General features: G+C 43.8%; 31 protein-coding genes and 1 tRNA gene (2 of these 32 running past the window's edge). 21 read left to right on the forward strand and 11 right to left on the reverse strand.

The window, feature by feature from the left end; all coding sequences use genetic code 11:
• On the forward strand, nt 1-230 hold the 3' end of the coding sequence (locus L1D15_RS02310) for an ABC transporter ATP-binding protein (RefSeq protein ID WP_239874544.1). It extends 1363 nt beyond the left edge of the window; 230 of the gene's 1593 nt are visible here — the last part of the coding sequence; the start codon falls outside the window, past its left edge; it ends in the stop codon at nt 228-230.
• 95 nt (nt 231-325) lie between these two features.
• On the opposite strand, the gene L1D15_RS02315 is transcribed toward L1D15_RS02310, so the two are convergent.
• Together L1D15_RS02315 and L1D15_RS02320 are read right to left on the reverse strand one after the other, a co-directional pair.
• Complete coding sequence (locus L1D15_RS02315; RefSeq protein WP_239874545.1) at nt 326-1645, reverse strand: diguanylate cyclase; 1320 nt, start codon at nt 1643-1645, stop codon at nt 326-328.
• 118 nt (nt 1646-1763) lie between these two features.
• On the reverse strand, nt 1764-3539 hold the full coding sequence (locus L1D15_RS02320) for an EAL domain-containing protein (RefSeq protein ID WP_239874546.1): 1776 nt from the start codon (nt 3537-3539) through the stop codon (nt 1764-1766).
• Between the two features lie 478 nt (nt 3540-4017).
• Between L1D15_RS02320 and L1D15_RS02325 the strand changes: the two genes are divergently transcribed.
• Nucleotides 4018-5667: a response regulator gene (locus L1D15_RS02325; protein WP_239874547.1), complete on the forward strand. Its 1650-nt coding sequence runs from the start codon at nt 4018-4020 to the stop codon at nt 5665-5667.
• An 81-nt stretch (nt 5668-5748) separates the two neighbouring features.
• Here the strand turns inward: L1D15_RS02325 and L1D15_RS02330 are convergent, their stop codons facing one another.
• Nucleotides 5749-6546: an ABC transporter substrate-binding protein gene (locus L1D15_RS02330; protein WP_239863924.1), complete on the reverse strand. Its 798-nt coding sequence runs from the start codon at nt 6544-6546 to the stop codon at nt 5749-5751.
• 102 nt (nt 6547-6648) lie between these two features.
• Between L1D15_RS02330 and L1D15_RS02335 the strand changes: the two genes are divergently transcribed.
• Nucleotides 6649-7065: an RNA-binding S4 domain-containing protein gene (locus L1D15_RS02335; RefSeq protein WP_239874548.1), complete on the forward strand. Its 417-nt coding sequence runs from the start codon at nt 6649-6651 to the stop codon at nt 7063-7065.
• A 34-nt stretch (nt 7066-7099) separates the two neighbouring features.
• On the opposite strand, the gene L1D15_RS02340 is transcribed toward L1D15_RS02335, so the two are convergent.
• The 5 genes from L1D15_RS02340 to L1D15_RS02360 form a co-directional block, all read right to left on the reverse strand.
• The gene (locus L1D15_RS02340; protein ID WP_239874549.1) at nt 7100-8848 is read right to left on the reverse strand and encodes a formate--tetrahydrofolate ligase; all 1749 of its coding nucleotides are present in this window, start codon (nt 8846-8848) and stop codon (nt 7100-7102) included.
• Between the two features lie 159 nt (nt 8849-9007).
• Nucleotides 9008-9196, reverse strand: coding sequence for a hypothetical protein (locus tag L1D15_RS02345; RefSeq protein WP_239835256.1), 189 nt, complete (start codon nt 9194-9196; stop codon nt 9008-9010).
• Nucleotides 9197-9235: 39 nt separating this feature from the next.
• Nucleotides 9236-11593, reverse strand: coding sequence for a fatty acid cis/trans isomerase (locus L1D15_RS02350; RefSeq protein WP_239874550.1), 2358 nt, complete (start codon nt 11591-11593; stop codon nt 9236-9238).
• A gap of 101 nt (nt 11594-11694) precedes the next feature.
• Entirely contained in the window at nt 11695-13314 is a 1620-nt protein-coding gene (locus tag L1D15_RS02355; RefSeq protein ID WP_239875104.1) for a VRR-NUC domain-containing protein, read from the reverse strand.
• 63 nt (nt 13315-13377) lie between these two features.
• A complete protein-coding gene (locus tag L1D15_RS02360; protein WP_239874551.1) occupies nt 13378-14610 on the reverse strand; it encodes an OFA family MFS transporter in 1233 nt (410 codons plus the stop codon).
• A 470-nt stretch (nt 14611-15080) separates the two neighbouring features.
• On the opposite strand from L1D15_RS02360, the gene L1D15_RS02365 reads away from it, so the two are divergent.
• The gene (locus tag L1D15_RS02365; RefSeq protein WP_239874552.1) at nt 15081-17081 is read left to right on the forward strand and encodes a methyl-accepting chemotaxis protein; all 2001 of its coding nucleotides are present in this window, start codon (nt 15081-15083) and stop codon (nt 17079-17081) included.
• 153 nt (nt 17082-17234) lie between these two features.
• Nucleotides 17235-17309: transfer RNA gene (locus tag L1D15_RS02370), tRNA-Gly, on the forward strand.
• A 116-nt stretch (nt 17310-17425) separates the two neighbouring features.
• Here L1D15_RS02370 and L1D15_RS02375 read toward each other — a convergent pair.
• Nucleotides 17426-18388: a M23 family metallopeptidase gene (locus tag L1D15_RS02375; RefSeq protein ID WP_239874553.1), complete on the reverse strand. Its 963-nt coding sequence runs from the start codon at nt 18386-18388 to the stop codon at nt 17426-17428.
• A gap of 11460 nt (nt 18389-29848) precedes the next feature.
• Between L1D15_RS02375 and L1D15_RS02380 the strand changes: the two genes are divergently transcribed.
• From L1D15_RS02380 to L1D15_RS02390, 3 genes are all read left to right on the forward strand, one after another.
• Nucleotides 29849-31564, forward strand: coding sequence for a hypothetical protein (locus tag L1D15_RS02380; protein WP_239874554.1), 1716 nt, complete (start codon nt 29849-29851; stop codon nt 31562-31564).
• A 117-nt stretch (nt 31565-31681) separates the two neighbouring features.
• On the forward strand, nt 31682-32782 hold the full coding sequence (locus L1D15_RS02385; RefSeq protein ID WP_239874555.1) for a hypothetical protein: 1101 nt from the start codon (nt 31682-31684) through the stop codon (nt 32780-32782).
• Nucleotides 32782-37524 (forward strand): OmpA family protein, encoded by a 4743-nt coding sequence (locus L1D15_RS02390; RefSeq protein WP_239874556.1) that lies wholly within the window; start codon nt 32782-32784, stop codon nt 37522-37524. Before L1D15_RS02385 ends, L1D15_RS02390 begins: the two co-directional genes overlap by 1 nt.
• A 52-nt stretch (nt 37525-37576) precedes the next feature.
• Here L1D15_RS02390 and L1D15_RS02395 read toward each other — a convergent pair whose 3' ends face one another.
• Nucleotides 37577-39220 carry a sigma-54-dependent Fis family transcriptional regulator gene (locus L1D15_RS02395; RefSeq protein WP_239874557.1) on the reverse strand — a complete coding sequence of 548 codons (1644 nt, stop codon included), beginning with the start codon at nt 39218-39220 and terminating at the stop codon, nt 37577-37579.
• Nucleotides 39207-41879: a type VI secretion system ATPase TssH gene (gene tssH, locus L1D15_RS02400; RefSeq protein WP_239874558.1), complete on the reverse strand. Its 2673-nt coding sequence runs from the start codon at nt 41877-41879 to the stop codon at nt 39207-39209. The genes L1D15_RS02395 and tssH overlap by 14 nt, the downstream gene beginning before the upstream one ends.
• Before the next feature lie 461 nt (nt 41880-42340).
• On the opposite strand from tssH, the gene L1D15_RS02405 reads away from it, so the two are divergent.
• From L1D15_RS02405 to tssG, 13 genes are all read left to right on the forward strand, one after another.
• Entirely contained in the window at nt 42341-42859 is a 519-nt protein-coding gene (locus tag L1D15_RS02405; protein WP_239863942.1) for an Hcp family type VI secretion system effector, read from the forward strand.
• A 71-nt stretch (nt 42860-42930) separates the two neighbouring features.
• Entirely contained in the window at nt 42931-45024 is a 2094-nt protein-coding gene (gene tssI / locus L1D15_RS02410) for a type VI secretion system tip protein VgrG (protein WP_239874559.1), read from the forward strand.
• Nucleotides 45024-45509: a hypothetical protein gene (locus tag L1D15_RS02415; protein ID WP_239835244.1), complete on the forward strand. Its 486-nt coding sequence runs from the start codon at nt 45024-45026 to the stop codon at nt 45507-45509. Before tssI ends, L1D15_RS02415 begins: the two co-directional genes overlap by 1 nt.
• Nucleotides 45510-45529: 20 nt before the next feature.
• Complete coding sequence (locus L1D15_RS02420; RefSeq protein WP_239874560.1) at nt 45530-46849, forward strand: hypothetical protein; 1320 nt, start codon at nt 45530-45532, stop codon at nt 46847-46849.
• Nucleotides 46830-47813: a DUF2169 domain-containing protein gene (locus tag L1D15_RS02425; protein WP_239874561.1), complete on the forward strand. Its 984-nt coding sequence runs from the start codon at nt 46830-46832 to the stop codon at nt 47811-47813. The genes L1D15_RS02420 and L1D15_RS02425 overlap by 20 nt, the downstream gene beginning before the upstream one ends.
• On the forward strand, nt 47810-48763 hold the full coding sequence (locus tag L1D15_RS02430) for a hypothetical protein (protein WP_239874562.1): 954 nt from the start codon (nt 47810-47812) through the stop codon (nt 48761-48763). The genes L1D15_RS02425 and L1D15_RS02430 overlap by 4 nt, the downstream gene beginning before the upstream one ends.
• 212 nt (nt 48764-48975) lie before the next feature.
• Nucleotides 48976-50970 (forward strand): protein kinase, encoded by a 1995-nt coding sequence (locus L1D15_RS02435; protein WP_239874563.1) that lies wholly within the window; start codon nt 48976-48978, stop codon nt 50968-50970.
• A gap of 3 nt (nt 50971-50973) precedes the next feature.
• Nucleotides 50974-52539, forward strand: a complete 1566-nt coding sequence (gene tssA, locus L1D15_RS02440) for a type VI secretion system protein TssA (RefSeq protein WP_239874564.1) — start codon at nt 50974-50976, stop codon at nt 52537-52539.
• A gap of 26 nt (nt 52540-52565) precedes the next feature.
• Entirely contained in the window at nt 52566-53075 is a 510-nt protein-coding gene (gene tssB / locus L1D15_RS02445) for a type VI secretion system contractile sheath small subunit (protein ID WP_239835238.1), read from the forward strand.
• 9 nt (nt 53076-53084) lie between these two features.
• Nucleotides 53085-54560 carry a type VI secretion system contractile sheath large subunit gene (gene tssC, locus L1D15_RS02450; RefSeq protein ID WP_239835237.1) on the forward strand — a complete coding sequence of 492 codons (1476 nt, stop codon included), beginning with the start codon at nt 53085-53087 and terminating at the stop codon, nt 54558-54560.
• Between the two features lie 62 nt (nt 54561-54622).
• Nucleotides 54623-55033 carry a type VI secretion system baseplate subunit TssE gene (gene tssE, locus L1D15_RS02455; RefSeq protein ID WP_099608287.1) on the forward strand — a complete coding sequence of 137 codons (411 nt, stop codon included), beginning with the start codon at nt 54623-54625 and terminating at the stop codon, nt 55031-55033.
• Between the two features lie 17 nt (nt 55034-55050).
• Nucleotides 55051-56799: a type VI secretion system baseplate subunit TssF gene (gene tssF, locus L1D15_RS02460; RefSeq protein WP_239863952.1), complete on the forward strand. Its 1749-nt coding sequence runs from the start codon at nt 55051-55053 to the stop codon at nt 56797-56799.
• A protein-coding gene (tssG, locus tag L1D15_RS02465; protein ID WP_239835234.1) for a type VI secretion system baseplate subunit TssG crosses the window boundary here: on the forward strand, nt 56796-57671 show its 5' portion. It continues 123 nt past the right edge of the window; the window shows 876 of its 999 coding nt (coding positions 1-876); its start codon is at nt 56796-56798; the stop codon falls past the right edge of the window. Before tssF ends, tssG begins: the two co-directional genes overlap by 4 nt.

Raw genomic sequence — 57671 nt, forward strand, 5'->3', positions numbered from 1 at the left:
TAGATCGAACTGTCCAAGCACAGGTACTGGACTTGCTCAAATCTTTGCAGGAAAAGTACCGTTTAACTTATCTCTTTATAAGCCATGACTTGAATGTGGTTAAATCTCTGTGTCATTACACCATAGTGATGAAACAAGGAGAGATTGTTGAACAAGGAGAAACTGCGGATCTATTCCTTAACCCGAAGCGGGAGTACACCAAAGAACTGGTGGAACTATCCAGTTTTTAACCATGCTAACTAGAGGTGGCGACAAAGAGGCTGCATGCAGACCGCCTCTTTGTCTAAACGGTTTTAATCGTTTTGTACAGGTTTGAAAGCGCTGACTAAGTATTTGCGTAAACGGCATTTCGACCATTTTGCTTTGCTTGATACAGAAGCTCATCGGCGCGTTTAAGAGATTGCGATAGTGTACCTGAGTAAGGGTATAGTCCCCCAGAAATGGTCACCTTAGGTGCTTGAGTAAACTGGGATACATCCATGCGTATACGATTCATGGCTTGTTGTGCATCTTGCATGGAGGCTGTCCGGATCAGTATGACAAACTCTTCACCCCCAATTCTAAATGCATAGTCTGAAACGCGGATACGTGACTTGATAATAGATGCGACTCGTTTGATCACTTGGTCTCCGACATCATGGCCGTATTTGTCATTGACGGATTTAAAATGGTCTATATCGAAAATACCCAAGTAGTAATTGCCATTAGCGAGATTTTGCCTTTCTACTTTCTGTAAATAGTGTCGGTTGTACAAGCCAGAAAGTTGGTCGGTGTAAGTGATTTTGCTTAACTCTCGTCGTTCTTGCCTTAACTTGTACAAGTAGTACGAAGCACCAATACTCACACCCAGCAGAACCATAATCAAATACAGATACTTAGGAATAAACTCATCTTTTCCTATCACTTTAATCAGGTAGTAAGGTTTATTGCCAAAAAAACCAATATTACGATAGATGAAGTAGAGATCATCTTGTTCGAGAATACCTTCAGAACGTTGAGTTCTGCTTAGATCCCGCCAAACGGTCGAGTATGAATCGGATAGGTATTGATAGCGTTCTATCGATGGGTGAGAGCTTGAGTAGATAAACCCACTCTCATCTGCAAGGAGGATATCTTTTCTACTGGTGCTGTTGAACTCGCTCATATTGATGTCGACAACCAAATAGCCTATGTGTTTTGAGCCCTGATAAATAGGCGCAAACTCTGTGAGAAGACCCAAATCAGGCTGATAGAGAATTTGAAGTAAATCAGCATTGAGGCTAGAGGCATAAAAAGGCGTGTAGGAATCGATTAAGTTTTTATATCGATAACTGTGTTCTGGATTTTTGGTGACGATTTCTATTTTGTCGATCAAATCTTGATTGGTAAGCAAGTGCCTGATCACATCATTGAATGGCTCAGGGTGTTCAAAGTAGTTTTGCGCAAGCTGGGTTTTACGTAGGGCTAGGTAGTTACTGACTTGTTGTTTTCGAAGCTTCAGTGTTTCATCGATGGCTTTGAGTTGGAAAGAGATATCTTGTTTTTGTGCGTCTTTAATGAAACTCAGAGGGGTATTGATCGCGAAGACAGCAATGAGCATGATGGCCAGACATTTAAGCTCAATATTGCCGTTAGAGCGGGGAGACTTACTGTAATGGAGAATCATTGCTTGTATTTAATTTGGTCGAATTATCATCAAGAAAGTTGATGTTATTGAGCATTGTCACAAAAGTCTATTTCCCATGGTGAACCTTTTGTGACAAAACGTTTGTTGGCGAGGTGCGTCAAACTAAGGTGTATTGACTGGCGCTAGCGAGAGAAAGTGGCTTAGAGAACCAATACCCTTGGAGGAATGAAGCACCCATATCAGTGAAACATTTTTGCATCTCAGCATTTTCTATACCTTCAACAACGATATCCACCTTGTGCGATTGGCATAATTGAGTGATAAATGTGAGGTATTTTAAAGTAGCGGGGTTGTCGAGACATCGCCAAGCCATGGTTTTGTCGACTTTAATTTGCTTAAGGGGCAAATCAAAAAAGCTGTTGAGTGAGCTATATCCTGAGCCAAAGTCATCAAGGGAAAGTAAAAAACCGTATTCGCTCAAGCGGCTTAATTGGGAGATGGCACTTTTGTTGCCATCAAGAATGATCGTTTCAGTCAACTCTAAGACAATATTTTTTGTGTCGACTCCGTGTTGGTCGGCAATCAGTTTTATTCGATCTGGAAACTGATGGTTCAACAACTGTAGAACAGACACGTTCACATTCACACGAATGTTTGTTTTGTGGGTTGCTAAGTACCTTTTAATGAATTGGCACGCTTTGGAGAAAACAAGGTAACCTAACTCAACAATCAAGCCTTTCTTTTCAGCCACTTCAATGAATTCATCGGGGTAAATTTCACCAACCGTGTTACTTTTCCAACGTACCAGCGCTTCGAAGCTGGCGACACGATTTGTCTTGGCGCAGATGATAGGTTGGAACTTAACCGTCAGAGTTTCGTTATGAATGGCGTTGGCAAGTTCCCGCTCGATGTAAAAGTGTCGGTCAACTTTGCTTTTCGTCTCATCATTGTAGACACCAACGCGATTATGTCTTTTTTCACCTGCAAACTGACAGGTACGCGCAGCGATTTTAATCACTTCTTCCGCTGCGAGTCCAATGTCAAAGCGAGGAAACATCCCGATGCTAATATCTGCACCATACAGGTATCCACTGGCTTGAACCGATTGTTGGTAAGTCTTGGAAATATTTTCTCCTAGCTGCATGAGCTCATCAGTCGAATATTGGCCTCTTATCAATACAGCAAAGTCATCGGATCGGACACGATAGATATCAACAAAGTCATCGGTAAACGAATTTAATGCCGTGATAAGGTGTGACATCACATCACGTAAAATATGGGGCCCGTAAGCGCTGAGGTACGAGCGAATATCGCCAATTTGGATATAGACCAGTGAATGTAACCCCGGTAACTGGTCAGCTAATCCATCAATATCGATGATGAGTTTCTGACCATTAGATAGCCCAGATGCATTGTCTCTAAATGCAGCTTGCTGAACGTAGGTTTCCATCAATTTTCGGTCTGAAATATCACGGTGGCAGCCAATCATAAAACGTGTACCGTTAATGGTTTTGGTCACCGCCGTTCCTTCAATCCAAACATATTGACCGGATTTGTTTTTGACTCGGTATTGAGTCGATAGCTTACGATCATCCTCTTGGAAGTGTGTGTCAACTTCACCTTTTAGCATGGCTTTATCCAGAGGGTGTACTAGGTTAAACCATGCATCTAGATGACATTGACCAGAGGCAATATCATATTTTTCATAAAAAGTAGGATTGTAAAAAAAGATCCGATCATCATCGGTCATATAGAAAATACCATCATTAAACACATCAAACATGTGCTTAAAGTGGTTATCCATCAATTCGTCAAGTTCGGCGCCACTCAGAGAAGCGGAGCTTTGTCCTGGTAAGTTCTCATTGGCAGAGCGGCTACCTGAGATCGACGAAGCGTTCGATTGCGACGTTTTGTTCTTGATGATATGTGACATTTAATTCGACGTACCTAATCCAACACTTGGTAAGCCTTCCATAAGCTTTATTGTTTAAATTTATAAATATCTTCCGTGTAACCTATATTTGTAACATGAAATATTTATTAAGCTCCAGCAGTCAAGCCAGTATCGGGCAGTAAATGTGAGCTTTTATTGATGTGTGTTCATATTTTAAGCTGAAATGTCGTTTTCAGAGGTAGCGAATTGGAGAAATGAGAAGCTGCGCTTCTAGAATTTGGCTGTAATAATTCGTCACTTGCAAAGTCAACTTCATTTGAAAAATGATTGGGTTTGTTAGGTGATAATGTGCCAAAAGTATTAAATGCATTGCTCTTGTAAATACTGTTTTATCAACTATTACCCTCGTTTTTGTGAACGGTAAATCCTGACGAAACTCTGATAAAACTGACGTTTTAATCAGCTTTTCCTTTCTATACCCTAACGAGCAATTTCACTCTAGTCAAAGCAGTTGAATATGTTCGGCCAAATCCAAAACATCAGCCAAGCGGGAGTCTTGATCGCAGACGACTCTCCATTGGTCGTAACTAATTTAAGAATTTTGCTTAGGGAGCTGGGCTTTAGTGACCGTTTAATCTTTACGGCTAAAGACGTGCGATCGGTCTATCAAACTTTACGAGAAATCTCGATTGACTTATTCATTTGTGATTATAGATTTGGCAAGGAGCTTAACGGCAAACAAATATACGAAGAGTGTTGCCATTATGGTTTGATTCGCTCTGAATGTGCATTCGTTATGTTGACGAGTGAAACAACAGGAAACGTTGCGCGCTCAATTTTGGAGGCTGAACCTGACGAATACATTCTTAAGCCGTACTCGATTTATGACTTCAAGAAGCGAATTCTACGCGCTTACAAGCAAAAGCAAATATTGTCTTCTTTACTGCGATCTACCAAGAAGGCGAGTTTCAAAGAGATAGAACACTCCTTTAACAAAGCTAGGGAGCAATACCCTGAATATTCAACCAGTTTTGTTCGTGCTCAAGGGGCTGTGTACCTGAGAGAGCAATACACCGAACAAGCATTTTCACTTTTTCAGGCTTGTCAGCTAAAGTGCACCAGCCATTGGGCTATCGTTGGTTGCGCAATGGCGTTAGTCATGGAAGGTAAAGAAATCAAAGCACAAGTATTGCTTCAGCAATGGATGGATGAAACAGGTAAAAAGCCATCTGCAGTGTTAGACGTGCAAGCGTTATGTTGTTTGTTACAGAAAGATCGTGAGGGAGCCCAACAAGCGCTACTTCAAGCGATTAAATTTTCAAAAGGAAGCGCATCTCGTCTTTTGGCTTACATTCACTTATGTGAAATGGAAGAAAACTATCAGAGCGTAATGAGTCACTTAGCTGTGTATCGAGATCAAATCGTCAATACACACCGTAATACAGTAGTGAATGCCACTCACGTTCTGCGGTTAAAATTGCTCACAGCAAAAGCGCAAGGACGATCTATTTCGATGTCTGCTCACCATGAGTTGTCCAATATAATGAAGGCAGACTTGTCCGATCATGATGCATTGGCGCTCACTTTAGTCGATGTACATATTGAGTTGCATGATAAGAACTATAAAATTGCTCGGATAAAGTTGGCAAATTTACTCAAGAACTACCAGAAACTAGACCTGCCTTTACTGGATTATCTTTTATTTCTACTTTACGAAACAGACAATTACTATTGGTTTGACAAAGTCACTCACCATGTTCGAAGTCATCGCTCTGGCTCGACACCATTGTTGGGAGAGGCTTCCTTGCAATTATTAATAGAAAACCGGATTGAACGCGGTAGAAAACGTAAGTCCGATTTAGTGAGACTATTGTGTCAAGTTGACAAGTATGCAGTTCAATCCGTAGATAAGGCGATAGCTCTGTGCCTAGAGGTTTTTAAGTCTAGACTGCAATGTGTGGAGGTCGCCAGCAAACTGTTATCGCTCCTAAGCCGAGAAATCCCAGCAAAGGTGAGTCCTACTGACGTGAGAAAAGCGATCTTTGACTGCGAAGCCGCTATTAGCCATACATCGAGTTTGAGAAGGAGCGAGCGTATTGAAGCGCAAAAGAAGCTCAATTTAGTTAAGCACAAATTTAATCGATCATTAGCAGCTGTGACAATGTGAGAGTGAAACCAATATTTGAGTTGATACTTTGTACCCCAGCAGAATTCCGGTCATACTTCGCCTTGGTAGCACATGAATGACCTACAGGCTACTATCGAAATAGGCTTTTATGATGGCTTCAATCTCGCCTTGTTCTTGAAGTTTCACTAGGTTGTGATTGAATTGTTTGACAAAATCTTGCTTGAATGGATAGTTATCGGGTTCACGATTTGTAAATCCTAAATAGCCCTGTTCAGCACTAACCACTGCACCTAAGGTTAGCTGCCAGTCTTCTGGTAGTAATCCTTCCTGGGTCATACGTTTAATTTCCCATAAAATAGACAATCGGTCATTCATGTAACAATCGATTTTTTTGTCATGAAGATTAGTCAGATTAGGTCGGTTACCTTTGGCTTCGAGTAGAGTGATTTTCCCTGCTTTGACGGCATCCCAAAACTGTTTGCCGCCAAGGGCAAAGGCCTCATTGACACCGACTTTTAAACCAAAGTAATCGCTTGGCCAACGACTTAAAGAGCGTGTTTTTACACTGTCTGAGTTGCAGAACACAACCACTTCTTCATCAAGAATCGGTTTAGAGTAGGGGGAGATATAAAGGCGTTTGTCGGAATAATAATAGGGCGGATAGAGCGCAAAACCTTGACCCACTTTGAGCATCTTTAACCCACGCTTCCACGGAATTGGGACTAGTTTAATTTCATAGCCCGGCATCTCTTCAAAAACACGACGTAAAATATCACTGTAAATGCCTTTTGCTATGCCATTTTCACTATAGCTATAGGGTGGATAAGAGTCGTCACCATACACCAGTACTTTAACTGGGGGAGAATAGGCGACTGCCTGACATGAAAATAAGAGCAGAATGAGTATCCATCTAAGCAAAGCGAGTACCTTTAAAATGCTTTTTCTATGATTAACTTTAGTTTATTTATTTAAGGATAGGCATTAGACTCTGCTTTTTTCTAACTGCGGCTGAAGTAAAACATGACGGATGACTACCAAAACGAGCAAGAGATTGAAATTGAAGCGATAGGAATTGAGGTTTCAACTCAGCCCATAGAGCTGTATAAGGTATTCAAGATCGCTAACCTTGTCGGTGGAGGCGGTGAAGCGAAACACATTATTGCAGAAGGCTATGTTGCGGTTAATGGTGAATTAGAAACTCGTAAACGCCGTAAAATGTACGATGGTGATTTCTTCGAGTTCAACCAAGAATACTATGTTGTGATTTGCGATGCCCCAGTGACTGAACCAGAAGAGCGTTCAATCACTAAATCGGACTCAAAGCCGGAGAAGAAGCGTAAGCCACCTAAGACAAGTCAAGAAAAGAAAGACAGTGAACAGAAGAAAAAAGGTAACAAGAAAAACGAGATAGGTCGTTCAAATATCGATTTTCTATAAAGCTCACTGCTCTGCTTTGACCTGAGCTTTTGAGCTAGCTCAGGCCGACGATGTTGCCTGCATCATCCAGATCTAGGCTCATGAAAGCGGGTTTTTCTGGCAGGCCAGGCATGGTCATCACGTTACCACAAAGCGCGTAAATGAACCCAGCACCAGCACACAGCTTTAGTTCTCGGATTGGAACATCAAAATGCGTTGGTGCCCCCTTCACAGAGCCGTCGGTAGATATGGACAGTGGTGTTTTTGCAAGGCATACCGCTAGGTTATCGAACCCTTGCTGCTTGTATTCTGCCAACTGCTGTTTTGCTTTGTCGCTTAGTGTGACTCCTGCGGCGCCGTAACCGGATTCAGCTACCGCCATTAGCTTTTCTTCTGTTGTCTGCTCGAAATGATACAGGGGTTTGAAGCCCGTTTTTTGCTGACATTGCTTGACTACTTTTCTCGCCAACTCAGTTGTGCCTTCCCCACCATGGGTGAATCCTTCACTGATAGCGACTTCAACATTGTTCGGTAGAGCTTGAATCATGTCAGACAGTTGCTGCAATTCATGTTCACTATCCTGTGGAAAGCGGTTGATCGCCACCACTGCTGGGATACCGTATTTGTTGACGTTGTTAATGTGCCACTTGAGGTTATCGAACCCTGAGGCGAGTGCGACAGGATCTTCCTCAAAGAGTGAATCCGGTAAGGCTCGGCCGGGCTTTAAGTCGTAATGGCCCGAATTTGCTTTCAATCCACGTAAAGTGGCAACCACGACAGCACAATCTGGTGCCTTGCCGGAGACTTGCGCTTTGATGTTACACGCTTTTTCAAAACCCATATCAGAACCGAAACCACCTTCCGTTACTGTGAAGTCACACAATTTCGTGGCAATGTTGTCAGCAATGATTGAAGAGTTGCCATGGGCAATATTAGCAAATGGGCCTGCGTGGACGAGAGTGGGGACTCCTTCGAGTGTTTGCATCAATGTGGGTTCAATCGATGCTTTCATACTCACCGCCATTGCACCAGCAACTTGAAGATCTTCTGTTGTGACAGGTTGACCTTCAAGATCATAAGCGACAACAATTCGTCCAATGCGCTGACGCAGGTCTTTTAAGTCACTGGCCAGAGCCAGTACAGCCATAAGTTCCGATGCTGCCGAGATATCAAAACCGTCTTGCCTTTCAAAGCCATTAATATTTTTGTCATGAGTATTTCGGCCGACAGTGACCATACGTAGGGCTCGATCATTATGGTCCATGACACGTTTCCAAACGACACGCTCTGGATCTATACGCAGTGCCTGTAAACCTGAACGCTGCTCAAAATTCTGATAGCCTTCTCGCTGCTCATGATAGATCCTTGCATCGATAGCTGCCGCAGCTAGGTTATGTGCAGCGGTAACGGCATGAATATCGCCAGTCAGATGCAAATTTAACTCTTCCATTGGAGCTACTTGCGAATAGCCACCGCCAGCAGCTCCACCTTTCACACCGAAAACTGGGCCCATGGAGGGTTGGCGAATACATGCCATCACCGATTGATTGATTTTAGCCAGTCCTTGAGCGAGGCCGATAGTAGTAACGGTTTTCCCTTCGCCCAGAGGGGTTGGAGTGATAGCTGTGACTAATACCAACTTACCCGAGTTATTGTTTTGTAATCTGGTTAAAGCACTCAGTGATACTTTCGCTTTATATTCCCCTTGGCTTTGATATTCGCTGTCCAGTAGTCCTGCATTTTGGGCAACTTGGTTAATTGGGTGTAATGTTTGAGAACGGCAGATTTCAATGTCCGACAGCATAAAACCCTCCATGTGTAAGAGTTTGAAGAGAAATCAACGCGACATGGCGTTAAGGGTGTCGATAACGATTAGTCGTTACCTTATTTTGCAGTAGGAGGATTATACGTGTTACGTGATGTGGAAGGCAAAAGAAAGCCCCGTAAAACGGGGCGTTCATCGTTAATACCAATCGTCCTCGGGGATTATTTTTCCCTCAGGTGCGTAAGGACCATCATCGAAAGGATGTTCAGCTTTGCCGCGCAAACTTTCTAATTGATGCTCAAGCATTTGGACAGTGTCGTAATCACCCTCTGAGCAAGCCACATAGATTTGTTGCTCGATAGCGCGAATACTATCTCTAATACTCATACTCACCTCCCGCGTTAGAAAACGCTCGGTTGAACAGTTCTACCTATTCTCAAAACGATTATAGTCAAGTAGACCAAATTCGACAGGCTGATTTTCTTTGTACCAAGCATGTATTTTGTCGCTGAAAGGCCAGAATTTGTCTGAGCTTCGGCGGATTGCGAATCGATCCAATAACTTAACGTAGTCGTCTTCCGAGCGGACATTTTTTATCATGCTGACGAGCTGAGTAATCTCGTCTTCATGTAATGAAAGATACGCAGCGGGGTAACTTCCGATCACTCCTCTCACTAGAGTGAAATCATCATTTTTATAATCGCGATTACTTTCTTCATCGAATAAGCTAGAGATGTTGGTATGTGCATTGTTGTGGAGCAAAGTAAACAACTGCTCTTCACCAGCCTCAGACTCAATCATGAGCATAATAATTTGAGGAAAATTAAGGAGTCCTTTTCCTTTGATGTTGTCGATAGTTCGCAAGGCAGATTCATTGGCAGGCTTGAACCCGGTTTGCTCTATGTCGTAGCGATTGCTCAGCACCGGTGCAAGTTTTGTCTGTAAAATGTCGTAAAGCTCTCGCTTAGGGTTGTCGGTCTGATATGGAACCTGTGTTGGCTGATCAAAGGGCTTCACATTGTTATGTAAGAAATCACTCAGCTGAGGGCTTTGGTTTTGATACCAACTTGATTGCTCAATGTGGCGCACATCTCGCGGGAGGAGAGCGATAAAATTACTTTCGCCTTCGAGCCTCAAGAAGTCCATAAAAAGTCGCGTCATGAGCTGGTGGCCGAAGTTTCCATAGACATCAAAGCCAGCAACGAGTAGGTAGTGAATGCGCTCAATCAGAGCATAATCTAAAATCCAAGCCGTCTTTGGTGGCTTTCCAACTAAGCCTTGAACCACTGATGCGCTGTCAAAATGGCGGAACACGGTCAATGCGGCATTAGGATTGGTGCCATCACCACTCCAAAGAATATCCGTTGTTAAGTGTTTTCCATCTTTGAACCAGTGGTTAATAAAGTTGGACTTGGCTGTTAAGTAGCGAGCTTGCTGGCGTGAGTATGCGACCCAGCTTGTGATAGGTAAAGTATTGCTTTCCAACTCGGCTGGCAATTTTAAGTTTTCAGCTTGTGAGCGATAAAACTCATTCACCTCTGGAATATCTGATTTCTCAGGGTCAAGAAAGAATACCCAAAAACGATCATTAATCACATTGAGTGCCAATTGCCCACGACAAACGGGGCCTTTTATATAGGCGTTAATAGTGTTTTGTGCATTGTCCAACATGAACTTAAAACGAGATTTTACGGGTAACTCAATAAATGCCGTCATTGGGTTAGCCGCTATTTCAGGTTCATACCCGGGGAGTTGAGCGACGTCATAATCTGCTTCGAGAAACCATTTCTGCCATTTATCCATACGTTGGGTGTTGAGAGCGAAGGGCATATGGGTCTTATCGACAATAGTGGCCTGTACAGGAATTAGGCGGTAGTAAACACGCTTGGCTTGTGGATCATCGTAAGGTCTTCTTGTTGTGATACGTTTGAGTGGTTGTCCCGGAGGCGTTTTTGAACGAACCAAAGTGAAAAAACGCGGTGTGGTTTCATTCAGCTCTGAGAAATACAGATGGGATAAAAACAAATGTTCATAGATGTAGCGTGCGGTAAGCTGTGCTTTGCGAGAGCTTTTGTTGAGAAATTGCTCGTATTCGTTGACCAAAGCTTGGTGTTCTGTGGCCAGTGGGATTGGCGCATTCATTAAAGCGCCATCTTGCAACCAGCTCATGAGTGTTGAGTATTCATTTGGTGATAGGTTAGGCATCCCAAAAGGCATGCCCCAACTAGGGTAATCTTGAGCATAGCTGTCATACTCTTCGATGGTTGGGCACTCCTGAGAGCGATCGATTGAAAAATCAAATCCTTCAAGTTGGGCTTGATCTGGTAAAGGGTGAGCTTCTTTTTGCATCAACAATTTGGCCATTAGGCCGGCTTCGATGTTAGCTGTTGGTGTTTGATCTCTCTCATTAAGTACGGGATGAAACCCCATAGAGCGCCATTGCTCTGTTGTTTGAGCATCTTGGAATAACCGGGTTGGTGTTGCTGCGGTTAAGCGTGTTCCTTGATAGACGAGTTCCTTGCTCGCGCCTCGGTCAATACCCTCCACGGAAGACATCTTAAGTTGGCAGGGGGCATCGTAGCAGGCGTGACAGACGACACAGCGGTTATCGATGATGGGTTTGACTTCGTTTAAGAAAAAATCACTAGGTTGGCTGACCGTACTAGCTTGCCTGTCACGGATCTGAGCCTCGCCAAACAGTTGGTTGTAATTGAAACCTGCATAAGTGGCACAACCAGCGAAGGCGGTAACGACAGTGAGAATAAAAAAGGAACGTAAATTCATTTGGATAATAACTATATTGACGAGGTTTGATAATTTCAGCAGAAGGATATTAAATTGGCAAATAAATAAGAGCCTTGTAAGGCTTCTGTCTTATCGGTGAGCTAACGCTGAGTATTCGTTACATAGCAAACCGAAAACGGAACGTGGAGCTTTTGGAAGTGGTCAATCCAACGCCACTGATTGTCTTGGAGGCGATCCCCCGGCCCTTTGACTTCCATCCACTCAAACTTCCCATCTTTAAAGAGCACCAGATCAGGTAAGCCATTCCTATACAGTTTGAGGTCTTGCAACATGATCTTAAAAAGCTGGCATAACAATGAGATTGGGATACAGGTGAGAGCGTTTTCTAATAATTGCGGGGTAAACACATTCCAAGAAACAAATGGATTGTTTACGCCTACTTTGTCTTGATAAATCTGAGTTAGATTCGAAAGACCGTCTTCTTCTAAAACAGTGAAAACATGACTGATAAGAGACTGACGCTTGAGCGAGAAATCAGGCTGGTAGAGATCCAAGGGGCGATATTGATAACGATTGATAAATGCGCCTTCTATGGGACTAAATATCACCTCCCAAAATGCCAATCCAAATAAACCGTTGAGTAAGGTATTTTCAGAGTAAAACACGTTATAACCTTGCTGTTCGAAATGTTCTTTAACCGCTAGTTCAACGCGTTGATGTGATAAATCTAGCGATAGGTGTCGCTCTTGAAGAGTGGGCTTGCTCACTCTTGGGACTTTCAAGCCCTTAAGGCGTTGCAGACGCTGCTGTAGCCTGTTCGCGACCTCTTGCTCTGATACATCATAAGGGGTATGCAACATATCAGTGACAATGTCACTCATTGCATTTATGTGACCTTGCTTATCATAGATTCGTGCGCGACGTTCTCGCGACGGAGGTAATGACGTGTGCTCAAACCATCGGTTAGCAAGTTCGTACTCTTGGAGCCGCTCTAAATCACGTGCGATGTCGTTTATGAGGTGCTGACGTTTTCGCTCCACGTAGTTATGCGGGATTGGCGTGGCGAGCTGCGCAAGGTGATTCATCAGTGTTGGGACACATTGGCGATCTCCATTTAGATAGCTCTCCTGAGTTCGCGATAGAGTAAGCAGTTGATCCAATTCACCACGCGAAGCAAAGAATCGGCGCTCACGGCTAAGTTGGTAAGGCTCAAACTGATGTAGGCCAAGCTCATCTAGGACAAACTGGCTGAGATCTTGGTGGGTATTAGCAAAGAAAAGAGCCAACAGAACATCAATAACCTGTGGAGATTCAAGTCTGATGATGATGAAGCCTAAAGCGTTATATTCAGAGAAAGCTTGGGGAGAGAGTGCCTCTATGATGGCTCCTTTTTTGGCTTGTTTATTCGTGATATTAAACAGGCGGATCAACTCCGGCTTTGTGAGCAAACTGGAGGCTAATGTTGGGATTGATATATCAGGATTGAGTGTGACGAAATCCGAAGTATTGAGTTCATCTAGAGTAGTGTCAAGGTCGTCGATCTCATCGTATTTTAACTTGTCACTTCGAAACCATTCACCCTTGCGGGAAAGCAGCCTAACCAGTAGACACTTAGCCTGAATCGATAAATGCTCAAAGTTGTCTAACCATTGCTTTTCTGATGGAGAAAGTAAATCGGGGTACATTTCTTGAGCATGATGCGTCAACTTCAAGAAGTTATTTAGGTAGTAATCAGCAGGTAATACGCTAGGTTGGTGCATAATAGATAGAGACAAAAAAGGCTTAACCGCAAGGTTAAGCCTTTTAAAGAAATTTTCAAATTATCAAGCGTTTTTAAGCTCAGCCGATTTGGCTTCAGTGATTGGCTTAGTCACCATCGCTAATACGATACACACTGCCATCATGATTGCCGAAATGGTGTAAGCAAGACCGTAACCATCACCACTTGTCATGGAGAAACCAACGACAGCTGCGCCGATCGCACCACCAATACCCCATGCTGTGTATAGTACGCCATAGTTAGTGCCGTAATTCTTAAGGCCATAAAACTCAGCGGTCAGTGTTGGGAAAACCGCAAGTAGGGTGCCGTAACCAACAGCGGCAATAGCTGTGCCGATGATCAACGTGAATTCCGTTTTAAAGGTGGCAAACAGCACCATGTTGATACCTTGCAACACGAAAGCAAGGAGGAGTGTACGTACACCACCAATCTTATCTGCCAGTATACCGGCGGCTACACGACCACCTGAGTTAAATACCGCCAAGATGGATGCAAGATAAACCGCATTGGGTAAGTTAGCTTGAACACTCGCGATGGTGGTGATGTTACCGATGATCATTAGACCAACAGAAGCGGCAAATGCGTACATGATCCATAGTGAATAAAACTGAGGCGTCTTAAGCATCGACTTCCACGTTAAGTCCTCTGTTTTCTTTGTCGCTTTTGGCGCTTGGCCTTCTTTTAGGTTAGGTTCCGCTGGTGTATAGCCCGCTGGCGGATTACTGATAGTCGCAGCAAGAGGAACAGCGATCGCTAAAACGCCAGCGCCCAGTAACATAAAGCTGGTTTGAATGCCCATACTGTCAATCAATGCTGAAGTGACAGGTGCAAGATAGATCGCGGCAAGACCAAAGCCCGCAGCAATCAGGCCGTTGACCATCCCTTTTTTAGAAGAGTGGAACCATTTCATCGCCGATGGCGAAAGGCATGCATAGCCAAAACCGATACCCGCACCAGTGATCACGCCAAAGGTAATGTTCAGCATTAGTGGCGTTGTAGCAAAGCCAGAAGCAATCATGCCTAGCCCTGTCAGAGCAGTACCTAAAATCAATATTTTGCGTGGGCCCATACGATCTTGAAGGATACCCGCAACAAGAAGACAAACAGAAAAAGTGATGGTTGCGATCGCATACGGTGAAGAGGCTTCAGCTGCGCTCCAGCCAGACTCCGTTACCAATGCTTTGTTAAACACACTCCAAGCATACAGGATGCCAAGACAAAGGTTGATACAGAATCCCGCTAGCAGTATACGTGTCGCTTTATCAATCTTGCTCATTTTTCTTCTCAGTTTCACCTCTAAATAAGAGGTATGGTTAACAGGCTATTTATTCAAATTAAGTTTGCGTTTATCAACACAAAGCGTAATGGGCGCGAATTATAACCAATCTATATGTGATTGGAATCTCTTTTTAGGGGTATTTTAAGATTATTTTTGTTTGTTAATTTGATGTTTTTATTGTTGTTTTTATGTGTCTGCTTTTGAGGGTTTTGGCAACCTAAACAAAGTCGTGTATTGATACGAAACCTCCTAGGGAAATAGAGACTGAAGGATGAGAATGTGTTGGGAATCAGCCGCTAACAAACATGGCTGGGTTTGTCTGTAGTCAGTCTTTCTCATAAACCTGAGCGGTATGGGATCTATTCATTGAGCAACCAGTCAAAAGTTCATGAAAATGCTTAACTTATATTTAACAATAAATAGCAAGGCGCTATAGTTAGGGGATTATTAAAATAGGAGTTATTAGGATGAAACTCACGATATCAGGGAAGTTACAGTTGAGTTTTCTGTCGCTTGCGGTACTTTTTATCGTTGCTGCGCTCTTTATATTCCGTAGTGTCAATACTGTTGAAGAGCATACTACATTTTTATTAGAGTCCGACCTGCCGACCGTAGATACAGGGCGTTCCCTACAACAATCGCTACAAGCGACAGTCTCGACTCTCAGAGCTTATATGCTGTTGGGAAGAGATGAATCTATCGGCTCCCTACAACTTGAGCAACTCAATGGCGTTATTGCCTCGACTGATGAAGCTTTACCTACACTTGAAAATTTGTTGGATAAGTCTTCTTACCAACAAGTGTTAAGCCAATGGCAATCGGTGAAAGCTTTAGTAAATCAGATCTCCGAAACCAGTCATTCAGATGAGAACCTACCGGCACACTCCTTGTTTATCAATGAGGCTGCTCCAATTGCTGAGGTGGCATTGGATCAGTTGCAGGGGCTGATTAATGATGAGGCGGGCAATAAAGAAGGTGGGGAAAGAAAGCGATTATTTCGTTTGTACGCTGATAGCTATACCTCTCTTGCTAATGCACTGTCTTCAATGCGAGATTTTCTCCTGTATGGTAAAGAGGAACACCTCAGTAAATATCAGGACTTCTTAAAAGCTCACGGCAAATATGTGGCTGAGATAGAAAGCAAAGTGAGTTTAATGAGTGATAGTGACCGGGGGTTGTGGGATCTTTTCAAAGAAATGCAGCAGCTTTACTTTCCTCTGGCAGAGCAAGTCATTGCTCTAAGAACCACCAGCGGTTGGAACCTAGTGAATGAAAAAATGGCTAAAGAGTTGGTTCCAGCAGTGGATGTTCTGAATACCAGTTTGGAAAACTTGATCCAAAAACAGCAGCAGCAAGCCGATGTCAGTGGACAAGGTATTTTCAGTTCATTGTCCAGTGTCGTATCGCTCCTTATAGCCTCTTCGATTATTTTTCTCTTAGCCTCATTCACGGTTTCCACATTCATGGGCAGAAACATAGGGCGACGGATTAAAATCGTTTCAAAGCGCGCTCAGCTGATTGCGGCCGGTGATGTTTCCCAGCCTCCACTTAATGTTGAAGGCAGTGATGAGTTGGCAAGCTTGACAAGCTCCATCAACAAGATGAATGTCGCACTGTTGGATATTGTACGTGGTGTAAGCGCTAAAGCGAGGACTGTTGGGGACAGTATGACATCACTACTTGAAGCGAACATGAATACTTCCAACAAAGTCGACAGTCAAATGTCTACGATGACATTGGTTGACCAACAACTTTCCGAAGTCAGCCTATCAGCAGATGAAACAGCGAATCAAGCCAAGCTCTCTGCTAGCAATCTTGCTGAGTCTAAAAACCAAATAGAAGACGGCTCTCAAGCGTTGGAGCAAAACATGCAAACTGTTACGTCCTTACACCGCACGATAGAAAGTGCGAGTCAGCAAGTTACAGAGTTAAGTAAAGAAAGTGAGGCCATTGGCCGTGTTACTGAGGTAATAGAAGGACTTGCTGAACAAACCAACCTCCTAGCACTTAATGCGGCAATTGAGGCTGCAAGGGCAGGGGAATACGGTCGAGGCTTCGCGGTTGTTGCTGATGAAGTGCGTCTTCTGGCAACAAGAACCACTGAATCAACGACAGAAATTAACAACATTGTTCATGCAATCCAATCTTCTACAGCTGCTGTTGTATCAGAAATAGATAAGAGCAAAATACTAGCAGAAGAAGGGGCAAATCATACCAAGCAAGCGCACGGTACACTCGGTGCGACGACCGATCAGATTGAGCGTTTGGATTCGCAGATGAAAGAGTTACTGCACTCAGCTGAGAGTCAATCTTTGGCTACTCAAGAAATCCACAGCTTAATGTCTGATGTGACCAGTCGAGTAAAGGAAGTTGCCGATATTTCAAGTTCATCTTCCCAGGTCTCTGAACAAGTTCGTCATCAGGTCGAGGAGCTCAATGAAGAGATGAAGCACTTTAGAACAGAATAAACTAAAGTAAATCTTTTTATGTTAAATGAAGTGAGGGCGAAAAAGCCACTTAAAGGTCGATTTGCACATAAAGTCAGCACTTAAGCCTGAAAATGAAAAAAAGACTTTTCTTTTCAGGCTGATGTGGCATATTGGCTACGTCTTCACGATGATGCGTGCATCGTATAATGGCTATTACCTCAGCCTTCCAAGCTGATGATGCGGGTTCGATTCCCGCTGCACGCTCCAATCTTTCTTGTCTAAGACTCTAACTCATTTATCTAAGAACACATTACTCTGTTTCACTACAAATAAACCAAAGCTAACGTACGTAATCTGTCTTACGCACGCTAACTTAGTGAGCGTTAGTTTATCTGTTGCTCAAGCTGTGAGAAGACTTTCTGAGCCTCTCGGGATTGAGAAGACACAAGCTGCACGGCGACCTTTTCAGCGAATGCTCGCTTCTTTTCAAAGTCGATAGGCCTACCGTTTTTCCATAACTCAAAGTGAAGGTGCGGGCCGGTTGTTCTTCCCGTATTACCGCTTGTACCTACTGTTTCCCCTTGTAAGACAACATCCCCCTTACTGACATAGCGATTAGACAGGTGAAGGTATCGCGTTTTTAATCCGCCAGGATGCTGGATAACAATGTAGTTTCCCGCTATCGGGTGATAGCGAGAGGCGATGACTTCGCCTGAAGAGATACTGACAACAGGTGTTCCGACAGGCACAGCGTAATCTGTTCCAAGGTGGGGAGCCATAGTGCGAGTCACAGGGTGAAAGCGCGAATGGCTGAACGGCGAACTGATTCTAAAGCGTCGTGATACTGGAGAAAGCAGGTGCTTATCTTTGTAAAAACGCTCACCATCGGTGCTAAATAAGGTGCCGGCTTTTGTACTATAAACATAAAATGCCTGAGACTTGTCACGATATAAAAAAGCAATAAGCTGATCTTTCTCGTTAAGCTTAAAAGCAAACTGTCCAGAACCAGATACTGAATTGATGAAGTCAAACTTACCGGCAGATAAAGATATAAGATCTTGGATAGTATTTGGTGCAATGCCCAAGTTGAGCGTCGTCCCATAGAATGAGTAACCCACATGGCTACTAATTAACTTATCTTTTTTTACCGGTGTTTTTAATACCAGATCATCTTGCTTAATAGTGTTATTAACTTCAGGTGGAGTCGTTTTGCTTGAATGCCTAGTTGATGTGTCACTGAGTGGTGATATTTCAACTAGGGCGCATAAACTTAAAGGAATAAGAGCCAGATACCAGAAGGACAAATAGTCTCGGTAACTTTTCGCTGGAATAGACGTTGAGTGCATTTTAATAGTTATTTGATATTTTCATACAATGATAGGGCTTTAAAGCATAAAATCCATATAAAAAATTAATTAATAATAGTGATAATAAGTCGCTTTGAAGGCTTGTATATACTTTATGCCATTAGGCTAGGCAAACAAATATTTAAAAGCGTTTTATTAGTAGTAAATGTGATGTTTTATATAGTCAATATGCCATGTTGAGAAAATTAATTTCCTAAATATAATCGTTGAAAATTTAACTTGTCATTGGCATTGGCTTCAAAAATGAAACACTATAATTATTTAGCACTCAGTGCATCTCTTCTACTTGTCGCATGTGGTGGCGGCGGTGGTGGCGAGGGTGATAGTTCGCCACCGTCAAGAACGATTGGTTCAATTTCTGGCAATGTTTATGATGCGCCAGTATCGAACGCGAAGGTCTATATTTGGGAATATGATAACGGCCAGCAAGGGCGGCTCATTGCTTCGACCAAAACAGACTCAAGAGGTAATTATAGTGTTTCGGTGGAGTCTGCTTCACGCCCCGTATTGATTCGTGCTGAGGGAGGATCATATATTGATCCTGTAACAGGGGAAGAGGTCTCTATCAGCGCGAACAAAGTCCTCAAGTTAGATAGTGTAGTCAATTACGTTGAAGGCTCACAGCAGTCAGTCATGGTGACACCTCTCACCAATATGGCAGCAGGCTTAGCAAAACATAAGCTGAGCAAAGGTATCAGCGATTCATCAGCGGTTTCCCAATCCATTAGTGCTATAAGTGATATGTATGGGTTTGACGTTAATACGACTGAGCCGATTGATATCACGAATGGCGCTCAAAGCGCGTATGCGACTGATGGCCATAAATATGGCGCGTTGCTAACGGCCTATTCTTCCTACGCTAAGGACCTGATCACTCAGCATGGTGGTAATACTGATAACCAATACACTTCAATTAATTTAGCAAGCATTCAATATAATGACATCAGTTCTGATGGCTTATTGGATGGAATGGGGAAAATCGGTAACCATGATCAGCCATTAGATTTTGGTGCGGTGAGAGTCACCAGCGAGCTATACACCAATGAGTTAGCTAAGCATGTGATGATCGTGGCCAATAGCCCTGAGCTTAATAAGTCGAGTATTGGGGCCGAGGAGTTTGATTCTTTTGGTAAGAAAGTCAATGCTATCGGCTCCGGTGGAGATACTAATGTCATTCCTAAACGTGATGAAACCGCTATCGACTCGACTCCTCCAGTCGCAAGTCGACCAGCTGAAACTGAAAACGATGTTATTGCACGTACAGGTAGTGTTGAAGTCAAACTTGAGGATGAAGTTGGGGTTGATGTCCCTAAAGTCGTACTTGAATCATTTTTGAGTGGCACTTGGACTGAATTAGGTACGTGTCAAGTTGGTGAGATAGGTTCTGGTCACTGCGCTATAGATGTTACTGGTTTCGAAAAGGGCTTAAGAAGCTCGAATGTTAAAGTCAAAATCGATACCGTTTCTCTGGACCAGCTCAACATCAGTTCTGGTCAGGCGCGCCTTGTGTTTTATACCGTAGACGTACTTGGCAACACAATCGTTAAGGATTCTGCGGAACACAACCCTCATATCATTAATTTTTCTTGGGATAACCAAAAGCCAATCATTAAAGTGATTTCTGGTCAGACTATCCGTAGCGACAGTACTGAGACCGACTATATTTTATTTGGTACCGTCACAGAAAGTTCGCCTGGTGGAAGTGCTGTTACTGTTTCATTTAAAGGGGATACACCTGAAGAGTTAGTTTGTTCTCCAACTGCAGAAGAAGGCACATGCGAGTTTTCTAACAAGTATCCTCTTTCTCAATTTTCAACGACATCAACCAAGTTTGAGATAAGAGCAACGGATGCTCAGGGCAATATTGGTGAGAAGACTCACACGGTAACGAAAGATGATCAACCGCCGAGTCAGGATATCTCTTATCCAGCCACCCAGTTTAACTTTGTACTTGAAACGGCGTCGGGTGATCGTACTAGTTACCCTGATGCGTATACACGAGATACATACGATGCCACATCTGTAATCACATCAAAAAACTACCTCAAAATCGATTATCAATATGCGGCTAGCAAGATTAAGAATAATACTGATCTTAATTTCCAGTCGTTTACTACTAACTATCTAGATGTTAACAAAATCCCGTACATTAAGGTGGTGGTAGAAGATGCTCGTTCGTCAGATGGTGTTGATGTTGGCTCTCCAGCCAATAAGTTGAAGTTAGAGGTGCGTTATTTTGTCAAAAAAGATGGCCAAGGCGAATACGAGCTCAAAAATACGACCACGGCTAATGCCTTCCTTGACCAAGACGCTGTACGTATACCACACGAAACTATAGTAGAAGAAGAGGCTCAAGAAGGAGAAGATAAGTGGGTATCATCAATGACCTACTACATCCCGTTGACTAGGGATATATTAGGCGATTCATTTAGTAATGTGTCTGAGCTAGACGCGCAAAAACTTGTCATTCGCACTTCCGATGACTCAAAGAATTACTCAAGTGAAGAAACGGTGTATTTCAAAACTACCTTTGATCTTCCCACTTATACGGTAGTGACGCCCTTTGTCGGTGCGTTAGCACAGCTAGAAGGATTAAATACAGCGGATGGGGAGTTTGTTGGTTTAACCACATGTCAAACATCAAGAAGATCTGAATCTAATTCTGTATTAGCACGAGATGTTGCGACTTGCTCTTTGACAACTGACATTATCGGCTATGACTTCCTGCGAATCAGACTAGCAAGCCCTACTGCATTAAATACACACTATTTCAATTGGACTAATGACAGCAGCGATCCCGTGTCGGTTAACCTAGACGATGCCAACTTTGGGGTCTACTTTAAGCCTGATGGTTCAAGCAGTTATTATGTGACTGAGCTTTCTGCCTACCACACTGGGTTATTTGACTATCGTTGGAATAATTACCAAGGGGCGAAGGACGTAGAAGCTGCAGAATCCATTCTTGCCGAGGTCAAAAATGCATTGGCGTTAAAAACACCAGGCAGTTTTTTCGGCTTTGACCCTACCACCACCAGTTATGCAACCAACGAAATGCTGTTGAATGGTACTCCTAGTCAGCTAAGTGTTGAGTACCAGCACCGCTTCCTTGCTGAATCAATTGCAAGTTTGTCTGAAAAGGCGCTACGTTATGATTCAGCAGGCTTTGCCACCGCTTTTTACGACGATCTAAGCGCAGATGGCAAGCCTGATGGTAAAGGGAAAAGCGGTAGTGGCATTAAACTTGATAATTACGAGTTGAATGCAGAAACTTATCGTACCGATTTAGCCCAAGCATACTTTGATTTACTTACGGGTAAGCATACTGGTAAACCTTGGGTAACAGACAGCATTGCACAGTTGTTTGCGGATGATATATCCAAAGCTAGGCCCATGTTAGGTACTCTGGACCTATTTGGTAAAGATGGGGTAAGTATCGACCAAGACGCGCCTAACGTGGAACTAACGGTAGCGGGTAGAACTTATACTGACAAGAATCAACAATATGTCGCGGGTCCGATTGAAGCGAAATTGGTTGTCTCTGACCCATCGGGCATAAAAGATGATGCATCTACTCGGTTAACTTTCGCTCCGATGTGGTACAAACGCTCAACCCCTAATGACGAAGAACCAGCCAATGACATTTCGTTCACACCAAACGTGAACAATGATGAATACGTAAAGCAGTTCGCTTTTTCTGTAAATACCGCGTTAAGTGAGCATAAAGACAAAGTGGAATTGGCTATCCATACCAGTGCAATGGATAACCAAGGGAACGGCTATGGCTACCCAGATAATAAGCGTAAAGATTCTCTCTTCATCGATAACGAACCTCCTAAAATCTCCTTGATTCGCCCTGAGGATCCAAAAACCGAGAATCAGCTTGAAGACAGCGTATACCTTAATACCAACAACGAACTGAAGCTACAGTTTAACGTTGTGGATACTGTCAATGACCAAAAAGAAAAGCGTGTTCTGCTATTCAAAGATAGCTCGGGTAAAATTAAGAGTTATGATGCCAATAAATTTGCTATTAATGACCCTGATAGCTTTGTTATTAACCTGTGTAAGGAAGTCGTTTGCGATAATAAACCCGTCTATCCAGGTGAAGGTGATTGGGAGGTTTATGTAAAAGCGATCGATAACTTGGGCAATGAGGTAAATGAGAACTCAATATCAGCACCGAAGTTTACAGTTCGGGTTGACTCAGTACCGCCTGAAGTTGAAAACAGGACCGCAGAAAAAATGCTGGGAGGCAATACCACATTAAAACCTGCGCCTATCTGGGGCGATCATAGCCCAGGTGACAAACTTGATGTCAGACTCCAAATAGGTAGTGGTGGTCCATTTACCATTTTAGGTCTTTGTAGTGATGACGATACTGTGCCTTGTTTGGAAGGGGCTCAACCTAACGTTGGCGTCAAGCTTATTGCCGATGCCTTTACGCATGGTCAAACCAATACCTTACGTTATACAGCGACAGATAAGGCATACCCGCCTAATACCAGTAAAGTAGGGATAATCAAATTTCAAGTCGATAAAAAAGGGCCCGTTATCAACTTCCAAGACCCATGGTTAGTCGACTATGTCTCACAAAAGACAGGTGTATTGGGAGCTAAGTTCTCGGCGAAATTTAATAGCGTCACAGATGACTCCGGCGTAGAGAAAATCTCGCTTTATCAGAAAACAGACTCCGGTGAAACCTTCTTAAAAGATTGGACAGCAAGCGAGTGGAGCTCTAGCTTTGAGGGCACATACCCGGAAAGCAATGACGAGAACAAGATTGTTACAGACGACAGTAACCGCGCTAAGCTTTTTGTTAAAGCGACCGACATTCATGGATTTGTATCAAGTTCCAATGTGTCTAATGTGATCATTGATACGCAAGGCCCATCACTAAAATTGAATGGGCATGAAGAGAATGATTTTTATGTGCCCGGTTATGAGCTCACGATCATTGCGGAAGACTATGACGACAACGGCTCGATAAACTCAAATGGTGTAGATAAGAACAAGTTTGAGTATTGGATATTCAAGGGCGATGTTGCGCCAAATGGAGAAGGAACCAAGCCAAACCTAGATAAATCTAGTGGCCAATATAAGATCCCACTACCGTCAAATCTCGATACAACGGGTGAAGATGCTATTACCGTAAAACTGAAGGCGCAAGATATCCGCGGCAATGCTTCCACGGTGCCATTTAAACTGCATATCAAACAGAAAGCACCAGAAGGAGAAATAACTGATGTTGTGTACGTAACCAATAATGAATCCATTGGCGTTGACAATACTATTACTAAGTCTGACGGTATCAAACTCCTTCTGAAGATTTCAGATATTAGCGGCATAGATGAGATAACCGGCTCTTACCACTTTAAGAGTGAAGAAGCCGGAACTACGACTGGTGAAGAGGCCGGAACTACGCTCAGCTTTACTTACAAAGGTGAGGATCAATGGGAATCTGTTATTCAAAAAAGCGCGCTGGCTAAAGACGGTATCTACACTGTATCTATTTACGCATATAATAACGCCAAATACTTAGATGGAGGGGATAACGCACAGCGAAACCCTCTAGAAATAACAGAGACGTTAAGTGTTCAAAGGCAAGGGGTAAGGCTTAAGGTTAAATCGCCGGAAGATTTCCAAAACTTTATAGCCAATGGCGAGCTAAAGGTGGATTTTGAGGTAACAAGCGCAGTCACACCAAATGAGCTCCAATGTTGGGTTCGTGAAAACTATACGTTGGACCAAGCACCAACAGATAATTTGGGAGCGACCTCTGGGCTACTGGAAGGTGAGCTTGGGAAAACCCCAAGTTGTACGGTGAAGTCTAACCAGAACTTTCAAGACTCACCTGTGGTATTAATTGTTAAAACCAAAGGCAAAAATGGAACTCCGAACGTGCAAAGGTTTACGTTCAATCAAATGGATGTCAACCCACCAACGTCTGTGCAAAAAGACTACTTATTAAAGGGTGAAAACGTTATTCCAGCGAGTCCATCTGCAAATAAAGACAAGCAATTAAGCATCCAGCTCGGATTTACTGACAACCAATCACGGGTCAATATTAATACAGATCCGCAAGACTTTAGACCACAGCTTGTTAGAATCAACAATATTGATCCAATAAAGCCTAAAGAGTGTGTACGCAATTCTGATGGTGTGACATGTCGCTATATTGAGAATTACACAACTTTCATCGATCCACGTAACACGGAGCATATCTTTAACGTTAAGAACTTAAGTGATAATGCAGGTAATACGGCCGATTTTTCTCAGCTTTCATTAAAGCTTCCGGAAGGCAAACCGACAATTGCAATCACCAGTACAGACGATATTGAGACCCCCCTTGTTCAAAACACCGTCGTTAAGGACCTGATAAGCATCAACCTTAAAACGCTGTTACCTAATGGCTCGAAGCTGGAAGTGTTAACTGTCAAGGTAGGTGACACCACTTATTCTACTGCCAATACCAATCATAAGGATAACTTTGAGGCAGTAACAAAGTGTGGAGAGAATGACGAATACCTATGTGCGGAGTTTAACGCTAACGTGCCTGACACTGACGTTCAATCCTTGGAGGTTACAGCGAGAGCGATGGATGTGTTTAACCGCAAAAGCACTGTTGATACTAAGCTTAATAAGGTAACGTTTATCGTTGACAAAAAAGCCCCTGAGGTTGGTGACACTAATGTGGTAGTGGAAAAAGAGGGTGACAAAGTCAGGTTCACTTTCCCCATTACCGACAGCGGAAGCGGGTTAGCTCGAGTCACTTACACAGTGAAAGAGCTAGGCCAGACTTTCACCAGAGATGAAGGGCTCAATAATGAGTCTACCTACTTTGAGGTCAAGGCATCGGAACTGGCCAACAAGAACAAGTTGACCGTAACCTTCACGGCTGAAGACAAAGTGGGCCGTACTACAACTGTGAACAATAAGGAGGTCAATATAGCGCTACCTACTGTAGTGTTATCTCTGGCGGATAATGCGCGTATAGAAGGGGGATGGCTTGTACTTGGCCGTACCAGTCAAGAAATGACACTAAAAGTGAATGCTACGAGTAGTATTACTGCAGAAAGTTACCGTATCACTCTTATGCCTGTTTCACCTGGAGAATCAATCGAACAGTCGGCGTTGTTTGGCGACACGTCTGCAACCAGCACATTTAGCTTCAATAACACGGATCAAGGCCAGTACATGTTGAAAGTGGCGGTAACGGACTCGATTGGTCGCACGCTTGAAAAGTTCTCTTACGCGGGGAATGAGTATGGCGTTGAAGGTATAAAGTCTGTTGTTGATACCCAAGACCCGAGCGTGAGTAACCTAAAAGCCGAGCAAAAAACCTTCGCACCAGATGATAATGGCGAATACTTAGTCGAGGTGACTGCAAACGTCTTGGATACGAACTTGAATGAGGTGAATGCAGAGCTTGCGTTGAAAGCTGGTGGCGACAAAATTCCGCCTAAATCTGTAGCAGAACCGACGGATGGTAGTAAGCCGTACGTCTTCAGATTCTCTGTCCCAGCGGGTGTTTATCGGGTTTCGATTAACGCTCGTGATCTTGCTGGAAAGGTCAATTCATCGCAAGAAATCGAGACCACGGTAGTCGCCGCTACGACCCCAGAGGTAAAAGCAATATCAGCCACACCGCAAGGTCCGATTGGAGGTGATAAACAGACTCAGCTGAAAATCGAGTTTTCTGAAAAGGTCCAAGACTTTACGCTGAGCGATATAAAACTCACCCAAGCGGGTGGAAGTGGTGATGTGGGCACTCTGAGTGGATTATCTACAACAGACAATATTATTTGGATCGCTAACTACAAAGCGCCTCAAGGAGAAGATAAAACCATCACCTTTACCCTAGAAGACGATGCCTATCAAAGTGAGAAGGGAATCAAGGGTAAAGGGGATACGTTTAATCTAGAGGTTAAAGGTGTACTGCCAACAGTAAAATCACTATCGCTCAATCCTGAATATGCAGATACAGGGGATACCATCAATGTGACAGTGGAATTTTCACAGCCGGTCTCAGAGCCTTCGGAGTCGTATCTCAATACCAGCACAACCAAAATCAATTGGGATGCTGCTAGCGGTGAAAGTGACCGTTGGACAGGTAAGGTCAAGGTTCCAAGTGCCAATGACACAGATCTTGAAATGCCAATAGTGATTGCTGGTTTTAGTGATACATACACGAATGAGGGCGTAGCCTATCAAGATAAAAAGTTGTTACTGAAACCTAAGGTGACAATCACTGAGCTTGTAGTGAGTGCGCGCAAAGTAACGGTAAAAGGAACTACCACAAGAACAGGGACATCCGCGACGTTGAAGCTAACGTTTGAAGATGAGAGTAAAAACACAGTGACTCTAGATAAAAACGGAAACTTTTCGGATGGCGCTTTTGAACAAACGGTAACGTTTGATGATCTATCGGGCTTAGCCAGTGGTTCAGTCGATGTCACCGCAGTGGTAACCAACAGTCAGAATGCTTCAGGTGAAGGAACAACCTCCTTTATCTTAGACAAGCAAACACCGACGTTGGCATCAACCAACCCAGTGAGCTTTGAGCGATCGGAGCCAAGCAAGGTGAAAGTGACGGTAACCTTTTCAGAGAARGTGACGCAATCTTCAGGCAGCCAACTGGGCGATCAGGCCATTAGCTGGGAAGGTGACGATGAAGCGAAGGACGTTTGGAACGGAACGGCTGACATTAGCAGTGTCGATAATACGTTGGAATCCTTGCCACTGACTATTAAAGGATACCAAGGTGACGATGAAGCGAAGGACGTTTGGAACGGAACGGCTGACATTAGCAGTGTCGATAATACGTTGGAATCCTTGCCACTGACTATTAAAGGATACCAAGACGAGTCAGGCAACCCAGGTGCGGAGAACACGGACCACCAGTTTGTGTTACAGCCAGTAGTGACCATAAGCGAGGTAACGGTCAACGCAGGAGCGGTGACGGTGAAAGGCAACGCCACGCATTCAAGCAACTCCGCGGCGTTGAAGCTAACGTTTGAAGATGCGAGTAAAAACACAGTGACTCTAGATAAAAACGTAAACTTGTCGGATGGCGCTTTTGAACAAACGGTGACGTTTGATGATCTATCGGGCTTAGCCAGTGGTTCAGTCGATGTCACCGCAGTGGTAACCAACAGTCAGAATGCTTCAGGTGAAGGAACAACCTCCTTTATCTTAGACAAGCAAACACCGACGTTGGCATCAACNAGCGAAGGACGTTTGGAACGGAACGGCTGACATTAGCAGTGTCGATAATACGTTGGAATCCTTGCCACTGACTATTAAAGGATACCAAGACGAGTCAGGCAACCCAGGTGCGGAGAACACGGACCACCAGTTTGYGTTGCAGCCAGTAGTGACCATAAGCGAGGTAACGGTCAACGCAGGAGCGGTGACGGTGAAAGGCAACGCCACGCATTCAAGCAACTCCGCGGCGTTGAAGCTAACGTTTGAAGATGAGAGTAAAAACACAGTGACTCTAGATAAAAACGTAAACTTGTCGGATGGCGCTTTTGAACAAACGGTAACGTTTGGTGAGCTATCGGGCTTAGCCAGTGGTTCAGTCGATATCACCGCAGTGGTAACCAACAGTCAGAATGCTTCAGGTGAAGGAACAACCTCCTTTATCTTAGACAAGCAAACACCGACGTTGGCATCAACCAACCCAGTGAGCTTTGAGCGATNCACGGACCACCAGTTTGTGTTGCAGCCAGTAGTGACCATAAGCGAGGTAACGGTCAACGCAGGAACGGTGACGGTGAAAGGCAACGCCACGCATTCAAGCAACTCCGCGACGTTGAAGCTAACGTTTGAAGATGCGAGTAAAAACACAGTGACTCTAGATAAAAACGTAAACTTGTCGGATGGCGCTTTTGAACAAACGGTAACGTTTGGTGAGCTATCGGGCTTAGCCAGTGGTTCAGTCGATGTCACCGCAGTGGTAACCAACGGTCAGAATGCTTCAGGTGAAGGAACAACCTCCTTTATCTTAGACAAGCAAACACCGACGTTGGCATCAACCAACCCAGTGAGCTTTGAGCGACCGGAGCCAAGCAAGGTGAAAGTGACGGTAACCTTTTCAGAGAAGGTGACGCAATCTTCAGGCAGCCAACTGGGCGATCAGGCCATTAGCTGGGAAGGTGACGATGAAGCGAAGGACGTTTGGAACGGAACGGCTGACATTAGCAGTGTCGATAATACGTTGGAATCCTTGCCACTGACTATTAAAGGATACCANGGTGACGATGAAGCGAAGGACGTTTGGAACGGAACGGCTGACATTAGCAGTGTCGATAATACGTTGGAATCCTTGCCACTGACTATTAAAGGATACCAAGACGAGTCAGGCAACCCAGGTGCGGAGAACACGGACCACCAGTTTGTGTTGCAGCCAGTAGTGACCATAAGCGAGGTAACGGTCAACGCAGGAACGGTGACGGTGAAAGGCAACGCCACGCATTCAAGCAACTCCGCGACGTTGAAGCTAACGTTTGAAGATGAGAGTAAAAACACAGTGACTCTAGATAAAAACGTAAACTTGTCGGATGGCGCTTTTGAACAAACGGTAACGTTTGATGATCTATCGGGCTTAGCCAGTGGTTCAGTCGATGTTACCGCAGTGGTAACCAACAGTCAGAATGCATCAGGTGAAGGGAGCGATACTTTTACGTTAAATTAAAACTCGTATTGTCTATAAATAGGTCGTATATATAGACAGTGCTTTAATTTTTGAACCAAAACGCCAATTTTTATTGGCGTTTTTTTTATTTAAAACATCTGATGATAAACGAAATGAATATTGAAATAGTCTGATTGTACATTCACTCGATTAATTGACTATCTTACGCTCGATAATGGCTGTCGAAGTGTAATTAATCTCATGAATTTCGCCACGTTGCATTGTGTCTCAGACCTTGTATAGTGGCGCTGCGCCTAAGGGTGCTATCCTGCACAGGTGGTGAATACTATCTGTTTAGTATCTACAATATATTGGTACATTGACGTGATATTCAATCACGTCTTTTTTTTATTTCTTATTCACTCAGCGTATATTAATAAAGTCATAGATGTAGATACAATGCATCTTAGTCATCAATATTAGAAACGACAGCTGATTATAGTAATAATTACTAACATTTAATCACAAACTGTTCAGTATGGAACGGACGTCATTTTTATGAATTTTGGTTGCCATAAATGAGACATACCTTTATGTGCACTAATGACGTAATGATTAGTTAAAGTGGTGTTATTTTGAGTTATTGTGCCTATTTTACTGGTTTATTTTACTTATTGTATTTAGCTTGTTGAAATGTAATAAGTAACTTATTACCATGAAGGCCACCAAATCGTTACAGAGACCTCTTTTAGGGTCTACTTGTTACCGCAATCAAAAGACATTAATGGTTGTGGAGAACTAAAATGCAATTAATTTGCAAGTTTGTTCCAGGAAACTCAGTTTCTAGGGACGTGTTAGACTACATACTGTCGCCAGATGAATGCATCGGGCAGCTTTCGCGTACGCGCAATCTTCAGGATATGCTCAGACAGCTCCCTAAGCCTTTGTCTGATACTCTCCCTCAGTCGGCTAAAAAAGATACCCACAGCCTATTATCTTCGATCAAACAGCGTCTTGTACGTGCAGAGTGGGTGGCTTTGTCCTCCTTTGCTCGGCGAACTCCTCTCTCTGATGCTCAGCTTGAAGCGTATCCAGCGCTGAAGATGCGAGTTGATCAATTTGCCGCTGAACAACCTAAAAAGATCATCAAAGCGAACTACAAGGCTGTTACAGACGATGTACCTTTGGCGCGCAACCTTAGCTATACGCCTGTTGAACCGTCTCCGGATAAAAAAATCGTGATTGAGTTTGCGGGGCAGTGGCCTAGTAATGCCGCTTACCTGATTTTATCCGCAACGGACAATCAGAAAGAAAAGATTGCTAAACCTCGCAAAGACTCTAGCAAAAGCCACCGCAGTGTTGCCGTTTTTAAGGGCCTCGAAGCAGAACCAAGGAATCTTTATTTAGCCATCCCTATTAGCGGCTCTACCACCCCACTCAAGTTATTACTGACAGAGAATGTTGAGCCAGTGGACGCCAGCGACGAGATGGATGAATGGGATAATGTGTTAGTGCCGATACTCCCTGTCCTCAATGGCGACGATACTTCGGAAATGCTTGATTCTGGTTACTTCTATGTTGTCTGGAATAACAAAGTTTGGCGAGAGCTTGAAGTGACCTCGAAGAGCTACTTTGCTGATGTAGATATTGATTTCTATCGTAATCAGGAGCCCGTAACGGCGAAAAGGTTGAGGCATGTTGATATTGACGGTGGAACCTTAATAGAAGATTACTATGTCGGCGAGGAACCATTTGAGGTGATTCAGGATGGAAAGTCAGTATACCAAGGAGAGTTGTCGACTGACCAAACCGCGCGAGTCTTTGGCTTGACAGATGAAGAGGTAGAAGTGGTTTTCACAGATCTTGATCTAGAGCCTCTCACCTTAATGACTAAAGAAAGTCCATTCAAAGCTGGAAGTATAACAGAGAGAATTTCGCAAGGTGTGCCTCTACCCCATATTTGGGTGCCGTATAAGGTGGCCGGAGAAGTGCAGAGCGAATGTTACTTGCATTACAGTGCGGAAAGGCTGACGTTGACTCAATTATCTGAATTGGAGAGTGATCCTGCTTCCATTGCAGAGCCTCTTACTGATCTTGAAATGTACAGTAGTAATCAATCATTTGATAATGCTGGAGATTTAGTACTAGCGGTACCAAAAACCAGTACTCAAGCCGCATCTGGAGCACTCGTCAATAGCCAGAATAGTTGTAATATTGCGGCAGTGAAAATGACTCCTAAAGGCGCTTTACCTTATCTACGCTATCTCTATGAGGAAGGTGTTGATCAGGAGGACGATTTCTTTGCCTTACGTTGTCGAGAAAACGAATGGATGTCAAAGTCGTTTATGCGTGCTGCTCAGCTCGATGATGAAGGCTACAAAACATTTTATTTCTCTTTCCCACCACCAGAAGTTGAGAAGGTGGATCTTGTTCGTGGTGCGCACTCTAACCCTGGAGCGGGAACGCAGCACCTTATTGTGATGGAAGAAGGTATTCCTGTTTCAAAACTACTGGGTTAAGCAATGAGAAGAACAATGAGTTTAGTTTTGTGCGGCCGGCACACAGCCATCAAATACGATTGAATCATGCGTTTTATTAAAAAAGCGTTAAAAACGAATAATTTGCTAGGTTAATTTATGAAAAAAATCATTCCATTGCTGCTGTCGGTCGGGCTTTTGTTCGGCTGTGGCGAGGACGAGGGCAAAACTTACGTAGGAGAGCACAACTTCTACACCATGGAGCCGACGAAAATTCGCCAGTTTACCGAAGACTCGGGCTTTGTTAGCCAACAACAATTGATGCCGAGGTATTTTGTCTACCGTGCTAAAGAGTGGCCTCGTGAAGATTTAAATGATGCTAGCTCTTACGATTTGCCCCGCGTGCAGTTTTTCTGGGCCAATTTAAGCCATGACCGTGGCTACGAGCCTCACCCTATGTACAACGAGTACGAAGGCCAGGTAAAAATCTGGAGCATGAAAACCGATGGTACGGACTTACGTTTAGTGGTGGATGAGCTACCAATTCCCAATGCGAGTGGCTCAGGAAAAATGGTGCGCTCACCGAATAATCGCTATTTAGCATTTGGCTATTCAGGTACAGGTAAAGCTGTCTACGACCTAAAAACAAAGGAAATATTTCGTCTTGGTGTGAATGGGCCAATCGGTTTTCTATGGGCTGAAGACAGCAGTTACCTTTACTACCGGACTAGGGATACAAGTGGTAAAGCGGTGTATAAGTGGGATGCAACGACTCATGAAAAGACTAAAGTAGATACGGGTCTTTCTATTAACGATACGAGTGTTATAAAAGGTGGTGTGCGACGAGTTGTCGCGGATACTGCAGTGTCAGAGTATTTAGAAGGTAGCAATGAACGGTTAGGGGCTATTCACTGGGATAATGGATACTCAATTAAAGAGTCTCGAGCTGAACATCGTTCAATCAGCCCTTTGGGTGACCATGTCTGGGTTAAAAACCGTCTAAACTCTTTCTATGTCAATGTTAAGAATAAAACATCTGGCAAAAACGACTCCAATTGGACAAGTGGTTTTCCTTACATTGTAGGCTTGCATGCCAATTATATTTCAACCAGTCAGAATGCAATGGTGATGGAAGTTCGTGAGCTAGCGACTAAGAAAGCATGGTCTTGGCGGCCATTGGGTCATAACCGAAGCCTTGAATCTATAAGCCTTTATAACGCGTTTGCCAATAATGGTGACTGGTTTAAGGAGAGTGAGTAATGTTACCAACTTTAGATAAAAGCTTTTACTTGCTTGGCTCTGTATTTGATCAGAGTAAAGACGCGGATGGTAACACCATATTCACAGATTGGCATATGGGCGGAGACCTATCATCTATTGACTTTTTAAATAAAAAAGTTCGTCCGATTCCTTTAACCCCTGTTGTGTTGGGCGCCTTATCCGCTAGCGACAAGCCGCAAATTTGGGGCACAGATCGTTTTGGTAAACTAATGCATTTAGGACTAGGTCAGCCCATTAAAAACTCAGAGGGTCAGCCGATTGAAGGAGAGCTCGTTGAGACGACAGAGGACAACAGCGGCGCTCCAGAGTCGGATCAAACTGAACGTATATTACTTAATCACAGTGCTAGGGTAGAAAATATCAAGTCCGATACTGAGTATGAGCTTAGTTTCCCTCCAGTCAGTTGGTTGGCACAGATGATCGGTGATCCAGAAGCTGAGAGTGGCGCAGCCGAGGCCGGTGATTTGGCGGCGAACCTTCGTGATTTTGTTCAACAAGTAGATCAATCACAAACTGGGGTTAATTTTAAACTCAGTAAAATATTACCGAGCCAACTCGCCCCTGCTTATGTTGCTGAGCATGGTGAAGCCCTCACAGAGCAGCAGGAAACTTACAATCAATGGCGTGAGCTAAAGCTCAAAACTCCCAACAAGCCTATTTTGGGTTTTATGATGCCACAGATGCATACGTGTGCTGTGATGTTTACTGACCCATTATATATAGGCGCAGAAGTGACCTTGGTCAAGCCGTTGCTCAATATAAGGTCAGACAGTGTCGGTGAAGCTTCTGAGGAAGTCATCGCTACTGCTTTAGTTAGCATGCCTAAGAAAGGTTATGTCGAGGGGGAAGTAGAGGAGACCATTGAAGGACTTCCTAGTGCATTTTTTCACCTTGATCCGACTAAGATAGATGATGGATTTTATCTGATTCGGGTTAAGTTTTGGAAACGGTTATGGGAACAGACACAAGACAACCCCGACGCTAAATTACCCGATACGGTCACCTTGGCGAATATAACTAAGACCATTGAATGCCGTGAAGGTGAAAAGGAACCACAAGATGTATACACCTATGAGCTATATGAAAAGCTAATGTTTAAACCCAGCCCGGGAATTGGCAAAGTGGCTTGTGTGTGCGGTGATATGATCACCTTAGAAGAAACACTGATTCAGCAGTTTCCCACCCAGTTGCCAAGCTATAAAGATTATGCCACCAATGGATTGACGCATCTGGTGAAATCGACCCCAGGTTTGGGCAGCCTATCGCTAACTGGCACTATTCTAAAAACCTACGACTCGATTACATCGGACTTTGTATCGATGGATGGCCTCAAGCTTAACGGTCCTGCGGGTGACATTGCCAAAACCATCGGCCTTTCGTTATGGGAGAATACCGAACAGGGCCTTATCCCAGATATCGTGATGAGTGGGTTGGCTGTTCATGCGGCCATCGCCGCAAGGAAAGATGCGTTAAAAGGCGTCAAAATAGCAAATATCTTAGCAAAGCGTCAGCTGAATTTTAGTCAAACAGCGGCTCTGATATTTAGGAAAAAGGTGTTTGATTACCCTTACTTAAAACGTCAGTTCACCATTGGTAGAGATGCTTCGGGCAGCAAAAGCTTTCAATCTGCAGTTGGAAGACTCTCCAAGTCATGGATGTCTGGAACACTGGTTTCAAGAGGTTTACCGATTGTTGCGACAGGTAGTGCTGCGATCAGTTCGTGGGAAGGGTATAAAGGCTATAGGCATGCTATCACTAATGGCGAAGCTGCGTATAATAAGCTTGAAGAAATGTCAGGTCATTACTTAAATCACCTGACATTTATTAGGAAATCCAACGACAAAGAGTCATGGTATAGCAAAGCTCAAGATATTCAGGAGAGCCTTGGGGAAGATGCAAGAATCTATGAAGATGCACAAGGTATCGCCTTGCATCTTAATTTCCAGTTTAACTCTTCTGACCTTGAGAACGAAGTACGGCCATTGTATTCAGGCTTCGACAATATCTGTAATAAACTCACCATGTTACTGGAAGCGAATCCAAGCTATCAGATCTTAATTGATGGTCACGCCGGCTTGATAGGAACCGAAGATAATAACCTAAAGGTTTCTAAACGCAGAGCTGAGTTTGTGTCAGAAAAACTATTGGCGAATGCAGAAGATAAGCAGGCAATTAAACCAAGACTGATTACTCGTTACTTCGGTAAAAGCGCGTTGCTAAAAGGTGATGCATCTAACTATGAGGATACGACTGACCAATCGGATAGTGCAGATATTGCGGCTGACCGAAGAGTCGAAGTGCGTTTGGTGGTACCGGATTATAAGGTGGTTCTGCCACCGAGCCGATCTGGTAGTATGAAGCTGGAAGGGTATCATCAAATCTGGCAATCGTTCATGCTAGAGGCGGATACGCTAAAAGAAGAGCTATGGATGTCCACGTTCGACGTTATTGCTGGTGTTGCACTACTTACTCCGGCGGCTCCATACGCTGCTTATTATTTCTTGGCTAAAGAAACAGGGCAATTAATGAGCAGTGCCGCGGACTTTTACGATGATTTGTTCGGGCAAAGCACGTTTGAAGACCTTAAACAGAGGTATAAGACCAAGACAGATCTCAACACGTTGGGTGATATCAACCGAGAAGTCCTAAAAATCTATAACGAGTTAGATCATACAATTGAAAAAGATGTTGAATCCGATCAAGAAGTGGACCAGCATCTGAACAGTAAGATTTCTCAACAAGAACTCCTCAAGCGATTCTTACTAAGAGCTTACGCGCTTAACTCCTTAGTCGAGTTATTGGCCATTATTTCGTCTAAGCAAGGGCTTTTTACCAGCTATGACGAATTGGTTGAGAAATACCGTGTCGGTCAGTTTATCGAGAATTACGTGATGAGCGATGACTGGGAAGCCCCCGTCAATGTCAGTAATACACTGGCTCAAAACTGGATAAACCGTTTCAACACTCAGCCATCATACCATAGGCTAGGTAGTAACTATTATTATGGGCTTGACTGGAGCAACAAAGTATTTGGGGCGTTCAACAGTGGTTTCCCTGTCCAAACTGCGTTGTACTTGGATACGGTCACTAACTCTCTTGAGCAGTTCTGTAGAGACTTCGATTTAAACAAGCAGAATCTTAAGAAAGAAGATATTGGCTTTACGCGACTTCTGGTCCAAGAAAGCGCAGACTCTGACGCGAACAACGGTTTAGTTTCAGGTTGGTGCACTTACAAGGATTGGCTCGAAAAAGGCGGACAAAGAAAGATAGGGCCGATGACTCGTGTCAAAGTTCAGGTCATTCTCACCGCAAAGGCCACTGAGAGTAAGAAGTCAGTCTTTACACAAGCGATTGACTACCGTGCAGAAGTCACGGGCTTTGATATTGTTGGGCCATCTTTTGACGTACTCTTCACGCACAAAGGTAAAGAAGGCTTCATCGACCCGAACAATGAAATTGCCGAGTACTTTGATTCTCAAGGGGCTTCACAAGAGGATTTATTATTATCTGCCGTTGAGTTTGAACCTACCTTCTGGTTCGGTGCAAACCAAATTAATGGCGTGAAACCACTTTGTGCTGCGACATGGTTGGATGAAATCTCCGCCTTTGTGAAAGGGCAGTCAGCATTTGAATACCTGAATGAAGCCAATGAGTTTGATGCTATGCGTTATATCTTCCGCTTAGATAACATTGATTTGTCATTGGCAACTTGGAACAAACAAGGTACTGAAACCCATGAAAAGCGTATGCATTACGGTATTCAAGGCAAAGATTATATATTGAGTGAAAGCGCTTCACAGAAAAAAATCCTCAACGATCGTGACTTCTTGATCGAAGAGTTTGTCATGAGTGAATCGACTTCTAAGCGTGATAACACACCTCAAGCCTTGAAAGGTGATGTGACTAGTATCCTTGGTATTGAAATTGATGGTGAGCTTAGAATTTCTGAACAATGGACATCTTTCGATTCAATCAACAAGTTTAACTGGGAAAAAGAACAGTCCTTTAAGATCTATGTGGCGATGCTGGGTGATGAAACTTCTCACGAAGAGTATGACACCATGGATCTCAATGCAGACCAATGCCAAATGACGCTCAAGCTAGCAGAACAAGGGCCTATAATTCATGACTACATGTACTATTCGGGCAAAGTGACGATCAAGCAAACGACTCGTTATGAAATGGGTCATTCTGGTTATCATGAAGCTGTTTACGATTTTGAACTTGAACACGATAGCCCGTTAAATAATGGTCTGCCGGATTTTGCCCGTGATGCTCTGAAATATGTTGAAGAGAAAAGCGGTGACTACGAGGGGATTCTAAAAGGGAAGGAAGAAAAGCACCTTTACTTGATGTGCTTTGATTTTAGCTACGTGTCACCGACGGGTAAACATGTAAAAGGGCTTCGACCTTATGGTGATATTATTGATGGTAAAGATTTGAAGTCATTTATTCTTTCCATTGATTCATTACAGCAAACGGCGCTTAACGAAGCTTATCCATTGCCAGATGTTTCCTTGAGGTTGCCACAGGCCAAACAAATAACGGGTAATAAACCTTGGAGTGAAACAGCACCTGAGCAAGAAGTGTTTAACCTGTCTGCCGCACGTTACTGGCAAAAACTGGATACAGAAGAGAAACGAGCGGAGTGGCTTGAAAAGTGGATTAAGGATAAATCCACGTTATTGAAAGCACCAGAACCCGAGTTACTGCAGATATAGAAAAAACCGCCAGAAATGGCGGTTTTTTATTATTGTCCAACACCTGCACAATTTAGCTCGTTGTGGAAATATCGTACTTCTTCATTTTGTGGCTCAATGTGCTGACAGGCAGTGATAGCTGCTCCGCCACACGTTTGATTTGCCAGTTAGAGGCATTCAGGCAGTCGAGAATGACGTTCTTCTCGTATTCGCCTACCGCTTCCTTAAGACCTTTCGAGTAATCAATAACTTCTGTAGATTCCTCTTCGGGTTCATCTTCAACGATAAGCGATGGCTCGATCTCTACCTCAATGGGCTCTGCTATTTGAGGCTCATCCACTAAGGCCTCAGCTTCACCTAGCTCTATCTGACTGATCGTTTCAAAATCCGACAGGAGCAATGCACGCTCAACGATGTTTTTTAGTTCGCGAACGTTTCCGGGGTATGAGTATTCCTGAAGCTGCTTTTGCACCTTAGCGCTAAACCCTGGCGCTTGAGCAAGGCCTAAGTTAGAAGCGCTCTGCTTTACGAAATGTTCGGCTAGCGGCAAAATATCGGCTTCACGCTCTCTCAAAGGAGGAAGGGTGATAGGGAAGACATTGAGGCGATAGAACAAGTCGGCACGGAACTCGCCATTTTTGATTTTATCCATCAAATGACAATGCGTAGCCGCGACAACACGAACATCCACCTCGACTTCTTGGCTGGCCCCAACAGGACGTACTTTGCGTTCCTGCAAAACACGCAATAGCTTAGCTTGAAGCAATAATGGCATATCACCAATTTCATCAAGGAAAAGAGTTCCGCCATGAGCAGCTTCAAACAAGCCGACCTTGTCTTTATCTGCACCGGTAAATGAACCTTTTTTGTGACCAAAAAGTTCAGACTCAAGCAATTGCTCAGGAATCGCCGCACAGTTTTGCACAATAAGGGGTTGATCGGCACGGTTGGAGTTCTCGTGGATGTATTTCGCGATGACCTCTTTACCTGCTCCTGTCTCACCTCGAAGTAAAACATCGACTGGAAGCGTCAGTACTTTCTCTAAACGACGAAGAACTTCCAGCATTTGCTCGCTTTCTGCAATCGGCCCAGTGTAGTGGCTTTGTTTGCGCTTTTTGAGGTGTTGGTTCTCACGGACTAAAGCGGCATTATCGGCACTTAGGCTTTTGATCATATAGCCGTATTCTTCAAGCCAAACGGCTTGTCGAATACTGTTTGCTGCCATATTGCAAAATGCCGTTAGCGCCGATTCATTATCTATTACGCTCAAGTCGAATAGAGCTAATAAACCAATGGTTTTACCGCTGTCATCAACGAGTGGCCATGCAAGTAGGTTGGCACTTTTGATGCCAAGCGTAAGCTCTGTCTCATAGATGGCTTCACAATCATAACCATTGTACTGATAAAGCTCGTTAATCAGAACGACTTCGCCATTCTGTATCGCGTAGTTAAACGGATCGGTTTGGCTAGTTTGATCGAACGAGAGAGCTTGCCAAGGGTGTGAAGTGAGCGCTTGTTCGTTGTGATGAACAATGCTTGGGATCAGAGCCTGACCCGTCTGATCAAGAACGTAGATGATGCCGTGTTTGGAAAACGTCATCTGACGCGCTGCAGTGAGCACCGCATCCAAAGTTTGTGCAAGCTGGGTACGATCAGCCAGAGACTGGCTGATCGCTAACAGTGCATTACTCAGATCGTTCTGATTAGCTGAACGCATAAGATAGCGTTCCTTGCTCATCGACAGAGACAGTGATCTGACTATGCGACTCGTCCTTATCGTGCACTAGTAGTTGGGTCGACAGTTGAGGAAGTAATTGGCGATTAATTACCGCATCAATATTACGTGCACCGGTTTCTGCTAAGCGACAGTTACCGAGTACGAATTCGACTAGGGTATCGTCATAGTTCAATGACAGCTTGTGATGATTCTGCAGACGCTCTGACACTTTACCCAACTTATGGTGGATGATGTCTGTCATTGCTTCGTCTGATAGAGGTACAAACGGCAATACTGACATGCGAGCAAGTAGAGCTGGCTTGAAGTGTTGGTTTAGGGTTGGGCGAATGGCTTCTGCAATTACACCAGCATCAATATCTTTAGACTGCTGTACCAGTGACTCAATTTCATGAGTTGCTAGGTTACTTGTCATGATGATTAAGGTGTTCTTAAAGTCGATTGAGCGGCCTTCACCATCGTTCAGTGTGCCTTTATCAAAGACTTGATAGAACAGGTTAAGTACTTCTGGGTCCGCTTTCTCTACTTCGTCCAATAGAACAACAGAGTATGGACGTTGGCGTACCGCTTCTGTAAGCATTCCGCCTTCACCATAGCCAACATAACCTGGAGGTGAACCAATCAGGCGTGAAACAGTGTGTTTCTCTTGGAACTCTGACATGTTGATGGTGGTCATAAAGCGCTCACCACCAAATAGCTGATCCGCGATAGCACGTGCAGTTTCTGTTTTACCTACACCACTTGGGCCGACAAGTAAGAACACGCCTGTTGGTGCATCTGGATTACCTAAGCCGGCTTTTGCCGTTTGGATCCCTTCAGCCAAAGCATCGATAGCGTATTCTTGGCCTTTGATATTGCTAGTGAGGCTATCTTTCAGTTTCAGAGTTGTTTCTGCTTCATCTTGAAGCATTTTACCCATAGGGATGCCAGTCCAGTCAGAGATCACGTGGCTGACTTCATCTGGGCCAACTTCAAAGTGCACCAGTGGGTTACCGCCACGAATGGCATCCAGTTGCTCTTGGCAAGCTGCAATAGCAATACGCACCGCTTCTTCATCCATTTCTGCATAAGGAGAGGTTTGCGTTTCTTCACTTTCTTCTTCAGCATCAGCAACTTCAATTTCTTCGCCAGATACAAGCTCATGAAGACGAGTTCGCAAAGCGATCATTTCTTCAATTTGCTCTTTCTCGTTTTTCCATTGAGCTTCTTGGATTTCAAGTTCAGCTTGGGTTTCTTCCATCTTGGTCTTTAGATCTGGAATAGAAGCTAGGCTGTGTTTGTCGCCAGTTTGCTGAAGTTGGTCACGCTCAAGAGCCTCAAGTTCGCGAGTTTGAGCGGCAAGCTCTTGCTGCAAAGTTTCGACAGAAGCAGGGACGGCATTTAAGCTGATGTTGACGCGTGCACAAGCAGTATCCAGAACGTCAATGGCTTTGTCTGGCAGTTGGCGACCTGAAATGTAACGAGCAGAAAGCGCAGCTGCGGCTGTAATGGCATCATCACGAACGTAAACGTTGTGAGACTTCTCGTAAGCAGGGCGCAGACCACGGATAATCAGAGCCGCTTGCTCAGGTGATGGCTCATCGAGTTTAACCAGTTGGAAACGTCGAGCAAGCGCTGGGTCTTTCTCGAAGTATTTCTTATACTCAGACCAAGTTGTCGCTGCGATTGTTTTTACTTCACCACGGGCAAGCGCTGGCTTCAGCAGGTTTGCAGCATCACTACCGCCGGCTTGGTTACCACCACCGACAAGCGTATGTGCTTCATCAATAAATAAGATGATTGGTGTTGGTGAATTTTTCACTTCATCTAAAACGGCATTTAGGCGCTTCTCAAATTCACCTTTGACGCTTGCACCAGCCTGAAGTAGACCCATATCTAAGCCATAAAGCTCAACACCTTTCAGGTTATCAGGCACTTCGCCTTGAACAATTTTCAGTGCTAGCCCTTCAACCACTGCCGTTTTACCGACACCTGGTTCACCCACAGCGATTGGGTTATTTTTACGACGACGAGCAAGAATATCGACAATTTGGCGAATTTCTTGATCGCGGCAGAAAACAGGGTCTATCTCGCCTTTACGCGCTTTCCCGGTAAAGTCGGTTGTAAACTTGCTCAGTGCCGAACCTTCCTCACGAGCTTGAGTGTTCTCAGATGTTGCAACCTGAGCCTCAAGGGACTGGCTGGTCAGCTCGCCAAAGTTACGCTTTAGGCTGTCTGGGTTTACTGTTTCAAGAAGAGCAGAATATCCATGCTGTCCGTAACGTAGAGGGTTACTGACTAAGGTAAGTAGTAATGCACCAGAACGGATCTGCGTTTGAGATAGGTCTAATGAAGAAACTAGCCAGCTTTCTTGTAACCATTCGATCAATAAAGCCGAAAAGACAGGTTTTCCGCCGTTACCTGTTGGGCTTGTATCTAAAGTAGAGCGAATCGATTGACGTAAAATGTTTTCCGAACAGTCGAAGTGTGCAAGCAGAACATCGAAATCACTATTCGGTCTTTCAAGCAAACTTAGCAGGAAGTGCTCAATTTGTACTTCGTTGGCCTTTTCCGATACAGCTAAAGCTGCGGCGTCTTCTAGCGCGACTTTTGCGATAGGGTGCAGACGTTGAATTAATGAAGATAGATTAATATTTATCATTGTCTTTATCGAGCTTATGGTTTGTTTAAAGTTGGCTCGAATTGTACTAAATAATAAAAGTCATTTTTTTTTCTCCGCTATTTTAACAGGTGTTTCATGGTTGTTTGTTAAGCGATATTGAATAGTTTAAAACCCTATTTTTTACATGCGGCCGTCACAATGATTGTTATTTTAGTTATTCTGTCTTAAATGGCCGTTAATAACGCTTTTTTTACTCTATTGCCAGCCGTTGTTTTACCAAGTTATCTGAGCAACAATAAATTGTTTTTAAATCACAAGAAGTTGTTAAATTTTACAATTTATTGAATTGATAGATCACACTAATAATAACATTAACTTCATAAGTTGTTGATTTTTATGGTTTGCAAAGTTGGCACGGAGTTTGTATTAAGCTATTCGGGTCGCGGTAATAAGCGATTTGGTGAATTTAAATAAATAGAATTTTTTAGAAGGAATACAAGATGCCAACTCCTGCATATATGTCTATCACAGGCGAAACTCAAGGCGATATCACAAAAGACGCTTACTCAGCTGACTCAGTTGGTAACTCATGGCAAGAAGCTCACGTTGATGAGTTCCTAGTTCAAGAACTTGATCACGTACTAACTATTCCACGTGATCCACAAAGTGGTCAGCCAACAGGTCAACGTGTTCACAAGCCTGTAGTCGTTACTAAAGCACAAGACTGCTGTTCACCACTTCTATTCAACGCACTAGTTTCTGGTGAAAAACTGCCTGAGTGTAACATCAAGTTCTACCGTACTTCAGTACAAGGTAAGCAAGAGCATTACTACACAATCAAACTAATCGATGCTCTTCTAGTAGATATGCAAACTCGTATGGCTCACTGTCAAGATGCTGCTACTTCTGACCGTGTAACTGAAGAAGTATTGAGCTTCACTTACCGTGCTATCGAAGTAACTCACGAAGTTATGGGTAAAGGCGGTAACGACGACTGGCGTGCTCCACGCGAAGCGTAAGATCGTCTTACAGAACGCTAAGGGCCAACTTAGGTTGGCCCTGATATTATTATTTGTATCAGGTGAAAGGTATGCCAAATAACGAAGGTACGAGTGACGTAGAATTTAAATTTGAAGTTCAGGGTAGTGGTCATGAATTTCGTGTTGAAAGTTTTCAAGTAACTGAAGAACTGTCGAAACCATTTCAAGTCAGCCTCTCATTACTTTCACTTGATGCTGATATTACTTTTGATGAACTTATCCGTAAACCTGCGCTTTTGACATTATTTGGTCAGGGTGTGGGTTCTGCTCGTTTGTTCCACGGTGTCGTAAATGAAGTACGATTCCTTGGTTCAGGGCGTCGATTCTCTCGCTATCAAATCATTCTTGTTCCACAAATGTGGTTCATGACGCAGCGTCAAGACTGTCGAATTTTTCAGAACTTAGCTGCTCCAGATATCATTTCTCAAGTGCTTGATGACGCTTCAGTCACTGATTACCGCCTTGAGTTATCAGGTGTTTATCCGCCAAAAGAATATGTACTGCAGTATCGTGAAAGTGATAGCAACTTTGTCCAGCGTATGCTTGCTGAACATGGTATGTGGTACTACTTCGAGCACGCCGAAAGTAATCACACCATGGTTATCGTCGACAGTAATGATGCTATTCCGGAATTGCTCAATACGCCGATCAATGCTTCTTATGTCGGGCCACTGGTCTATCATTCAAACGCAGGTGGTGTAGCAGATCGTGAACATATTTTTGAGCTAGCAGCGATAAATCGTGTAAGGACGGGAAGTACAACTTACACGGACTATAATTATGAGCAGCCTAAGATCCCTCAGGAAATGTCCAGTGACGGTCCTTTAGATCAGGATCTTAAGCAGTTTGACTATCCTGGCCGTTATGTTGACCCAGCGATGGGGCAAGTCCGCGCTTCAGAATGGATTGCTGATCATCAGGTAGAAAATCAGCAGATCGAAGCCGAGTCGAATATCATGAGGGTCGTGCCTGGCTACAGCTTTAACATTAGCGAGCACCCACGTAGTGCGATCAACCGCGATTATACTATGCTGTCTGTCATCCATAGTGGTCATGATCCGCAAGTGCATGAAGATGAAAACAGCGGTGCTCCTACGACTTATCAGAATCAATTTATTTGTATTCCTCGAGACGTAATATTCAAAGCACCGAAATTGCCTGCACCTATGGTGGATGGTCCACAGACAGCGGTTGTGGTCGGTCCGGCGGGTGAAGAAATCTATACAGATAAATTGGGTCGAATTAAAGTACAGTTCCACTGGGATCGATACGGTAACAATGATGAGCATGCGAGTTGTTGGATTCGTGTCAGTCAGTCTATGGCTGCGCCAACGTGGGGAGCGGTGTATCTACCGCGTATTGGGCACGAGGTGGTCGTTACTTTCCTTGAAGGCGATCCTGACCGTCCGCTAGTAACTGGTGCGGTATACAATGGTTTGCATTATCCTCCGTACTCATTGCCTGAGAACAAAACGCGTACAACTTTCCGCACTCAAACGCACAAGGGCACTGGCTACAATGAGATGAGCTTTGAGGATGAAGCGAATCAGGAAGAAATTTACTTCCATGCTCAAAAAGACATGTCGACTAAGGTGCTGAACAACCGTTACCGTGAGATTGGTCAGGACGAGTTCCTTAAAGTAGGCCGTCATCAAACTAATGAAGTCTTCGGTGACCACCAAGAAACCATCGACGGACACAAAACGACTCAAGTAAACAGTACATTTACTGAAACCGTTGAGCAGGACGTTACGGTGACATATAACGCCAACGAAACTCAAACGGTTAAAAATAACTCCACACTGGATATTGGTGATAATCGCTCGACTAAGATTGGCAAAAACGATGACTTAGACGTGGGGGAAAACAGCAACTTGGCGGTCGGTGCTTCTCGCTCAGCTGACATAGGTGCTGATGATAACCTGACTATAGGCGGAAACCTGACGGTTTCGGTGAAAGGTAATACGTCATACAAAGCCGATGCCGCAACACAAGTGATCAGCGGTGACAAAATTGTTTTGAAAACTGGTGGGTCGTCTTTGGTGATGAACAGCGACGGCAGCATTAAGCTTTCCGGTTCATCCATTACGGTTGAAGGAAGCGACAAAGTGGTGATTAAGGGTGGCAACGTAGCGATTAACTAATGAAACAGCAAAAGCACCTAGAACAATTAGAGTTAGAAACACAGCAAGCCGAGCAATCGGCTTGCTTTTCCCGTTTTGGCACCATAGTCGACTTTAACGAAACTCAGGACAGTGTGAGAGTCGACTTCGAAGGTAATCCATTCGGTCAACCCCTTTCTGCTAGGTTGGGTCGTGGCTTTAGAAAGTCAGAGCTTAAATTAGCCATGGATAATAAGCTAAATTGTCGTATTGAGTTTATTAATCAGGATGTTAGCCTGCCTGTGGTGACGGATATTTTCTTCTCCATGCTGAATGATGGCGATGAAGTGATAATTCGAGCAGAGAAGATGACGATAGAAACGTCACAAGAGCTCATTGTGAAGAGCGGTGATACTCAAACTCGTTACAGTGGTAGAGACGATCGAATTACGACTCAAGCTAAATATGTAACCTCACAGGCTGAAAAAGCCCAGAAAATTCAGGGCGGAACGGTTGCTATCAACTAAGCAATTTACGCAGATAGAGTATGAGACAGAGAATTACCAAAGAGCAGCTTAACTCAGCATTAAATGATCAAGATCTTGCCAAAGCAATGGAGAAGCTAGACTCTCAAATTGCTCAGTTAAGTGCTTTGAAGCCAGCATGGCTTGAGTTTTGTCATGAGAAATCGGGTCTAGCCATAGAGTCACTCTTTTTCCTTTTCAAGCAGTGGGTAAGGTTGCACCGTAAAGGTTACCCATCAAACAGTCAGGATTATTTACGTTTGGTAGAGCGCCAAATGCATGAAGTGAAGCAAGTCTACTTGGCATTCTATAAATTGCACCCTGGGTTGGTTTATGAGTTAAAAGAGACTTCCCCAGAACTTTTTGTGTGGCTGATGCTTGAGCCAGAGTTTGAAGCGGATCGTAACCACTTGCTCGCAGCCTTTAAGATTGCTGAATCCCTTGATGCTCATGACGCAACATTACTCATGTTGCACTCAAAAAACGCCTATTTGGATATCACTTTAGCTCAGCTTGTTGAAGGTAAGGTCTTGATGAGGCAGCTATGTTTTGAGCTGATGAGGCTACGTCAGACATTAAGTATTGGTCTTGCAAAACATTGGATTAAGCATGAGTCGCTTAAAGAGCAAGAGGTACATCCAGTGCTTGCTAAGTTTGACGTCGAAGACAGTATTGAATGGATCAATGAAATCCAAAATGATGAAAAATACTTATTTGAATTATTGCTGTGTAAACATGACCGAGGCACATGGTTTAGAAAGCGTTTTGGTGTTCAAGAGCAGGGGTTACCCAGTGAAAATGTTGCAACCTACGCGAAACTCCTTGAACTAGTGGAGTTTAACCAGTTTGATCCAACAACTGACATGGCTCCAGTTCAGATGGTATTGACCGGCCGCCCAGAATGGATTTCTTCAGCTGTAGAGCATGTGATGGCGCTTGATGAAGAACAGGGTGAGGAATGGCTATTTGCGCTTTATATTGTGTATGGCGATCGCTTTCCGCTAAACCCTCATGATTTAGGCGTTGAATACGAATGGGGAGAAGCGGTGGTTCGACTGGAGGATTGGTGCAAGCTTGATGGTCATCGTGTTAATAAGCCGATGCGCCTAGGCGAAACCTTGACTTATGAATCGACTGTTCTTGCGATGAAGAATATCAAAATACCAGCGAAATACCGAGATTGGATATGGCGACATCTCTGTATCCATGGACGCATCTATATACCGTGGAGTTGGACAATGCCAGTAGCACAGCAAAACTGGCTTTTCAGTAAGATTTCCGATCAACCAGCAGCGATTGAACGATTTAACCTAAGGAACCAGAATGCAACTTTGGGATATTGAGCAAACGACAGATTTGCAAACAAAAGGTCGTTTTCAGCGTGACGAAAATGGGCATGAAGTCTGGGTGCTGACGGCGAAACGTCAATGGAATTTAAACGAAAAAGTTTGGCAAGAAGTCCTTGCCGAAGAGATTCATGATGATCCTGTGTATCTAGGTGAACCGGGTTTATCGGCCATGAAAATTGATCATGAGTTTCCAGTCTCAAAGCAGAATACGGATGTGCTGGTTTACGGAAAAGCCAGAGCCTATGCAAACCGCCCAGTGACCTATCATGAGTGTCGAATACTCATTGATAGTCATATCGACAAAACGATTGCAGTACACGGTGAGCGACAGTGGGTTGAGCATGGTGGTAGTGTGACGGTCTCTCTCCCTAAAGCTTATGTCGAGGCGGAAATTGACTATTCAAGAGCTTTGGGTGGTGATGAGCGAAATCGTCTTGGTTCAGGCGTGGCTAAAAGTAGCTCGGAGCTGTTGGAAAGAGGGGTTCCATCGGTGTTTTTTCCTAATGAGGATTGGGGGCCAAATACGAAAAACTTACGTGTTGCTGGTCTTGGGCCTGTTCCGCCTTTTTTTTCCGAGAGAATGCAATACGCAGGTACTTTTGATGATAAGTGGCAAGAGTCTCGACGCCCTCTGTTACCGGAAGATTTTAATCGCAGGTTTTACCAGTCAGCGCCTGCAGATCAGCAATGTAATGGTTTTTTAGAAGGAGGAGAGCGTCTGATGATGAGTGGGTTTTCTCATGATGACGTTTTTTCTTTCCGTATTCCATCAGAAAAGTATGTTGCAGTGGCTGATTTTGGTGAAGAAAAATTTAGGATCCCAATGGCGATGTATACCGTATTTATCGATACAGAAGCAAAACGCCTGACGATCAGTTACAGCGCGTCTTTCCCATGTCAGGCTAAAGAGCATTTGCTCGTTTCCTCCAAGGTACTCAAAGTAGGAGAGAAAGTATGAGTAATGTTTATGGTCGATATGTTTTGGATGTTGATGTACTGACCCCAATGGGGATGAATTTAGATATTTCATTGGCAGTAGCTAAAGCGGATTTAGCTCGCTTTAATCAGCAAGCTGATGAAAACGGAATCGATAAGTATACTTACGCCAAAGCTGACTTTATTAAAGGAGAGGAGAAGCAAGACAGGGCTGTCGATATGATCGATACACTGCTTTCTTCTATGTTAAGTAAGTTACCGAAAACTCTTAAACCTGTTCCTGTCATAATTTCTGTCCCAGAGTCGATAGAAAATAACCGTTTACTTAGTTGGATAGAAGAAAGTGAGCATGCTAAGTGGCTATCAAAGATCGATATCTCCCATGTAGGTGGTCCCCGATTTATTCATGACTCATTAAGCGTGCTCAACCAACAAGATGCGGTAATTTGTATTGCTGTTGATTCTCTATTTTGTGATTTGGATTCGCTCATTGCAGAGTCCAAAGTCATGGGAAGTCAAAATCCTTGGGGGGTAATTCCTAGTGAAGGGGGAGCAGGTGTCATTTTCACTAAAAAAAACATTATTGAGACCCTCAAATTGAAACCTATTGCTTCATTAGAATACTTTATTGCTGAGTGGAACACGTCAGATCGCAGAGGCATGATGCGTTTAGTTCGCAAGGCTGGTGAAGCGTTTGAACATTTAGGCCGTGTTTATTCAGATATGAATAACTCTAGGAATAATACGGAAGATTATGGTTTCGCTTTAGGAGCACGAGCAGAGAAATTCACTAACCCGCAACAGCCTTTTCTTATCAATGATTTATGGGGTACGCTAGGTCAATCATCAGCGATGGCTTTGCTTGGTAGTTTCACCCAAGTGCACAAATCATCTGACTCTGCATCTTTGTTCATGTATGGGCTAAATGGCGATCGTGGCTTATTAAGAATGTCTTTGTGTGACTATAAGTAATCGATGCTAAGCTGTGCCATGATATGGCTCCCTGTTAGTAATAGATTTATATTTAAGCTGTCAAAGAGAAACATGTTTTATCGGTTCTGCCGTCATTCTGACTAAATTGATAGATATAGTGGGCTTTTTATTTTTACACAGTTGAAAAACAATATTCAAAATAATTAATATGCCCCCCTAGTTATTATTATTAGTTGGCTAAAGAGTAAAACGTGTCTGATCAAAATGGATCAAGCGACAGCTATATCAATCAATTAGTTCATAAAGCGATTGAGAGAAAAAAACAGTTAGAGCAGCAGGAAGCACAAAGAAATAAGCCTAAGTTGGAATATGTTTTATTCTCTCAATTCGATGTACTGGAGTCTTTTCCTTCAAAAAATGGTAATACGACATTGTACCACCTCGCTAAGCAAGGTGAGCCTGATAAGCAGGTCTGTTGTAAAGTTGCCAATGAAGGGACATCTAGTCACGAACACTCGCTACTGGTTGGTGAAGCAAGCAAGCTTGAAATCTCTCAACACCCTAGCGTTGCTGACTTTATTAAGATCGGCAATGAGTTTGATCGCCCTTACATCATGTATGAGTGGATACATGGTGAGTCTCTTGCTGAGAAAATAGAAAGACACTCAAAGAAAGGCTTTAGACACGATCATATTGCTTGGCTCGTTTATCAGCTCGCTGGTGCGCTAGAGTATATGCATACCCGAGGTGTCTGCCATTTAGATATCAAACCTGCGAATGTACTTGTTGGCGAAGATGATAGCGTTAAGCTAATCGATTTTGGCGCGGCTCGTTATACAGATGAATCGCAAGGGCCAGCAGAAGTAAGCATGAATTATGCTTCACCAATGTACGTCGAAAGCGGTATTGCTAAGCCTCAGGACGATGTCTACTCTTTAGCTTTGTTGACAGGTCATCTCTTCTTGGGATCATCTTATGGTGATGTTTGGCGTCAGTTATTAGGTCAGAACAAGCGCTGCCAATTGATTCCAAAACATGTCTGGTCACTGCTTAAAAATGTCATCAACAAACCTCGAGAGCATGGCTATACCGCGATCTCTTTTGCGCAGGCACTTGCTCGCATCGATACACAGGCACTCAAATCCGATAACAGTGCTCCAATCTTTTCGAATTTACGAAACGCTGATCTTGTCTTAACGCAGCACAGTGTGGCGGATAAATTTGCATTGGGTCGGTTTAAGTATTTGGAAGCAGCGTTAGTGGCATCCGTTGTATTGGTTACTGGTACCTACTTTTATGATTATTTGCAGCCAGAATGGAAGCCATCAGCAAAGCCAGGTTTTGCTGATCCGTCGGTGTTAGTCAATAAAATTAAGCCAGCTCAAACCGCCTCATTTCTTGCTCAGCCTCCGTGGGAGATTGAGTACGCACTGGATGATATGTCGAATGATGTGGTTATGATGGCACCTTACCGCGATGCATATCGAGTCCAACAAACCAAATTACTTAATGTCTATCAGAATAATGAAGAGTCTTTGAATGAGCGCAGGGAAGTGGCGAGTCATATTCCAGTTGCATTGAGGGACATCCGTACTCAGCTCGTATCACTCCATGAGAATCTAAATAACGATGGCGTGTTGTTTGCTAAATCCGAACGCTCTTTTAATCAGGTGATGTCAAATCTTAACAAGCTGACCATTGAAGCTCAGAAAGTGACAAATTACTTAGGTAAACCAGATTCTGAGTTAGTGAACTTGATTTTAAATGGTCGTGCCAAAGCGGTAGATGACTACATGAAAACTGCATGGGCGAATCACCAAGCTGAGTCGTATTATTACAGTCAAGTTTTGCCTAATAACGTATTGAATAAAGTTTATGCAACGATTGATGCAAACGCAGAGCAGCATTATTACACTCGCGCAATCGAACAAGCAGAAGCGGCAAAGCAGTATTACGGAAGCACTCCAGATTTAAACGCGAAGATCCGAGCTTTAAAAGTTGCTCGTAGTGAGTACATTCTTTTCAGCACAGTGACGGAACAGGCCATATTTGAAAATGCGAAGCTCAATGCTTCTCTCAACGATTTAGAAGTGAATGCGCCGAAAAAATTCAGCGAAGTGACTGAGTTGTTGAACAGTATGGCAAGCGATGCGATTCGAAAAAGTCATAAAAAGTCTAAGCCAGCCCGTGGTGCATTGGCTGTAAAACGTGCGATTCATGACTACCAGCCGGATGCAAGGAGCTAAGTGATGTCTGCAGAAATTAATACGCTCCTTGAACCAATCAATGATGCTTCGCCTGCGGGTGAAGACGCGCGCTATGAGTTCAGCTTCGAAATGATGGAAGCTGAAGTCAAAAAATTCGGCTCTTTGTTTGGCGAAACGGTCGATTGGGCTGTGGTTCAAAATCATGCAACCGAAGTCATCACTAAGCACAGCAAAGATTTTAAAGCGATGTGTTACCTGACGCGTTCTCTTGTTGAAAGTGAGGGCTTACAGGGGTTAGAGCAAGGCCTTTCATTGCTGGCCGAGTCGTTGGTTCGCTTTGGCTCTGATTTATACCCGCGCAGAAAGCGCGGCCGAGACGGTGCTGTAGAGTGGCTTAATCATCAGCTTAAGCTTGCTCTGCCTAAGCTACCGAACGAGCAACTTTCATGGGATGCGCTATCACGTTGTAATGATGCAGTGGAAGAGATTCAACGCCATTTTGATGAAGTATTCCAAGATTCTGAGGCGGATTTCTTTGAATTGCGTAGTGAGCTGAACCGTCTACTTCAATCCGCAGGAGTTGACGAGGTACATGCGGTATCTTCTGAGCCAGAGGCTGAACAGGCTCCAATTGAAGTTTCGCAACCTAAACCTGAAAGTCAACCTTCACCAGAGCCAACGCAAGCTAAGCCTGTAGTTGCTAAACCAAGTACTGTGAAACCTGTAAGTCGACCGCAAAGAGAAGTGGATGTCGACACCGACTTTTCTTCACCTACAGCTTCTAAACGAACGCTGAAAAAGGTAGCGGAAATGATTTTGGGCTCTGAGCCTGAACTGCCGCTCTCTTACCGTATTCACAGACATTTGACTTGGTCAGACATCGAAGAGTTGCCAGACCATCAGAACAATGAAACGCCTTTAATTCTTGCTGTGTCTCAGGACAAACAATCCGAATATCGAGACAAAGCAAAGCAAGAAAGTGATATTGATACTATTAAACGACTAGAGCGTACTTTGACCGATGCGCCTTTCTGGCTTACTGGTCATTACTATGTTTATCAGATGCTCAAAAATTTGAGTCTTGAAGAGGCGGCGCAAGCAGTATCTGAAGAGGTTAAAGCTTTCGCCCAATCTTTACCGGGCATTGAGGCTCTGTCATTCAAAAATTCGATTCCATTTGCCAACGAAGCAACGGTTGAGTGGCTTAATAAAGCAAGCTCATCAACGTCCAGTTCAGGTCAACAAATGTTACCTAGTGTGGTCGTGCAAGAAGGCGATTTGGTGTCAATGGACGATGTTACTCTCGAAAACTTGGGAGAACGCGTAGCTGAAGTTGCACAAAACCTAGAACTAGACAGTTCTGGGCGAGGGCAGTTCATGCTGCATTTACAAATCGTGAAAGCTTACCAAGCTGTTGGACTTTACGCGCTCTGTTTACCTTATCTTGAAAAGCTATGGTCTATCAGGGACGAAATGCGCCTGAGCAGCTGGGAACCACACCTTTCTTTGCAATTAGATGAATTAACTCAAAAAATTCTGAAGCAGCTGTATCCAAGCAAGGAGCTGTTGCCTGCAAAGTTTGAGGAGTGGGAGTCAATCTATAACTAACTACACAATTAGATAAGGAACTAATTATGTCACGCGATGGCTCGGTAGCTCCTAAAGAGCGAATTAATATCCGTTATGTTCCAGCAACAGGTGATGCGCAAGAAGACGTTGAACTGCCGCTGAATATGATGGTTGTTGGTGACTTTACAGCACGCTCTGATGAGACACCAATCGAAGAACGTACGCCAATCAACATTGACAAAGACAACTTTGACGAGGTTTTGGAAGGCTACGCGCCAAATCTAAAAGTTAACGTTGAAAACCGTCTTACTGATGAAGAAGGTGCACAGCTTGGCGTTGATCTAACGTTTACGAACATGAAGGACTTCTCCCCTGAGGCGATTGCTAAAAGTGTTCCAGAACTAAACAGCCTACTAGAGCTTCGTGAAGCACTGGTTGCGTTGAAAGGCCCACTAGGTAACGTTCCTGCTTTCCGTAAGAAGATCGCTGCCGTTCTTCAGGACGAAGAAGCTCGTAAGAAACTACTAGAAGAACTCAGCCTTGGTGAGAGCCAAGATGCTGAAAAGGCTGAATAAGAGGGTATTATGACAGCAGAAGCACAAGCTCCAGAACAAGAAGCGGCGTTAGCCGAGTCTGGTTCTCTTCTGGACAGCATTCTTAATGAAACACGACTAAAGCCAAGTGATGAAGGTTTTGACGTAGCCAAGCGTGGTGTTGAAGCGTTCATCGGTGAACTTTTAAGCAATAACTCTGCTGAGAAAGTTGACCAATCCTTGGTTGATCTTATGATCAGCGAGATTGATCAGAAGTTGTCTAAGCAGGTAGATGCCATTCTTCACAACGAAGAAGTGCAAGCTATCGAGTCTACGTGGCGTGGTCTTAAGTACTTGGTTGATCACACTGATTTCCGTGAAAACATCCTTATTGAATTGATTTCAGCGAAGAAAGACGAAATGCTGGATGACTTTGAGGATGCGCCTGAAGTAGTGAAATCTGGCCTCTATAAGCAGATCTATACGCGTGAATATGGTCAATTTGGTGGTAAGCCAGTGGGTGCAGTTATCTGTGATTACCAGCTGACTTCTTCTAGCCCAGATATCAAGCTTATGGAATACATGGCAAATGTTGGTGCAATGTCACATGCACCATTTATTACGTCTGCCTCTTCTAAGTTCTTTGGTCTGGATAGCTATGAAGAGCTACCAAACATGAAAGATCTTAAGTCTGTATTCGAAGGGCCACAATACACGAAATGGCGTGGTCTACGTGAACATGAAGATTCACGCTACCTGGGCCTATGTACTTCTCGCTTTATGCTACGTAACCCTTATTCGGTTGCAGACAACCCAATTAAAGCGTTTGATTACGATGAGCTAGTGACTGACGACCATAACCACTTCTTATGGGGTAACTCTGCGTACGCAATGGCATCTAAGATCAGTGAATCTTTTGCTAAGTACCGCTGGTGTCCAAACATCATTGGTCCTCAAAGTGGTGGCGCGGTATTTGACTTGCCAGTATACAACTATGAGTCAATGGGCCAGATCGAAACCAAGATCCCAACAGAGATCCTAGTTTCTGACCGTCGTGAGTTCGAACTAGCAGAAGAAGGCTTTATCGCTTTGACGATGCGTAAAGGTTCAGATAATGCTGCGTTCTTCTCAGCAAACTCTATCCAGAAGCCTAAGGTTTATGCGAATACGCCAGAAGGCAAAAACGCGGAAATGAACTACAAGCTGGGTACACAGCTGCCGTATATGTTCATCATCAACCGTCTTGCTCACTACATCAAAGTGCTACAACGTGAGCAAATTGGCTCTTGGAAAGAGCGTTCTGATCTAGAGATCGAACTAAACAAATGGATTCGTCAGTACGTTTCTGACCAGGAAAATCCGCCAGCAGAAGTACGTGGTCGTCGCCCACTTCGCGCTGCGAAGGTTGAAGTCTCTGATGTTGAAGGCGATCCAGGCTGGTACAAAGTATCAATGTCTGTTCGTCCGCACTTCAAGTACATGGGTGCAAGCTTCGATCTGTCTCTAGTTGGTAAACTGGATCAGTAATCAGAGTGTTTATTTAAGTTTCGAGCGGCCAGCTTTGCTGGCCGCTCTTTTTGGGATTCAGTATGGAAAAAGGTTATCGCTTACTCGAACGCATAGAATTGGGTGAACCCAAAAACTGCTACGAAAAAGTTGTATCTCATAAACATCTTATCGAATCGATTCACATTCATCTCGCGGATCTGCTTAATACGCATGCCGGGAATGCAATGATAGACAATGATTATGGTCTTCCAGACTTCAATGATGTTCTAGCCAGTCAGTCAAACCTTGTGCGTCATATTCAGCAGAACATTCGCACCACTATTCATAAGTTTGAGCCTCGACTAGGCAACGTCGAAGTGACGTACAGGCAAGACTTTCATAATCCCTTACAGCTGAGTTTCGGCATCACTGGTGAGGTTTCCCACAACGGTGGTCAGGTACCAATGTCTATCAATGTGTTCATGGGCGTTGACGGTAAGTTTAACGTGTAAACTCAGGAGAAATCTTCGTGAGCAGCAGTAAATATTTTCAGGATGAACTTTCTTATCTCCGTGAAGCAGGGAGTGAGTTTGCAAAATATCACCCTAAGTTAACGAACTTTCTGGGAGAAGGCGTTTACGACCCAGATGTCGAACGTTTGCTGGAAGGTTTTGCCTTTCTAACCGGACGTATTCGAGAAAAAATTGATGATGAACTGCCGGAGTTAACTCAGTCTTTAATGACGTTGCTTTGGCCTCATTATATGCGTTCGGTACCGTCGATGTGTATTTCTGAACTCTCCCCGCATGTTGGGGGAGTGACGGAAAAAACAGTCGTGAAGCGAGGTGTTGAAATGGCCAGTGAGCAGGTTGAAGGGACGCAATGTCTATTTCGTACCTGTTACGATGTTGCTCTATATCCGGTCAGTATTACTAATGTCGAGCAATCTAATAGCCGTACCAGTTCTAATGTTGACGTGACCATTGCGGCAGAATATGGGCAAGAGTTATCTAGATTGAAGATGGACTCGCTGCGATTCTATTTGCATGGTGAGGTGCATATAACGCGTACTTTATATTTATGGTTGTTTCGCTATCTCGATTACATTGAGCTTGATGTAGGAGGTGGTTACAAGCATAAATTGCCTGCAAGCAATATAAAGCCTGTGGGTTTTGGCGATGATGAAGCGATTCTTCCTTATGGCGCTAACTCGTTTGCTGGATATCGTTTGCTTCAAGAATATTTTTCTTTACCAGAGAAGTTCATGTTCTTTGATGTGACCGGTTTAGAATGGTTGAGTGGTATTCCTCAGCGTTCAACGGTCAAAGTCTCGTTTGTGTTTAAGAGAGCGTTACCTTCTGAAGTGGTGTTAAAGAATAAGCATTTACGCTTGCACTGTACGCCGTCTGTCAATCTATTCCATAAAGATGGTGATCCTATCCGTTTGGAACACCGTCGAAGTGAATATAAAGTTCGACCACAAAGCAGTAACCAAGAGCATTATGAAGTGTACTCGATTGAGAATGTAGAGACATGGAGTAAAAACGAACGCAGTCGTAAGAAGCTTATCGAGTTTGAATCGTTTGAGCATCAGATCAATCAGCGTGACAAAAGAGAATTCTATAAGACGAAAGTCTCTGAGCGAGTCAGTGGTCGTGGTTTGGAGCGCTATATCTCTTTCCATACCCACAACAGTGATATCGCAGATTTAGGCTCAGAAACGGTATTAATGAAGTTGACGTGCAGTAATGGCGATTTGGCAGAGCGTTTGTCTGTCGGCGATGTGACTTATACGTCGCACAATTCACCGACATATGCGAGCTTTACAAACATTACCAAACCAACTCAATCGGTGAGCCCACAGGTGAACGGAGAGTTGCAATGGCAATTGATTGCCAATATGTCGCTAAACTACCTTTCATTAGCAAATATTGATGTACTTAAGGTGCTTCTATCAACGTATGACTTCCATTCCCGAGTGGACCGTCAGGCACATCGTGCATCAATACACCGCCTAGATGGAATCAAAAAAACGGAAATGAAGCCAGCAGACAGGGTATTTCGAGGCACGGCGATTCGAGGAACTCAGTTCACTCTGACGGTCGACTCTACTTACTTTGTTAATGAAGGTGATATGTTCTTGTTGGTCAGTGTATTGAATGAGTTCATTCGTTTGTATTCCAGTTTAAACTCGTTTACAGAGCTGGAAGTCTTCGACGAAAAAACGGGTGAAAACTATCATTGGCCAAGCTTAGCTGGGCAGCAAACGGTTCTATGATTAATCAAATTGAACAAGAAACTCATGAGTTTGGTTTTTTTCAAGCAGTTTCGTTGCTAGAAAAGTATTACCAATTTCAAACAGACTTTACCTACCAAGGGATCGGGCAAAATAAGTACATTGCGCAGGAGCATATTCGCTTTAGTGTTTCGCCGAGCTTAGCTTTCCCGAAAAGCGACATTGATTATGTTTCACACTATGAAGTGGAGGGCAATCCCTACTCACGCGTAGAAGTGACTTTTCTCGGGCTTCACGGCTCGAGCTCTCCTTTGCCTTCTTCTTATACGGAGAAGTTGGCAGGACGTGATGATGAAGATAATCCAGTTAAACAGTTTTTTGACTTTTTCCATAATCGCCATATTTCATTGGTGTACCGTGTTTGGAAGAAGTATCGCTATCATATCCAGTACCTGAGTGATGCTAAGGACCCATTCTCAGGGAGAATGTTGCACCTGTTAGGGTTATCCTCCGTGATGCAGGAGGCTGAAGTCAGTGAACTGGATAGAGCCAAACTGCTCTCATACGTCAGTCAGTTATCGACCCGGACTCGCTCACCAAAGTTGATATCCGGTATTGTGGCTCATTACTTTAGCTTGCAGAATGTGACTGTCGATGAGTGGATATATCGACGTGTGGCAATTCACCAGTCGCAACGCAACAAATTGAACCATATGAATTGTGTCTTAGGGCATGATTTGCACCTGGGCAAAACACTTCCTGACCTTGTGGGTAAATTCCATCTACGTATTGAAGACATTGACTTTTCAACCTATCAAACATTTTTACCCGGCAGAGGAAACTACAAAACTCTTATTGGCTTAATGCAATTTATATTAAGAGATCCGTTAGCTTGGGATCTGATTATGAAGGTG

Origin of the sequence: Vibrio sp. Isolate25, assembly GCF_022398025.1 — a bacterium.
GTDB lineage: Bacteria > Pseudomonadota > Gammaproteobacteria > Enterobacterales > Vibrionaceae > Vibrio > Vibrio coralliilyticus_A.

Coding starts and splice junctions, on each gene's coding strand:
- L1D15_RS02315 (WP_239874545.1), bottom strand. CDS start 1,645: ATGATTCTCCATTACAGTAAGTCTCCCCGCTCTAACGGCAATATTGAG.
- L1D15_RS02320 (WP_239874546.1), bottom strand. CDS start 3,539: ATGTCACATATCATCAAGAACAAAACGTCGCAATCGAACGCTTCGTCG.
- L1D15_RS02325 (WP_239874547.1), top strand. CDS start 4,018: ATGTTCGGCCAAATCCAAAACATCAGCCAAGCGGGAGTCTTGATCGCA.
- L1D15_RS02335 (WP_239874548.1), top strand. CDS start 6,649: ATGACGGATGACTACCAAAACGAGCAAGAGATTGAAATTGAAGCGATA.
- L1D15_RS02340 (WP_239874549.1), bottom strand. CDS start 8,848: ATGCTGTCGGACATTGAAATCTGCCGTTCTCAAACATTACACCCAATT.
- L1D15_RS02345 (WP_239835256.1), bottom strand. CDS start 9,196: ATGAGTATTAGAGATAGTATTCGCGCTATCGAGCAACAAATCTATGTG.
- L1D15_RS02350 (WP_239874550.1), bottom strand. CDS start 11,593: ATGAATTTACGTTCCTTTTTTATTCTCACTGTCGTTACCGCCTTCGCT.
- L1D15_RS02355 (WP_239875104.1), bottom strand. CDS start 13,314: ATGCACCAACCTAGCGTATTACCTGCTGATTACTACCTAAATAACTTC.
- L1D15_RS02360 (WP_239874551.1), bottom strand. CDS start 14,610: ATGAGCAAGATTGATAAAGCGACACGTATACTGCTAGCGGGATTCTGT.
- L1D15_RS02365 (WP_239874552.1), top strand. CDS start 15,081: ATGAAACTCACGATATCAGGGAAGTTACAGTTGAGTTTTCTGTCGCTT.
- L1D15_RS02375 (WP_239874553.1), bottom strand. CDS start 18,388: ATGCACTCAACGTCTATTCCAGCGAAAAGTTACCGAGACTATTTGTCC.
- L1D15_RS02380 (WP_239874554.1), top strand. CDS start 29,849: ATGCAATTAATTTGCAAGTTTGTTCCAGGAAACTCAGTTTCTAGGGAC.
- L1D15_RS02385 (WP_239874555.1), top strand. CDS start 31,682: ATGAAAAAAATCATTCCATTGCTGCTGTCGGTCGGGCTTTTGTTCGGC.
- L1D15_RS02390 (WP_239874556.1), top strand. CDS start 32,782: ATGTTACCAACTTTAGATAAAAGCTTTTACTTGCTTGGCTCTGTATTT.
- L1D15_RS02395 (WP_239874557.1), bottom strand. CDS start 39,220: ATGCGTTCAGCTAATCAGAACGATCTGAGTAATGCACTGTTAGCGATC.
- tssH (WP_239874558.1), bottom strand. CDS start 41,879: ATGATAAATATTAATCTATCTTCATTAATTCAACGTCTGCACCCTATC.
- L1D15_RS02405 (WP_239863942.1), top strand. CDS start 42,341: ATGCCAACTCCTGCATATATGTCTATCACAGGCGAAACTCAAGGCGAT.
- tssI (WP_239874559.1), top strand. CDS start 42,931: ATGCCAAATAACGAAGGTACGAGTGACGTAGAATTTAAATTTGAAGTT.
- L1D15_RS02415 (WP_239835244.1), top strand. CDS start 45,024: ATGAAACAGCAAAAGCACCTAGAACAATTAGAGTTAGAAACACAGCAA.
- L1D15_RS02420 (WP_239874560.1), top strand. CDS start 45,530: ATGAGACAGAGAATTACCAAAGAGCAGCTTAACTCAGCATTAAATGAT.
- L1D15_RS02425 (WP_239874561.1), top strand. CDS start 46,830: ATGCAACTTTGGGATATTGAGCAAACGACAGATTTGCAAACAAAAGGT.
- L1D15_RS02430 (WP_239874562.1), top strand. CDS start 47,810: ATGAGTAATGTTTATGGTCGATATGTTTTGGATGTTGATGTACTGACC.
- tssA (WP_239874564.1), top strand. CDS start 50,974: ATGTCTGCAGAAATTAATACGCTCCTTGAACCAATCAATGATGCTTCG.
- tssB (WP_239835238.1), top strand. CDS start 52,566: ATGTCACGCGATGGCTCGGTAGCTCCTAAAGAGCGAATTAATATCCGT.
- tssC (WP_239835237.1), top strand. CDS start 53,085: ATGACAGCAGAAGCACAAGCTCCAGAACAAGAAGCGGCGTTAGCCGAG.
- tssE (WP_099608287.1), top strand. CDS start 54,623: ATGGAAAAAGGTTATCGCTTACTCGAACGCATAGAATTGGGTGAACCC.